Annotated in this window: 46 protein-coding genes (2 of these 46 running past the window's edge); 20 read left to right on the top strand and 26 right to left on the bottom strand. The window is 40.9% G+C overall.

What is annotated here, in order from left to right; all coding sequences use genetic code 11:
- The 3 genes from IPM71_02200 to IPM71_02190 all read right to left on the bottom strand — a co-directional run.
- Positions 1 to 188, bottom strand: partial view of a hypothetical protein gene (locus tag IPM71_02200; GenBank protein ID QQS51558.1) — the 5' portion only. It extends 10 nt beyond the left edge of the window; 188 of the gene's 198 nt are visible here — the first part of the coding sequence; its start codon is at positions 186 to 188; its stop codon lies beyond the left edge, outside the window.
- A 175-nt stretch (positions 189 to 363) separates the two neighbouring features.
- Positions 364 to 903 (bottom strand): lipocalin family protein, encoded by a 540-nt coding sequence (locus IPM71_02195; GenBank protein QQS51557.1) that lies wholly within the window; start codon positions 901 to 903, stop codon positions 364 to 366.
- 162 nt (positions 904 to 1,065) lie between these two features.
- Positions 1,066 to 1,656 (bottom strand): sigma-70 family RNA polymerase sigma factor, encoded by a 591-nt coding sequence (locus IPM71_02190; protein ID QQS51556.1) that lies wholly within the window; start codon positions 1,654 to 1,656, stop codon positions 1,066 to 1,068.
- Positions 1,657 to 1,814: 158 nt separating this feature from the next.
- On the opposite strand from IPM71_02190, the gene uvrA reads away from it, so the two are divergent.
- Both uvrA and IPM71_02180 read left to right on the top strand, forming a co-directional pair.
- Positions 1,815 to 4,604 carry an excinuclease ABC subunit UvrA gene (gene uvrA, locus IPM71_02185; GenBank protein QQS51555.1) on the top strand — a complete coding sequence of 930 codons (2,790 nt, stop codon included), beginning with the start codon at positions 1,815 to 1,817 and terminating at the stop codon, positions 4,602 to 4,604.
- Between the two features lie 27 nt (positions 4,605 to 4,631).
- Positions 4,632 to 5,402 carry an AMP nucleosidase gene (locus IPM71_02180; GenBank protein QQS51554.1) on the top strand — a complete coding sequence of 257 codons (771 nt, stop codon included), beginning with the start codon at positions 4,632 to 4,634 and terminating at the stop codon, positions 5,400 to 5,402.
- A gap of 54 nt (positions 5,403 to 5,456) precedes the next feature.
- On the opposite strand, the gene IPM71_02175 is transcribed toward IPM71_02180, so the two are convergent.
- The 6 genes from IPM71_02175 to nth form a co-directional block, all read right to left on the bottom strand.
- Positions 5,457 to 6,263, bottom strand: a complete 807-nt coding sequence (locus tag IPM71_02175; protein ID QQS51553.1) for a DUF4197 domain-containing protein — start codon at positions 6,261 to 6,263, stop codon at positions 5,457 to 5,459.
- Between the two features lie 354 nt (positions 6,264 to 6,617).
- A complete protein-coding gene (locus tag IPM71_02170; GenBank protein QQS51552.1) occupies positions 6,618 to 7,061 on the bottom strand; it encodes a hypothetical protein in 444 nt (147 codons plus the stop codon).
- A gap of 11 nt (positions 7,062 to 7,072) precedes the next feature.
- Entirely contained in the window at positions 7,073 to 8,011 is a 939-nt protein-coding gene (locus tag IPM71_02165) for a hypothetical protein (GenBank protein ID QQS51551.1), read from the bottom strand.
- A gap of 111 nt (positions 8,012 to 8,122) precedes the next feature.
- Positions 8,123 to 9,010, bottom strand: a complete 888-nt coding sequence (locus IPM71_02160) for a hypothetical protein (GenBank protein ID QQS51550.1) — start codon at positions 9,008 to 9,010, stop codon at positions 8,123 to 8,125.
- Between the two features lie 86 nt (positions 9,011 to 9,096).
- On the bottom strand, positions 9,097 to 10,311 hold the full coding sequence (locus tag IPM71_02155; GenBank protein QQS52763.1) for an IS701 family transposase: 1,215 nt from the start codon (positions 10,309 to 10,311) through the stop codon (positions 9,097 to 9,099).
- Positions 10,312 to 10,577: 266 nt separating this feature from the next.
- Positions 10,578 to 11,237 (bottom strand): endonuclease III, encoded by a 660-nt coding sequence (nth, locus tag IPM71_02150; protein QQS51549.1) that lies wholly within the window; start codon positions 11,235 to 11,237, stop codon positions 10,578 to 10,580.
- Positions 11,238 to 11,410: 173 nt separating this feature from the next.
- Between nth and IPM71_02145 the strand changes: the two genes are divergently transcribed.
- The 7 genes from IPM71_02145 (at position 11,411) to IPM71_02115 (ending at position 19,051) form a co-directional block, all read left to right on the top strand.
- On the top strand, positions 11,411 to 13,276 hold the full coding sequence (locus IPM71_02145) for an ABC-F family ATP-binding cassette domain-containing protein (GenBank protein ID QQS51548.1): 1,866 nt from the start codon (positions 11,411 to 11,413) through the stop codon (positions 13,274 to 13,276).
- A gap of 263 nt (positions 13,277 to 13,539) precedes the next feature.
- A complete protein-coding gene (locus IPM71_02140) occupies positions 13,540 to 14,400 on the top strand; it encodes a prephenate dehydratase (GenBank protein ID QQS51547.1) in 861 nt (286 codons plus the stop codon).
- A 27-nt stretch (positions 14,401 to 14,427) separates the two neighbouring features.
- Positions 14,428 to 15,507 carry a bifunctional 3-deoxy-7-phosphoheptulonate synthase/chorismate mutase type II gene (locus IPM71_02135; GenBank protein QQS52762.1) on the top strand — a complete coding sequence of 360 codons (1,080 nt, stop codon included), beginning with the start codon at positions 14,428 to 14,430 and terminating at the stop codon, positions 15,505 to 15,507.
- A 22-nt stretch (positions 15,508 to 15,529) separates the two neighbouring features.
- Entirely contained in the window at positions 15,530 to 16,573 is a 1,044-nt protein-coding gene (gene aroB / locus IPM71_02130; protein QQS51546.1) for a 3-dehydroquinate synthase, read from the top strand.
- Entirely contained in the window at positions 16,548 to 17,195 is a 648-nt protein-coding gene (locus IPM71_02125; GenBank protein QQS51545.1) for a type I 3-dehydroquinate dehydratase, read from the top strand. The genes aroB and IPM71_02125 overlap by 26 nt, the downstream gene beginning before the upstream one ends.
- 48 nt (positions 17,196 to 17,243) lie before the next feature.
- On the top strand, positions 17,244 to 18,236 hold the full coding sequence (locus IPM71_02120; protein QQS51544.1) for a chorismate synthase: 993 nt from the start codon (positions 17,244 to 17,246) through the stop codon (positions 18,234 to 18,236).
- Between the two features lie 29 nt (positions 18,237 to 18,265).
- Complete coding sequence (locus IPM71_02115) at positions 18,266 to 19,051, top strand: prephenate dehydrogenase (GenBank protein QQS51543.1); 786 nt, start codon at positions 18,266 to 18,268, stop codon at positions 19,049 to 19,051.
- Between the two features lie 60 nt (positions 19,052 to 19,111).
- Here the strand turns inward: IPM71_02115 and IPM71_02110 are convergent, their stop codons facing one another.
- The 5 genes from IPM71_02110 to pyk form a co-directional block, all read right to left on the bottom strand.
- Complete coding sequence (locus IPM71_02110) at positions 19,112 to 19,594, bottom strand: hypothetical protein (GenBank protein ID QQS51542.1); 483 nt, start codon at positions 19,592 to 19,594, stop codon at positions 19,112 to 19,114.
- A gap of 85 nt (positions 19,595 to 19,679) precedes the next feature.
- Complete coding sequence (locus tag IPM71_02105) at positions 19,680 to 20,876, bottom strand: tetratricopeptide repeat protein (GenBank protein QQS51541.1); 1,197 nt, start codon at positions 20,874 to 20,876, stop codon at positions 19,680 to 19,682.
- Positions 20,873 to 23,503, bottom strand: coding sequence for a gliding motility-associated C-terminal domain-containing protein (locus tag IPM71_02100; protein QQS51540.1), 2,631 nt, complete (start codon positions 23,501 to 23,503; stop codon positions 20,873 to 20,875). The genes IPM71_02105 and IPM71_02100 overlap by 4 nt, the downstream gene beginning before the upstream one ends.
- Positions 23,490 to 23,999: a hypothetical protein gene (locus IPM71_02095; GenBank protein QQS51539.1), complete on the bottom strand. Its 510-nt coding sequence runs from the start codon at positions 23,997 to 23,999 to the stop codon at positions 23,490 to 23,492. The genes IPM71_02100 and IPM71_02095 overlap by 14 nt, the downstream gene beginning before the upstream one ends.
- 77 nt (positions 24,000 to 24,076) lie before the next feature.
- Positions 24,077 to 25,495, bottom strand: coding sequence for a pyruvate kinase (pyk, locus tag IPM71_02090; GenBank protein ID QQS51538.1), 1,419 nt, complete (start codon positions 25,493 to 25,495; stop codon positions 24,077 to 24,079).
- Between the two features lie 127 nt (positions 25,496 to 25,622).
- Between pyk and xerD the strand changes: the two genes are divergently transcribed.
- A complete protein-coding gene (gene xerD, locus IPM71_02085; GenBank protein ID QQS51537.1) occupies positions 25,623 to 26,519 on the top strand; it encodes a site-specific tyrosine recombinase XerD in 897 nt (298 codons plus the stop codon).
- 43 nt (positions 26,520 to 26,562) lie between these two features.
- Here the strand turns inward: xerD and IPM71_02080 are convergent, their stop codons facing one another.
- Together IPM71_02080 and IPM71_02075 are read right to left on the bottom strand one after the other, a co-directional pair.
- Positions 26,563 to 28,827 (bottom strand): TonB-dependent receptor, encoded by a 2,265-nt coding sequence (locus IPM71_02080; GenBank protein QQS51536.1) that lies wholly within the window; start codon positions 28,825 to 28,827, stop codon positions 26,563 to 26,565.
- Between the two features lie 112 nt (positions 28,828 to 28,939).
- Entirely contained in the window at positions 28,940 to 29,317 is a 378-nt protein-coding gene (locus IPM71_02075) for a hypothetical protein (GenBank protein ID QQS51535.1), read from the bottom strand.
- A gap of 207 nt (positions 29,318 to 29,524) precedes the next feature.
- On the opposite strand from IPM71_02075, the gene IPM71_02070 reads away from it, so the two are divergent.
- A complete protein-coding gene (locus IPM71_02070; GenBank protein QQS51534.1) occupies positions 29,525 to 30,151 on the top strand; it encodes a carbonic anhydrase in 627 nt (208 codons plus the stop codon).
- Between the two features lie 28 nt (positions 30,152 to 30,179).
- Here the strand turns inward: IPM71_02070 and IPM71_02065 are convergent, their stop codons facing one another.
- Positions 30,180 to 31,838 carry a HAMP domain-containing protein gene (locus IPM71_02065; GenBank protein ID QQS51533.1) on the bottom strand — a complete coding sequence of 553 codons (1,659 nt, stop codon included), beginning with the start codon at positions 31,836 to 31,838 and terminating at the stop codon, positions 30,180 to 30,182.
- A gap of 420 nt (positions 31,839 to 32,258) precedes the next feature.
- Positions 32,259 to 33,188, bottom strand: a complete 930-nt coding sequence (gene mdh, locus IPM71_02060) for a malate dehydrogenase (protein ID QQS51532.1) — start codon at positions 33,186 to 33,188, stop codon at positions 32,259 to 32,261.
- A gap of 428 nt (positions 33,189 to 33,616) precedes the next feature.
- On the opposite strand from mdh, the gene IPM71_02055 reads away from it, so the two are divergent.
- Both IPM71_02055 and IPM71_02050 read left to right on the top strand, forming a co-directional pair.
- The gene (locus IPM71_02055) at positions 33,617 to 34,303 is read left to right on the top strand and encodes a YggS family pyridoxal phosphate-dependent enzyme (protein ID QQS51531.1); all 687 of its coding nucleotides are present in this window, start codon (positions 33,617 to 33,619) and stop codon (positions 34,301 to 34,303) included.
- A gap of 1 nt (position 34,304) precedes the next feature.
- The gene (locus tag IPM71_02050; protein ID QQS51530.1) at positions 34,305 to 35,282 is read left to right on the top strand and encodes a dihydroorotate dehydrogenase-like protein; all 978 of its coding nucleotides are present in this window, start codon (positions 34,305 to 34,307) and stop codon (positions 35,280 to 35,282) included.
- A 48-nt stretch (positions 35,283 to 35,330) separates the two neighbouring features.
- On the opposite strand, the gene IPM71_02045 is transcribed toward IPM71_02050, so the two are convergent.
- From IPM71_02045 to IPM71_02035, 3 genes are all read right to left on the bottom strand, one after another.
- Positions 35,331 to 35,849, bottom strand: coding sequence for a HEAT repeat domain-containing protein (locus tag IPM71_02045; GenBank protein QQS51529.1), 519 nt, complete (start codon positions 35,847 to 35,849; stop codon positions 35,331 to 35,333).
- A 69-nt stretch (positions 35,850 to 35,918) separates the two neighbouring features.
- Positions 35,919 to 37,244, bottom strand: coding sequence for a tRNA lysidine(34) synthetase TilS (tilS, locus tag IPM71_02040; GenBank protein QQS51528.1), 1,326 nt, complete (start codon positions 37,242 to 37,244; stop codon positions 35,919 to 35,921).
- 47 nt (positions 37,245 to 37,291) lie between these two features.
- The gene (locus IPM71_02035) at positions 37,292 to 38,578 is read right to left on the bottom strand and encodes an anthranilate synthase component I family protein (protein ID QQS51527.1); all 1,287 of its coding nucleotides are present in this window, start codon (positions 38,576 to 38,578) and stop codon (positions 37,292 to 37,294) included.
- A 274-nt stretch (positions 38,579 to 38,852) separates the two neighbouring features.
- On the opposite strand from IPM71_02035, the gene IPM71_02030 reads away from it, so the two are divergent.
- The 3 genes from IPM71_02030 (at position 38,853) to IPM71_02020 (ending at position 45,187) form a co-directional block, all read left to right on the top strand.
- The gene (locus IPM71_02030) at positions 38,853 to 40,574 is read left to right on the top strand and encodes a helix-turn-helix domain-containing protein (GenBank protein QQS51526.1); all 1,722 of its coding nucleotides are present in this window, start codon (positions 38,853 to 38,855) and stop codon (positions 40,572 to 40,574) included.
- A 336-nt stretch (positions 40,575 to 40,910) separates the two neighbouring features.
- Positions 40,911 to 44,690 (top strand): starch-binding protein, encoded by a 3,780-nt coding sequence (locus IPM71_02025; GenBank protein QQS51525.1) that lies wholly within the window; start codon positions 40,911 to 40,913, stop codon positions 44,688 to 44,690.
- A gap of 299 nt (positions 44,691 to 44,989) precedes the next feature.
- The gene (locus IPM71_02020) at positions 44,990 to 45,187 is read left to right on the top strand and encodes a hypothetical protein (GenBank protein ID QQS51524.1); all 198 of its coding nucleotides are present in this window, start codon (positions 44,990 to 44,992) and stop codon (positions 45,185 to 45,187) included.
- 53 nt (positions 45,188 to 45,240) lie between these two features.
- Here the strand turns inward: IPM71_02020 and IPM71_02015 are convergent, their stop codons facing one another.
- Positions 45,241 to 45,873 carry a peroxiredoxin gene (locus IPM71_02015; GenBank protein ID QQS51523.1) on the bottom strand — a complete coding sequence of 211 codons (633 nt, stop codon included), beginning with the start codon at positions 45,871 to 45,873 and terminating at the stop codon, positions 45,241 to 45,243.
- 97 nt (positions 45,874 to 45,970) lie between these two features.
- Positions 45,971 to 47,836 (bottom strand): hypothetical protein, encoded by a 1,866-nt coding sequence (locus IPM71_02010; protein QQS51522.1) that lies wholly within the window; start codon positions 47,834 to 47,836, stop codon positions 45,971 to 45,973.
- Between the two features lie 304 nt (positions 47,837 to 48,140).
- On the opposite strand from IPM71_02010, the gene IPM71_02005 reads away from it, so the two are divergent.
- Positions 48,141 to 51,260 carry an ATP-binding cassette domain-containing protein gene (locus tag IPM71_02005; protein ID QQS51521.1) on the top strand — a complete coding sequence of 1,040 codons (3,120 nt, stop codon included), beginning with the start codon at positions 48,141 to 48,143 and terminating at the stop codon, positions 51,258 to 51,260.
- A gap of 226 nt (positions 51,261 to 51,486) precedes the next feature.
- Here the strand turns inward: IPM71_02005 and IPM71_02000 are convergent, their stop codons facing one another.
- From IPM71_02000 to IPM71_01990, 3 genes are all read right to left on the bottom strand, one after another.
- Entirely contained in the window at positions 51,487 to 54,195 is a 2,709-nt protein-coding gene (locus IPM71_02000) for a pyruvate, phosphate dikinase (GenBank protein QQS51520.1), read from the bottom strand.
- 246 nt (positions 54,196 to 54,441) lie between these two features.
- A complete protein-coding gene (locus IPM71_01995) occupies positions 54,442 to 55,011 on the bottom strand; it encodes a hypothetical protein (GenBank protein ID QQS51519.1) in 570 nt (189 codons plus the stop codon).
- A 72-nt stretch (positions 55,012 to 55,083) separates the two neighbouring features.
- Entirely contained in the window at positions 55,084 to 55,887 is an 804-nt protein-coding gene (locus tag IPM71_01990) for a hypothetical protein (GenBank protein QQS51518.1), read from the bottom strand.
- Positions 55,888 to 56,109: 222 nt separating this feature from the next.
- Between IPM71_01990 and nikR the strand changes: the two genes are divergently transcribed.
- From nikR to IPM71_01975, 3 genes are all read left to right on the top strand, one after another.
- Entirely contained in the window at positions 56,110 to 56,511 is a 402-nt protein-coding gene (nikR, locus tag IPM71_01985; GenBank protein QQS51517.1) for a nickel-responsive transcriptional regulator NikR, read from the top strand.
- Positions 56,512 to 56,799: 288 nt separating this feature from the next.
- Positions 56,800 to 57,159, top strand: a complete 360-nt coding sequence (locus tag IPM71_01980; protein ID QQS51516.1) for a VOC family protein — start codon at positions 56,800 to 56,802, stop codon at positions 57,157 to 57,159.
- Positions 57,160 to 57,453: 294 nt separating this feature from the next.
- Positions 57,454 to 57,671, top strand: partial view of an AraC family transcriptional regulator gene (locus IPM71_01975; GenBank protein QQS51515.1) — the 5' portion only. Its footprint extends 592 nt past the window's final position; the window shows 218 of its 810 coding nt (coding positions 1-218); its start codon is at positions 57,454 to 57,456; its stop codon lies beyond the right edge, outside the window.

Genomic DNA, 57,671 nt, shown 5'->3' with positions numbered 1-57,671 from the left:
GAAGCAATTTTAAGAATCCTCTCCACAACTTCCTGTCTCACATCTACAAGTTCAGTTTGGTCAAGCCAATTCATTACTTTTTGGTCGAAATGATGCTCTTCTGCGGAAGAATTGATTGGATTGAATTTGTAGTCTGCAATGGAGGCCAGGTTATGAACGGAATAGTGTAAAGTAGAGATGTGTGTCATAGGCACGAATTGAAATATTTAAATACTAAGATTTACTAAATCAATAACGTGCGATTTGTTTAAATATTCTCTCTATTGATTCTTTTGATTTTCAGTTTTGACGAATCGACATTTTCTGTAGGTTAATTTTCTTTTGAATTACTTTAAGAAATTAGTTCTGAAGGTAAATTTCTTTTTACTTCGAATTGTGTTCAACCCACACCAACTCGTCAATTCTAAATCCAAGAGCAGCAGCTATTTCCAGGTATTCCTGCTTTACCGATTCCGGTATGGTGGTTTCACGCGCCAATATCCACAGGTATTCGGTCGATTCACCTGCCACCAAAGCGTATTTGTATTCGCTGTCGAGCGCAATCACATGGTAACCTCCGTAAAAGGGACCAAAAAACGAGACTTTCAGGCTGGCGGTATTGGGTTCGTCAAGCATCTTAGCCTTGCCAATGGCTTTTTTCCATTTCCCTGTTACATAATTGTAGCCTCTGTTTTCTACCCGAATGTTGCCATTTTCTTTTAAAGAGTAGAAGGCTGTGGTGTTATTAAGGTTGCGCTCGAACCGAAAGTCCATACGCGCAATTTCGTACCATTTCCCAAGGTATTTCTCAGTCTCAAATGGACTTACCGGGCTTGCTCCTTTTGGAATTCCAATCTCAGAATTACATCCTGCTAGGCTTAAAAGGCCTATTAAACTATTTCGAACTAACTTTAAGAAATTCATAGAGTTATTTTTTTTGTGAGCTTCGATTTAAGTTTTTAAAATATGGATCCATTATAGGGTCACAATACTTATTCAAAGTAACTCAAAATTAACAAAGAACCACAGGTTTGCAATAAACTTGCAAACCAGGTTCTTTGAATCGATTCGTTTGTGCGAAACAAACTAAGCCATGTTCAGGCTAAGGTTTTTTTCTTCAATAAGTTTTCGCAGATTAATCAATGCATAACGCATACGACCAAGCGCAGTATTGATGCTTACGTTGGTGTGCTCCGCAATTTCTTTAAAGCTTAACCCGCAATAGTGACGCAGAATAATTACTTCTTTTTGGTCGCTTGGAAGTTCCTTCACCAGCATACGAATGTCTTTGCTTATTTGTGTGTTGATGATTAAATCTTCGACATTTTTTTCGGCCAGTTTCTGCGAGTTTAATATATCTCCCTCGTAATTGTCGCGTGAGATAACCTGCAACTGTTTTTCTTTGCGGTAATGGTCGATAATCAGGTTGTGAGCAATACGCAAGACCCACGAAAGAAATTTTCCATTGTCTTTGTATTTGCCTGCTTTGAGCGACCGGATAACCTTGATAAAGGTATCCTGAAAGATATCTTCGGCCAGGTGCACGTCTTTTAATCTATAATAGATATAGGTGTATACCTTTTGCCGATGTTTATTGATAAGTATTTCGAGACTTGATTGATTGCCTGAAAGAAAATCCTGCACCAAGTCAAGATCATCCAGATTTTGATAATTCACAGCTACCTCCTCTTGTATTGGTTAATAGTGAAGTAGATGTATTTCGATAGGCAATCGTTTTTGGTTTTACAAATCGAGTGCAATTAAGCGTTTTTTTTCCTTTATTCAAATAACTTTGCGAATATTTTTTCATTGACGATATAAATACATACCATTTTATGCCTGGGCAAAGCAATCAGATTGAAGTGAAAGGGGCAAGGGTTCACAACCTAAAAGGCATTGATGTAGTGATTCCACGTAACAGTTTTGTAGTAGTTACAGGCTTATCGGGTTCCGGCAAGTCTTCCCTGGCTTTCGATACTATCTATGCCGAAGGGCAAAGGCGTTATGTAGAAAGTCTTTCGTCTTATGCCCGGCAGTTTTTAGGTCGGATGGATAAACCAGAGGTCGATTTTATTCATGGACTTCCGCCTGCTATTGCGATTGAGCAAAAAGTAAATACCCGCAATCCGAGGTCTACCGTAGGAACATCCACCGAGATTTACGATTACCTGAAGCTGCTTTATGCACGAATCGGAAAAACCTATTCACCCGCCTCGGGGCTGGAGGTTACCAAAGATACAGTCAGTTCGGTGGTTGATTTTCTTTCCAACCTACCACTTAACACCAGGGTCATTCTGCTTTCGCCCTATGCCGATTTTAAAAAGCTCGATGCCCATCAATTGTTACTCGACCTGAAGCACATTGGTATAGCACGTGTGGAGATTGATTCGAAGGTGCATAAAACTAGTGAAATTTCCGAGGAAGAAATTACTACGGCCAAGGAGTTCTTTGTGGTGGTTGATCGTCTTGTGATACAAACCGACGAAGACTCACTTAGCCGCTTTGCCGATTCGGTGCAGGAAGCTTTTCGTCTTGGCGATGGGAACTGCATCTTGCAGATAGAAACACAAGAGGGCTATAAGGCCCATTTTTTCACCAATCGTTTCGAACGCGACGGAATTGAATTTGAAGAACCCTCTGTTCACATGTTCAGCTTTAACAATCCACTTGGAGCTTGTCCACTTTGCGAAGGGTATGGAAGGGTGATTGGAATCGATGAAGACCTGGTAATGCCCGATAAATCGAAATCTGTTTACGAAGAAGCTATTGTGTGTTGGAAAGGTGAAAAAATGCAATGGTACAGAAACGAGCTCGTTTACAATGCCGATAAATTCGGGTTTCCGGTTCACAAACCTATTTATCAGCTAACCGACGAACAACGAAAGCTTTTATGGACTGGAAACAAGCATTTCGAAGGGCTTAATCAGTTTTTTCAAATGCTCGAAGAGAATAAGTATAAGATACAATACCGCGTCATGCTTTCGAGGTACCGTGGTCGTACTGTATGCCCCGAATGCGAAGGGCGAAGGCTTAAAAAGACTGCTTCGTATGTAAAAGTCTGTGGCTATTCGTTGCCCGATCTGGTAGAATTACCTGTTGATAAGTTGCAGGAGCTTTTTGATGCTTTTGTTTTTACCACTTACGAGCAGGAAGTAACAAAACGGCTGGTGCTCGAAATCAAAAACCGATTGAATTACCTCAAAAATGTAGGTCTGGGTTACCTCACCCTCAATCGACTTTCTAATACCCTTTCGGGAGGCGAATCGCAACGGATAAACCTGGCCACCATTTTAGGAAGCAATTTAGTAGGGTCTTTGTATGTACTTGACGAACCCAGTATTGGTCTTCATCCACGCGATACTCATCGGCTTGTAAAAGTTTTGAAACAATTAAAAGAGGCAGGAAATACCATTATGGTGGTAGAACACGAAGAGGAAATTATCCGGGCTTCCGATACCATCATTGATATTGGACCAGGAGCAGGCCGACTCGGGGGAAACCTCGTATTCGCCGGATCGATAAGCGATTTACTAAAGAACCACGAAAGCCTTACCGGAAGGTATTTAGTCGGGAAGGATAAAATTATACCACCTGCATTCAGACGTAAATGGAACAATTCTGTTACCATCATGGGGGCTTATGAAAACAACCTAAAAGGTATTGATGTTAAAATTCCGCTCAATGTAATTACCGTAATCACCGGCGTAAGTGGTTCGGGAAAATCGACCTTGATAAAGAGTATTTTATTCCCGGCCATTTCTAAAATTATTAACGGGGTTGGTGAAAAATCGGGTAAATACTCACGTCTGGAAGGGGATATTAATACGATTAGTCATGTTGAGTTTATCGATCAAAATCCTATCGGAAAATCATCACGAAGCAATCCTGTAACCTATTTAAAAGCTTATGACGAAATAAGAAAACTCTATTCGCTTCAACAATATTCAAAATTTAATGGATATACTCCTGCTCATTTTTCCTTCAATGTAGAAGGTGGTCGGTGCGAAGAATGCCAGGGAGAAGGTACCATTAAGGTAGAAATGCAGTTTATGGCAGATATTGTACTTACCTGCGAGCAATGCCATGGAAAAAGGTTTAAAGACGATGTGCTTGAAGTCAAGTACAAAGAAAAAAGCATTTTTGATGTATTGGAGATGACAGTGAATGAAGCCATCGAGTTTTTTGGCTCGAAGCAGGCAGGTACCGAAAAAAAGATTACAGAAAAGTTAAAGCCACTGGCCGATGTGGGACTGGGATACATTAAGCTCGGGCAATCTTCTAGCACCCTTAGTGGAGGAGAAAGTCAAAGGGTAAAACTTGCATCTTTTCTGGCCAACGAAAAGGAAACCCCAACGCTTTTTATTTTCGACGAACCAACCACCGGACTCCATTTTCACGATATCCATACCTTGATGCATGCATTCAATGCCCTTGTCGAACGCGGGCATTCCATTGTCATCATAGAGCATAACCTCGATGTGATAAAAAGTGCCGATTGGATCATTGATCTTGGTCCCGAAGGTGGAAACCAGGGTGGACATATTGTTTACGAGGGTACGCCAGAGGGCATAATGAAAAACAAAGAGTCTTACACCGGAAAATTTCTCGCTGCAAAAATGGTCTGACCCAATCTATAATACCTCAACCAAACCATGAAAACGAAAGAAGAAATAGTAAAAAACTGGTTGCCGAGATATACCGGAAAATCGCTCGACAGTTTTGGGCAGTATATTCTGCTAACAAACTTCAATAAATACCTCGAAATATTTTCGAAGCTTTACAATGTGCCCATCGAGGGTAAAGATCACAACATGCCCAACGTAACCTGGGGCGATATAACCATGATAAACTTTGGCATGGGTAGTGCCAATGCAGCTTCGATAATGGATTTTCTTACAGCCATCAATCCAAAATCAGTGTTGTTTTTGGGCAAATGTGGTGGTTTAAAGAAGAAGAACCAGCTTGGTGATTTTATATTGCCCATCGCAGCCATCAGAGGTGAAGGAACATCGGACGATTACTTACCGCCTGAAGTACCTGCACTTCCAGCTTTCAGTCTGCAAAAGGCGATTTCAACCACCATTCGAAAATTCGGTTGCGATTATTGGTCAGGTACCATTTATACCACCAACCGCAGGGTTTGGGAACACGATGCTGATTTCAAAGAATATTTGCGCAACATCAGGGTTATGGGCATCGACATGGAAACGGCTACCATTTTCATTACTGGTTTTGTGAACGAGATACCTACAGGCGCATTGCTCTTGGTTTCGGACCAACCAATGATACCAGAGGGGGTTAAAACAGACGAAATCGACAAACTAATTACAACCGATTTTGTGGAAACCCAAATTAAAATTGGTGTCGATGCCTTGCTCGAGATACGTGACAATGGCATTACCGTAAAGCATCTTCGTTTCTGAACAAAAAAGGCGCACTTTAATTCCAGTGCGCCTTTCAGTATAACTTACTTAGGATTACTCACTAAGTGAACCAAACACTTTTTGAATAATGTCTATCGCCCATTCGAAAGGATTGCGGCGTATTTTCTTTTCTTCTTCACCTACTTTGAGAAATAATCCATTAAGTGCCTTTTCGGTAGCATATTCACCGAGGTTGGTATTGACATATTCAAGATCGCTTACCAATGGAATGAGGTTGTATATTTCAGCAGCATCGTTATAATATTCGGTAATATTGCTCCAGATGTCATTGGTGGAAGTATTGCCAATAAAGGGTTTATCCAGTGATACGTTAATTGGTTCACTAAACGCGATGATTAGATCCGATTTGGTTTCTTGCTCGAGGTAATGTGTTGCGGCAAGCGAATCAAACTCACTATTGGCTGATTTCATGCCTGATGGCGCTGCACCATTAAGAATTGACCATGCATCGGTAATAGATAAGTTGGTTACCGCATCCGCTAGAATAGGCAATGCATCATCGGCGGCATCTTCAGCGGCCATGTTAATCGATCTCACAAGTTTATCCAACTCAGCGTTGATAAAATCTGATCCGCCAGGGATGTAGGAGGCTACTTTTGATAAATTGGTTGTAATAATTGAAGCCTCAGGAGGCAGAAGTATTTTTACGGCTTCGTCGAGGTAATAACCATTTGTTTGATGCAAAGTGGTTGTGGCACTATCGGCACCTAAGGTTAGGGCAGTTTTTAATCCTTCAACAATTTCTTCCTCGCTTAATCCGGCTGGAAGGTTTTCTTCGAGAAATTCACAGCTGCTAAATAGGAATGCTGAGGCGAAAACAAGTATAAAAAGTTTTTTCATGGTATTTCTTTTAGATTTATATGCTTTAACGAAAAAGTGTGCACAAGGTTTTTCAAATACCGTTCCAAATAAATGAATTATTTGATTAGCGTCTATTATGCCAGTTAAAAGCTTATTTAATATCTTGCCCACGCTCACCCCTCTTTCCCCTAAAGGGGATGACCCCCGCGCTGTTTCCACCAGGTAAGTAAAAAGTGCCTGTTAGCTAAAAGGAACAAATGCTTGAACAGTAATATTAATACAAGGTTTATTTATCTTTCTGGTACAATAATACATATTCATTAAGAATTATTTAAACAAAAAAAACCTGCAGCTTAATCACTGCAGGTTGATAATATTTTTTTTGAATAAAGACTATTTTCCTTCTTCGAACCCAAACATGATGGCCACACAACCGCTAGCAGGGTATTCGGCTTTTTCGGCTGAGAGAGGTACCTTGATGGCGATTTTTAATTGCTGCGATGCTTCGAGCTTAAAGTCCCAGATACGGGAATTGTTGTTTTTAGCGTTATCGTACAATACATTTTTGTAGGAGTCGATAATCTGAAAATTAATTTCAGGCAGGGCGTCGGTTCCGCAAATCGCAATGCGATAATCCTGGCCACTATAAAATGTTTTGTAAAGTTCAGCTTCTTCACCTTCGGTTAAAATGGCCGCATGGTAATTACCGTCGTGTATATAGGGCATTAACTCAAGCTTACAAATCTTTTTCGCAAAGCCTTTGCATTGCGAATAGCTATTGGTAGTTGAGAAAGCGGCAATGAGAACAAACAGGAAGGCTAAATATACTTTTCTCATGGTAATATTTTTTATTGTATGAAGCTGGTTCTTAAATTATTAATAGTTAGCTGAAGGGCTTTAAAATCTTCAGGTTCAACACTTACCGTGGTTTTCGATTTAATGGTAGTAACTCCCGCTGCATCAGGTGTATCCACAGTAGGTTCGGTTGTTTCTACATTTACTTTATCGAAGGCCAGTTTAAGGTCCTGAAGTTGTGCAATTAAATCAACAATGTCGTTATTTATGCTGCCATCTGCTTTTGTTTTATTGTCTTCGAGCAAGCGTTGTACGATATTAAACGATAATTTTTGCTCCAATATTCTGTCGACAAGTTTATTATCTTTTACAGGTTGGTTTGCAGTAAGTTGCGAGGCCAGGTATAAACCTTCAATCCATCCTCCAACGAGCACTATAGCGGCAACATCTTGTCTTTCATTTTCTTTCAGGTATGAACTTGAATTCAGAAAGGTTTCAGATATAATATCCATCACAACCTCTCTGTTGTTCAGATTTTCTTCAAGCTTCTTCATTGTTTCGGCATTGATAGCATCGGTAATGTCAAGCCCTTCTGCCATTACTTTGGCAGCAGTCATGTAATCGATGGAAGTCTGTGTTTGTTCGAAGAGGCTGGCAAAACTTAGGTCTGTGGTGTAAATGCCAAGATTGAGTGCCATGGAGCGGTTGGTATTGTATTTTTCTACATTGTCGAGTGAATTAAGAATCTCCTGGTCGTATTTTGCTCCGGCAGATTTAATAATCATGGCAGTTTCCAGAGGCGAAGGCAGGGAGTAAAAGATTTTTTTCGCTTTGTTGATATCATCGAATATAACATCTTCAGCAATAAAATCGTCGATAGTCGCTTCTTTGTCGGCTTTTTTCTGTCCAGACTGACAGCTAGTTATGCTTATTATCAGCACAAATGCGACAAACAACCGGGTGACTGGAGAGAACGTGTAATTTTGTTGCATTTTTCGTGTTTTAGGGTTTTAAAACAGTTAGTTTCTCAATGATTGCTAGTAAAAATAATACTTTATTTTTTATATGCAAAATGCCTTGTGCATAAGAATTAGTAGTGCGAATTAAAAATTGGCAATTTTATCAGTTAATAAAGGTTCGAACTTCGCCTCTAGTTGTGTACTCCAGCCTAAAAGGTAACGTGTGTAGGCATCAATCTCAAGCTTGTTAATATTTACAGCATATACATCTTGCATAATATCGTTTGGAAAATATTCAGCAGCCAGTTTAATCTTATTTTCGTTTCGACGGTATACGGTTTTGTATAGATCGGCTGCACCGAAAAGGTTCAATACATTCTGAGCAATTATTGAAGGATACTTATAGCTGGCAATGGCAAATTCAACGTCAAGGGTGTTTAGGTGATTCACTGTAAGGGAAATGTCGTTCCGGAAGTAATTATTTACCATAAACACAAGTGCTACACTTTCAACTTTGTTGTCGTCGCGAAGGTGGGCTGCTAATCTTTCCTTGTTTTTAGGATTCTGTATCTCGGGTATGCCGTCTTTTGTATTTATCTGAACATCTTTTCCTATCCTGGCGGCAATGGCATCGGCCCATTTATTTAGCTCTTCGAGTCCATTCCGAAAACCAGAACCTTCTAAAGTGGCTTTTACGGTACCATTCGGCAGATTTCTTTTTACAGTGGTATACTCGGTGCCAATGTAATAATCTGTAATGATTGTCAGCGGTTGATTGTGCTTGCGTGCCTGACTTTCAATCCATCTCATGGCCACATCAATCGAATCGAGAGTGGTGCGGATATCAAATTCAGTCCAGGGCGATGTTTCCTTTGTATCGACAAATACAAAATACACCAAAATGTTATCTTTTAATTCTTTGCAAAGGTTGTTTTTCATGCCGTCGCGGTAATCAATACGTTGATAGGAAAACGAAGAAGGCACAAAAAACACCAACAGAATTAATACCATGCGAAAGAAAATTCTTGCCATAGAAAAGATAAACTTGTTTCAAACACAAAGTTAATAATCCTCGAAGGTTTCTGAAATCTATATTACTTAGTTCTACTTTAACAGATTTACAATTTTGAATATGAGTAATTTATATCACGCTGTCGTTTTAAATGCCGGTCATAAATTCTATCAATCATTTGTTCTTCGGTCATCTGTTTATAAAGTTTAAAAGTGATAAATTCTTTAATATCACGAGCCGATAGTAAAGGTAAATCATCAAAGCAATGCAATTTTTCTTTTAAAATAAATGACGAGACCAAAAAGTTTAATGCAACCTGGTGTTGCCATGCAAGCCATTTTCGTGTCTGAAACTGGTCTAGCCCGAGTATCTGTTTTGATTCTTTTATGCAATGTTCTACAAAGTACCGTTGTGCTTGCATATAGGCTATAGCTTTCTTAGTGTATTGTTCAAGATTAGCATTGGTAAAAGAATATTTTATTTCGTCCTTGCCTTCTTTGGTTTTCGTTTTACGGATAACCAGTAACCTTTGCTCTACTTGCATTTTACTGTTATTGATTATCCAAAGCTTTATAAAATGATAGTCAGCTACAAGAACTCCTTTGGCTGTATTACGAACACTAATACGCTGCCAATTTTCGTCATTTAAAGTCTGTAAATATTTTGATACACTTAATTCGTCTGTAGTTGCTTTTAATTTCTTGGGTTCACGACCCTTATTGCTTTTTCGCTCGGGAATAGCCAAGTCAGGACGTTCCAAATATATTTTTTGGTCTTTATGGATATCCAGCATGTACAGATAACCAAGCAAATCTATGCTGCTGGCAAAATCCACATCGTTACCATAATAACCATCGCCTCCAATAAAATCGAAGCTGATGCCATTGGTTACTTGCTGGCGAATAATTTCTAATGCCAGTTCGAGCTTAGTTTTAAATGTTCGGTGCTTTACAGGAACGCCTGCTTTTTCGCATCTTGTCTTGTCGTCACACCAAGCCTTGGGAAGGTATAGTCGGGCATCAACCATTGATGCAAAATCCCCATTACTTAAACAAGCAAATACCGCAACCTGACTATTTGATAGTTTCCCTACATTCCCACAATATTGATGTCCAACGCCTACGCTATGGTCGCCTTTTTTTACCCAACCACTTTCATCAATAATCAATCCTGTAAGTTTTCTTTTGGGTAAAACCTGGCTTACTTCCTGGGCTACTTGATTTATCAAAACTCGATGATCCCAGTTAGACTCAGTTATAAAGTGCTGCATTTGATGGTAGTTAGCTCCCAAATCTTCGCTTATTCTTTCAATATTGCGCATCTGACTTTGTATTATTCCTAATGAATATTGCTGTGCTTTGTCAAAGAACTTCTTTGTTGAATTACAAAATACATGCTGATAATCATTAAGGTGAACACTAACTCGCTCTATTACAGAGGTCAGTGTTTTTCCATATCGATTATTATTTTTACGTTGTATTAAACATTTTTCGGAACGATAAGCCTGTTTTTCTGTGCATTGAAGATACTGAATTTCCTTGAAATATCAATGTTTACAAGGGTTTTGTTTAATCTGTTAAAGTAGAATTAGTTATCAACAACTTTAACTGATTTTGATTGACGATAATACTTGCAAGCAGTTTGTAGGCCGCACTCGTGGCATTTTGGTTTACGGGCCATGCACACGTACCGGCCATGCAGTATTAACCAATGATGGGCTATGGGAATAAGCTCTGCAGGGATATATTTAACCAGTTGTTGTTCGGTTTGAAGTGGGTTTTTGGCATTCGAACTAAGCCCAATGCGGGCCGCTACTCTAAAAACATGGGTATCAACTGCCAATGCCGGTTGATTGTATATTACCGATGCAATTACATTGGCTGTTTTTCGACCTACTCCCGGTAATTTCTGGAGTAAATTTATATCGTCAGGAACTACGCCTTTGAACTCTTCTGTAACCATGCGTGCCATACCTGATAAATGCCTTGCTTTGTTATTCGGATACGAGCAGCTTCTTATATATTCGAATATTTCTTCTTGCGTTGCCCTTGCAAGGTCGAAAGCAGTGGGGAAGGAAGAAAAAAGGGCAGGAGTAATTTGGTTCACCCTTTTGTCGGTGCATTGAGCCGAAAGTATAACAGCTACCATTAACTCGTACGGATTAGAGTAGTGAAGCTCCGTTTCAGCAATCGGACGAGCCGATTTAAAATAGCGGATGATATATTCGAAGCGTTCTTTTCTGGTCATTTACTGAAATGTTTTTTCGTGAGAATAATGCATGTCTACATCTAAAACAAAAATAACCAAGAATTTTGTGTATTACATGGTAGAAAGTTTCCATCCTTTTTCCGAAAAGCATGCACCTAAAATACACCTTTTGTTATAGGGCGATGTTATTACCTTTGCAAAAAAATGAATTTATGTCGGCAATATTGGAAGTGGAAGGTTTAAGTAAATCGATTGGCGTTTTGGAATTGTTTCGTTCAATTTCGTTCACAATCGAAGAAGGTTATAAAACAGGCCTGATTGCAGCCAATGGAACCGGTAAAACAACCATATTAAATATTCTGGCAGGCTTCGAATCGCACGACGAAGGCAAGTTCCGATTTCTTCCCAACAAAAAAATCGGGTATCTTTCTCAGGATCCTTATCTCGATAATAAAAAGAGTATTCTTGAGGCAATTTTTGAATCAGAAAACGAGTCTCTTCAGTTGATTAAAAAGTATGAACTGGCTCTGGACGAAAATAAAACAAATGAAATAGAACGCTTGTCGGTAATCATCGACAATAAAAAATTATGGGATTACGAGAGTCGCATTCGGCAGATGCTTTCGCAGCTTGGCATACATAACCTGAAGCAAAAGATATCTGAGCTCTCGGGTGGACAGCGCAAACGGGTGGCTCTTGCAGGGATGCTTATTGACGAACCTGATTTTATTATGCTCGATGAGCCTACTAACCACCTCGATGTGGAAGCTATCAATTGGCTTGAGTCGTATTTGCAACGCTCTCGCAGCACCTTATTTATGGTTACACATGACCGCTATTTTCTCGACCGTGTGTGCAACGAGATTATCGAGCTTGATGGCAAACAGATATATACTTACCCAGGTAATTATTCTTATTTTCTCGAGAAAAGGACTGAGCGCATTGAAATGCAGCTCTCTGAAATCAGCAAAGCTGAGAATCTTTTGCGTAAAGAAGAAGACTGGATGCGTCGTATGCCAAAGGCACGTAGCACGAAAGCCAAGTATCGGATTGATAATTACTACAACCTGAAAGATAAAGCATCTCAAAAGGTGACCGATAAAAAAGTGCGCATTCAGGTCGAGGGTAAGAGGCTGGGCAGCAAAATACTCGTTGCCAGCGGGCTGAATTTCTTTTGGGGTACCCGATGTTTTCTGAAAGACTTTTCCTACACCTATAGTCCATACGAAAAAATTGGGGTTCTGGGCACCAACGGCACTGGCAAATCTACTTTTCTCGACCTTATGACTCAAAAACTTCAACCAGAAAGCGGTGTGATAGAAGTTGGCGAGACTATTAAGTTTGGATATTACCGGCAGGAGGGGCTTGCTTTCGACGAAAATATGAAAGTGCTTGAATCAATTACACAGTTTGCCGAGACAGTAGTTATGGCAGATGGTTCGGTAATTACAGCATCGCAATTTCTTACAAATTTTCTGTTCCCACCTTCGAGGCAGCATGATTTTATTTCCAAGCTAAGCGGAGGAGAGAAAAGAAGGCTGTACTTGTGCTCAGTGCTTATGCAAAATCCAAATTTTCTTGTATTGGACGAACCTACCAACGACCTGGATATTGCCACACTCGAAGTATTGGAAGAGTACTTACTGAATTATGCTGGTTGTGTGCTCATTGTTTCGCACGACAGGTATTTTCTCGACGAACTTGTAGACCATGTGTTTGTGTTCAGAGGAGATGGCGAGGTCAAGGACTTTCCTGGAAATTATTCGCAATACCTTGATTCGGTGAAATTCATGCCAGGCATTAAATCGGAATCTTCAGTGAGCAGTAAAACAACAATTCCGAAAGAAAAGCCGGCATTGAAGAAACTGAGCTACAAAGAGAAAATGGAGTATGAACAACTCGAAAAGAGTATTGAAACCCTTACACTGAAGAAGCAGGAAATAGAAACAATGATGAGCTCAGGAAATCTATCCCCTGAAAGGCTATTGGAATATTCGCATGAAGTAGGCAACATTATCAGTGAGCTGGACGACAAAGAATTGCGTTGGCTTGAGCTCTCGGAAAAGCAAGGCGATTAAGCGATTGAACTTTGCGCTTTACTTTAATAGAGAAGTGATAAAAATCATAAAAAGTCGATGTAAATAAATCGTTGTTTTAAAAAAGATACTATATTTGCGGGAGCAAACAACAATATTTTGATGATTCAGAACCATGCATATTGCTTTTTCTTCTTTTATTTTTTCTTTAACAAAAGTTGAAGGGGCTGTTTGTATTGTTATAAAAATATGAATGAGAAAGTCCCGAAAAAATCGGGACTTTTTCTTTTAATACCATTTAATCGATGAATAAAATTAGTTTAAAAACCAAGCGTATTGCGATTCAGGGAGGCTATGGAGCCTTTCATGAAATTGCCGCCAACCGTTACTTCGGAGACGAAAACATCGAAATTGTACCGCGCAATACCTTTAAAGACCTTTTTAAAGCATTAAAAGACGGGTTGGTTGATTATGGAATAACTGCCATCGAAAACTCGCTTGCCGGCAGTATTCTACCCAATTACAGCCTGTTGCTTGAGTCGAATATGAAAGTAATCGGAGAGATTTACCTGCGCATCAAACAAAATCTGGTAGCCTTACCGGGTCAGAAAATCGAAGACATTAAGGAAGTATACTCACACCCTATGGCCATTTTGCAATGCCAGGGATATTTCGACAGTTATCCGGATATAAAGCTCATCGACAGCATCGACACGGCCCTTAGTGCCAAAAAAATTGCCGAGGAACATCTCATGGGCATTGGCGCCATTGCCAGCGATCTGGCTGCCAACAAATACAAGCTCGAGATTTTAGCTGCTCAGATCGAAACCAATAAAATGAACTATACACGCTTTCTTATATTGCAGGATCGTAATGGTTCATCTTTTCATGATACTGGCATAAATAAGGTTTCCTTAAGCTTTGCTTTGGCAGATAAAATTGGCAGTTTGTCTAAAATACTCTCCATTTTCAGTTTTCACGATATCAACCTTTCGAAAATACAATCCATGCCCATTATTGGCAAAGATTGGGAATACCAATTTTATGTCGATCTGGAAATAAATGATTATGAGCAATACAACCATGCACTTAAGGCAATCAAACCCTTTACTTCGGACATACACATTTTGGGTGAGTATTACTCAGGCAGAAAATTATTAGACTAAAACATAATTAAAACAAAACATATGAGCATTAAACTTGATTTAGAGCCCTTTGTTTTCGAGGGAATTGAAAACAAGCGACCCCTGGTAATGGCTGGGCCATGTAGCGCCGAAACAGAAGAGCAGGTACTGGAAACTGCGCGACAGATAAAGGCGCAGGGTATAAAGATTTTTCGTGCAGGTATCTGGAAACCACGCACAAGGCCTAATTCTTTCGAAGGAGTAGGTAAAGAAGGACTTAACTGGCTTAAACGCGTTCAACAGGAAGTGGGCATGCTTACTGCCACTGAAGTTGCCAATGCCAGCCATGTTTTCAAAGCCTTGAAATATGGAGTAGATATTTTATGGGTGGGAGCACGCACCACAGCCAACCCCTTTGCCGTTCAGGAAATTGCCGATGCCCTCGAAGGCACTGACATTCCGGTACTGGTTAAAAACCCGGTGAACCCTGATGTAGAATTGTGGATTGGTGCCCTGGAGAGAATTAATCAGGCAGGAATAAAAAAGCTGGCCGCAATACACCGGGGTTTTTCTGCTTATGATAAAAGCATCTACCGTAATGCCCCTCAATGGCAGATACCAATTGAGTTAAGACGTCGTATTCCCGAATTGCCTATTATTGTTGATCCAAGCCATATTTGCGGCAATCGCGAGTATATTTTTGAAATTTCGCAAAAAGGAATGGACTTGAATTTCGATGGACTTATAATCGAAACCCATATGAACCCAGACAAAGCCATTAGCGATGCAGCACAACAAGTAACTCCGGAAGCTCTCCGTGATATTCTGGACAGACTGGTTTTGCGGAATGCCAATATCGAAAGTCCCGTGTTGCTGCATACCCTTGACGAGCTCCGTCATGAGATTGACAAATACGACAATGAGTTACTCCAGATACTTGCACTTCGCATGGATGTGGCAGAAAAAATTGGTTTGTACAAGAAAAAGAATAACCTTACAATCTTGCAATCTGGTCGTTGGGACGAGCTTCTTCAGGAACGGTCGAAAAAGGCCATGGAAAAAGGTCTTAGCGAAGAATTTATTCTGAAAGTGTTAAGGGCCATTCACCAGGAATCGATCAACCGCCAAACTAAAGTAATGAACGAATAGTCTGGAAAACCCAGCAAAAGGCATGAAGATACTCGAAGTAAAAGCAGAATCGAACCTATCTCAGATACTTATCGGTGAGAAGTTAGCTAATTTGTCGGTTTACCTGAAAGGCCGAAAAACCATCATCCTCACCGACACCTTGGTAGAGGCTATTTATGGAAAACATTTTCCAGCGGATGTTCCAGTGATAGCCATGGGATTAGGTGAGCAGAATAAAACGCTGCAGACTTTGGAACTCATCTATGATAAACTTATTGAATTTGAGGCCGACCGTACCAGCTTTCTACTGGCCATGGGTGGTGGAATTGTATGCGATGTAGCTGGTTTTGTGGCTTCCAGCTTTATGCGGGGTATGCCATTTGGCTTTGTTTCAACCACCTTACTTTCTCAGGTCGATGCCAGTGTAGGGGGTAAAAATGGAGTGAATTTCAGAGGTTATAAAAATATGATAGGCGTATTTGCCCAACCCGAATTCGTGCTATGCGATACCAGCATGTTGCAAAGCCTTGATGCCCGACAATTTAGAGCTGGTTTTTCTGAAATTATTAAAGCCGGCGCGATAAAAAACGCTTCTCTTTTTGAATACTGTTCGAATTATGCTCCACAAGCGCTTTCATTCGATGGCCATGTGCTTGATACAATGATCTACGAAGCGGTGGCCGTGAAAGCTAAAGTAGTAGAGGCCGACGAAAGGGAAAAGGGCGAGCGCAGGCTGCTGAATTTTGGGCATACCTTCGCACATGCCATTGAAAAACTCACCGGTATCTTGCATGGCGAGGCAGTGAGCGTGGGTATGGTGTTAGCTTCAAGGGTATCGGTCAATTTGGGAATGCTTACTGAATTGGAAGCAAACCGGATAGAGCAAGTGCTATTAGCTTATCAGTTGCCTGTTAAGCCAAATATTGACATCGCCTTGTTGTTCAATGCAATGAAAAAGGATAAAAAGCGCGAAGGAGAAGAAATTCATTTGGTATTACTCGAGTCAATCGGCAAAGCGGTAACCAAAAAAGTCCCCTATACAGAATTAGAAAATATGATTGATGATTTGCGTAGCGATTTCCAATAGCGATTACAGGCAATGTCTGGCTACCCTGCAAGGTATTGAGATGGCCGAGATCCGGCTCGACCTTACCGGCTTTGATGAAGAGACCATTGATTTGGTTTTTTCCGGCAAGGTGCCACTGATAGCAACCTGCAGACCCGATTCGATGTCAGAATCACAGCAATACAAACTTTTGCATCGGGCTATTGTGGCAGGTGCCAAATATGTAGATATTGAACTGGAAGCCTCCGATGAACAAAGACAACGCATTGTGGACCTTGCCCGCAGGCATGAATGCAAAGTAATAATCTCGTACCATAATTATAGCGAAACCCCCGGCATGCGTGAGCTATTCGAAATTATCGACTCTTGTTTTGCGAAAGGTGCCGACATAGCCAAACTGGCCACAATGGTGCACAACCGGGTCGACAATGCCCGTTTGATGTCGCTCTATTCCGACTCCAGACCATTGGTAGCTATTGGCATGGGCGAGGAAGGGAAACTCTCGCGTGTAATGGCTCCCTTGTTAGGTGCATCGTTTACTTTTGCTGCTGCAGATGGCGAAGTTGGAACTGCTCCTGGACAAATATCCTATTCCGATATGAAAGCAATAATGGCCGAACTGTCAAAGTATTTAACTGCATAACAAAGCTTTCCTTACCTTTATTCGCATCTAGCACAAAACAAACTCAATATGAACAGTTTTGGACATCTATTCAGAATTAACATTTTTGGAGAATCGCATGGTCCGGGAGTGGGTATCGTAGTTGATGGCCTGCCAGCAGGTTTGCAGTTGGAGGTTGCCGATTTTAATGCCGATCTTTCGCGCAGGCGTGCCGGAGCCAAGGGCACTACACCGCGCAAAGAGGCCGACCTACCACGTTTGGTTAACGGTGTGTTTAACAACTTCACTACGGGTGCCCCCTTGTTAATTCAGTTCGAAAATACCAACACCCGCTCGGCCGATTATGATAAGCTGCGCGAAATGCCTCGTCCTGGGCATGCCGACTTTGTAGCATCGAAAAAATTTGGCGGTTTTGAAGATTTTCGTGGTGGGGGTCATTTCTCTGCCCGCATCACTCTTGGTCTGGTAGCTGCCGGGGTAGTGGCCAAAAAGCTCTTATCGCAAGTGAGCATTTCGGCGAAATTGATTGAGGCTGGCGGCAATGCAGATGTGGATGCTGCTGTGGATAGGGCCTTAGAAGAGCAGGACTCCATCGGGGGCATTATCGAATGCCGGATAAAAGGATTGCCGGTTGGTCTGGGCGAACCGTTTTTCGATTCTGTGGAATCGGTACTGGCTCATATGATGTTCTCTATTCCAGCAGTAAAGGGAATTGAGTTTGGCTCTGGCTTTGCCGCAGCCCGTATGCGCGGAAGCGAGCACAACGATAATATTTTGTCGATGGATGGGAAAACAGAAACCAATCATGCCGGAGGCATCAATGGGGGCATTACCAATGGCAACGAATTGGTTTTTAGGCTTGCCATCAAACCTACTTCCAGCATTTCGAAAGAACAAAAAACATTGAATGTAAAAACAGGAAAGGTAGAAAGTCTTGTTGTCGAAGGCCGTCACGATTTGTGTGTGGCACTAAGGGCCCCGGTGATAGTGGAGGCTGCCACTGCCATTGTGCTGGCAGATTTTATGATGCAGGCCCAGGAGATTAAGCGTATCATTCAGTAAAAGACAGTATATTCAAAACTATTCGGGATATGAAAATCAATAAAATACTGGTGCTAGGAGCGGGGCGCATGGGAGCCTGGTTTGTCGATTCACTCTGTCTCGATTTCGAGGTGGCTGTTTTCGATACCGAAAAATCCCGCATGCGATACCTTTTCAATTGTCATCGATTGCTCACTTATGATGAAATTAAAGCCTTTGAACCCGAATTGGTGATTAATGCCGTTAGCCTGCATAAAACTATTGAGGTATTTGAGAGTGTGATGCCGTATTTGCCAGAGACTTGTATTTTATCGGATATTACTTCAGTAAAAACACCTCTGCGCGAATTTTACCTTAACTCCGGTAGGCGGTTCGTTTCTACTCATCCTATGTTTGGCCCTACCTTTGCTAAAATGCACGACCTGAGTGAGCAGAATGCAATCATAATCACGCAAAGTGACGAGGAAGGAAAAAAATTCTTTCGTCATTTTTATCACCAGTTCGATATTCGCATATTCGAGTATACTTTTATTGAGCACGATAAAACAATAGCCTATTCCCTGTCTATACCATTTGTGTCATCTATGCTTTTTGCTTCCTGCATGAAACACCAGGAAGCTCCCGGAACTACTTTCCGCAAGCACCATCAGATTGCTAAAGGTTTATTGTCTGAAGATGATTACCTGCTTTCTGAAATTCTGTTCAGTCCCTATACCTATGAGCAAATTGATGAAATTGGTAAAAAACACGAAGAGCTTAAGAGGATTATAAAAGACAAAGACACGGCAGCCATGAAATTGTTTCTTTCGGGCTTGCGCGAAAATATGAAAGAATAGCAGAGAAATGGCTAATTCTTTCCATAAGTTTCTTTTTTAGGTTTTTAGATTCGAAATCAGTTATTGAATCTCAGCTACAATAGCTACATAGTTTTTACCGTATTTTTTTGCGCATTTAGGGCAGGTAGTATACCACATAAACCATTTTTTTAGCGTATAGCCTTTCGACTTTGCAATGCCTTCGAAATCTTTGCACCATTTTTCAGTGTTGCGAAAAGGACCTTCATACACTTTGCTAAAGAATTTGCCAGTTAAACTGGTATTGTCCGCGAAGGGAATTTCTTTATCCACAGAAAGGTATAAATTCATATTCCATTTCGATGTATGGTCGGCCAGGCAAAGGTAATCGGGTATTTGGCTGCCAGCTGCGCTTACTTTTTTATCCAGTCTACGCATTGCTCCTCCAAAGTTCATGGGCATGTAAAACAAAGTAAATACCTTGTCGGTAATGAATTTTTTGTTTTGCCATTCGAAGGTTTTATCGTCCCACAGTTCGGGTTTAAAAGGAGGACAGCAGATTTGGTTTTCGGTTGTGTGTTTCATAGGTCCCTCTATCACTTTTTTTCTTGCATAAATCTCTTCAAATGCGATTCTAAAAAAATGCAATTAAGAATAAGGAAAGGGCAATTTACTGGCAGAAATTCAAAAGATATTCAGTTGCCTGAAGTTCGCCATAGTTAAGTGCCCGTTTCCAGAAATAGCAGGCTTTTTCGGGTTGCCCCAATTTCGAATAGCAATTTCCCAGCATCAGGTTAGCTTGCGGATTGCGGGGATCGAGGTCGAGGCTCATAGAAAAATCGTATGCAGCCGGGTTATAGGCTCCGGTGGAGAAATAACACCGGCCACGATGGGAAAACCATCGGGCATTGGGAGGATATTTTTCAAAGAGCGAATTCATACTGCGCAGGGCTTGTTGGTATTGTCCTAAATCGAAATAGGCTTGTGCAGAAAGAAACAGCGCTGTCGAATCTGTTGGGAAATAATTAAGGAATGTAATTACTGCTCTGAGGGCATTTGCGGGTTGTTTGTTGCCCAATTCCGAAGTGCCATGTAAGAGATAGAGTTCGAAATCTTCCGGAACTTCAGTGATAAGCAATCTTAAATTTTCGCTTGCCTGGGTAAACTCTTTTTGATTTAACTGGCATTGAGCTAAGCCTTTTAAAAATCGGCTGCTGGATGGATTTGTTTTCAGAAGTGTACGATAATCAGCAGCTGCCAGCGAAAAATTTTGCAGACTATTATAAACCTGTGCCCTTAGGTCGAGCAATATTACATCATTGCCATACAGGCTAATAGCTTGGTTTACTGACGAAAGGGCATCTTCGGGCCGATTATTTATAAAATAATATCTTACTTCTTCTATAGCTTCTTCGAGGGGAGAATTCTGGCTGGAAGAAACATAGGCATACCAACTGTCTGAATTTTGAATGGGCTGAAAATCGGAAATACGCAATAATTCAGACTTTGAGGCAAAGGGATTAATTTTCAGATAAGCCTGGATGTAATTAATACAAGAATCTACTTCGCCCAATTGCGCCTTTATTTTTGCCAGCCAAAGTGCCGCCTCAGGATTTCCATTTTTCCAGGCTTGCGACAAATCGCTGGCAGCTAGTGTGAACAATTGAGTCTGATAATAGGCAATTCCCCGGTAGAGATAAGACCTGGCTGAGTATTTGTCTTCTTTTAAAGCTTTATCCAGGTTTTGCATGGCAGCATCCGGATTATTGTTTTTCAGGTCGGAAACACCTTGCAGAAAATAATTAGGTTGCTGGGCATAGCCAAACAAACCAAGGCTGAGAAACAATATGCTGAAAAGCTTTCTCATTCGCCGGAAATGTTGGTTTCATTGCCAGAATACACATGAATAAATCCTTTCAGAGTGCGGTGTACTTCACCTGTTAGGCGCGGTTCAATTACATCGCAGATATAGTAGTAAACTCCTGTGGACACTGTCTTTTTTGAGTCTTTATGGATTCCATTCCAATTGACATCGGGGTCGGTAGTTTTATAAACCACCTGACCATAACGATTAAAAATTGCCATATCTACCCGTTTAACAAATCCCCCCAGGTTGTAAGAGACAAACATATCGTTGACTCCATCGCCGTTTGGACTAAAGACATTGGGCAGCGAGAACATCAGGCAGGAATCGATAGAAACCGTGTTGATTTTACTGGTATTTCCGAAAGAATCTACCGCTGCCACGCCATATATTGCAGCCAGGGTTTCAATGCCTAGCCGGTGTATGTATACTGTGTCGGTTTCGTTTAGGGTTTCAATTAATTGAAGCGGAGTATTCTGACTCGGACTGTAGTATATCAGATAGTTTACCACGTCGTTTGAACCACAAATGGCTTTTGGGCTTAACCAGCTTAAAAGGTTGTAGGCACTGTCGCATACCGAAATTACAGAAGGCAGGGGTGCACAAGGGAATATAGTATCGACTGCCGAGGTAGTGTTCAGGTGCGAAATATTGGTAGTTTGATAGAGGCGGTTGTTTAAAGGGCGTTCGCCAGAGCTTTTTACCCGGTAGGTGTAAGGTACCAGGTTGCCCAGATTGATATCGGCATAAGTAGGGTTGTTTACCGATGCAATGGAATCAAAATCAACTTCCAATTCCGCTTTTCTGAAAATAGCATACGATTTATTCAGCCAGGGCGAACGTTTTAATACATCGATATAAATTGTATTGTCTTTACCAATTAAATTGAGGTACATCGACGAGGCCGATTCGTATCCCGGATACAATATCCACTCATTATTACTATCCAGGTATAGAAGCCTTACTGAGTAATAATAAGGAAATTGAAGCGTATTGATGTTTTTGTCGATGAAACTTGTGTCAGCGAGGGTTATGGAATGTATGGTGTCAATAAGGGAATAGCTTGTTTCGTTGGGGCTTTGCCGATATACTTCGTAAATATAGGGGCCGTCGTCAATTGTATCGAAATCGATTGGTTTTGCCCATTTTACCGATATTTCACCTGTACTGGCATTGTCTTCCAGCACACTTACTTGCAGCATTGCAGGCAATCCGGGTATGAGTATGGCGCAAATTTCGTTCGATGCAAAACTCTCTGCTCCATCGCCATAAAATGCTGTAATCCTATAACAGTAATCAAATCCGGGCACCAGACCTTGCCCCTGGTCATCGTCTATAAAAGTAGTATCATTCTGTCCATCAACCTGGCCTATGAGCGAATAGCCTGTATATCCGGGCAAGCCATTCTCGCAACTATCAGGGATAAAATCGTAGGATCCGATACGTCGGTAAATATTGTATCCCTGCGGAATACCGCAATTACTGCGTTTCCAGTTGAGTTTGATATTGTCGGTGCTAGCTTCGGCAACCAGATTTTTTGGAGCATTGTGCAGCACCCGCACCTGAAAGCTGGTAATATCGACCAAACTGACATCGGTTACCACATCTTCTGATTTTAACACCAAACTGTAGGGTTGCTGCTGTGCCTGGTTGCAATTAGTAATCCAGGTAAAGCGGGAGGTGCTGAATCCTGCTCCAGCTTCGATGAGCTCGAAGGTGGCCGTGCCATCAAAAAAGGGTGCACCGGTCATGGTCTGTTTTACGGCATCGTTGTCAGTGTCGGTAGAAGTAACCAGGAAAGTGATGGTGTCGCCTGCTTCTACGCAAAAATCCGGAATGGACTGATTCACCGGTGGATTGTTGTCGGTGTCGTACACATCAATTTGCATATCGCGTGTAATACGCCCTATTTTAATGCCGTTTCGCCATTCATCGATGTATATGGCAATGTTGTATACTCCAAGGTCAACAGGTGTAATCCAGGTAAGGTCGCCACTTACCGGATCGACATATAGAGTGTCACTGGCGGTTGGAAATGTATATCCTTCAATGGGTCTTCCTCCGGCTTCGGTGCATACGGTAAGGCTATAAGAAATGCTGTCGCCATCGGAATCGTAGGCGGCAGGATTATGAATAAAGGTGTGGTTACGGGCAGCTTTGTCGATGGGCGGATTTAAGAGCACCGGAGTTGAATTGGTGCCTATAAAAGGTTCAATAAGCATAAGGGTTTGAATGGAAAAGATCACATTCACCGAATTGGGGATGTTGCTCACGCCTTCGTTCCGGTTGGGGTCTTCCATAAGGATGCGGTAGGTGCCCGGACCCGGAAAGGTATGGGTAGCTACATAGGTATTGAAAAGATAGTCATTTGGGAGGTTGATGCGTGATGTAAGCCCTATTTCCTGAGAGGTGCCATCGCCCCAGGAAACTGGGAGTGATGCGCGGTTAGCGCCACTGAGTGCATAGGTGTAGGTGGTAATTTTAAATTCGAAAGTATAGCCGCTGATTCGTTTATAGGTTATTTCTCCTGCACGGTTGTGGGTAGCAAGCGATACAGAGGGTAGCCAGCTTCCAAGCAGAAGCAGATACACGATGGCTTTTCGGCCGAGCATTTTTTTACCTAAAATCATCAATATTTATAGTGCTTTCAGTAGTTTCAGGACCGAAAGTTAAGCCTTTTTCTTTATTGTTACACGAAAAAATCAAGAGGTTCAACTGGTCTTTGTTGTATGAAATGAAAAGTGTGTTTTTAATGCGCAAAAGCTTTGCACTTTCAGGTATTTCAGCTCTGAAATAGAGCCAATATTCTGTTTCTCCGTTTGTCTGACTGTTTAATTCGGGTTCGAGCCTTGCACCATCAATATAAATCTGCAGCGACTCTTTGAAATAGCGAATAAACTTATCCTGATTTTTTTCGAAATCGAAAGTGTCCGACGAGTGAAAAAGCTCTTCGTGATATAAGTCCATAAAGAGGGTGTTCATGTCTTCCTGAAATAGCCTTATTGAATACGTGAGTTCATTCTTTGCCAGATCAAGATCCATGTTGACAATAGTAAAGTGAACAGGATGTTTGCCAAAGGCAAATACAGAATGGAACACGAAAGCCATTGATATTAGCCTAATCATAGATATAGTTATTTGGTTCTAAGATATAAAAAAGGCCCCACTGGTTTGGTGAGGCCCTTAAAATATTACGAGGATTTCTATTTTCCGTATTTCTGGCGTATGTTATTTACGCTGCTGATTTCTATAAACGATGCACCATGCGAAATTCCGAAATTACCACCAATAGCAATTACACAATCGTCGTCATTTACCTCATTCATTTCGCTAAGCTGATCAAGGCTCACATTTATAAACGCATTGGCACGGTCGGCTTTCATGTAGTTGGCAAAAACACCAAAGGAGAGGGCTAATTCGCGCATTACTCTTTTGTCGTAGCATTGGCAATACACAGCTTTGCGACCTCGGAACCCAGCCAGATTGCGTAAGGTGCGACCGCTAAAAGTATCGGCAATAATTACACGGGCATCGAGTTTAATGGAGGCTTCTACAGCCGATTTGGCCAGATATGCCGATATTTTTGTGCTCAGCACTGTGATGGGCGTTTTATGATAGTCGCCCCTGCTGGCTTCAACTTCCATGGCAATGGTCGACATGGTTTGTACAGCCTCTAAAGGATATTCTCCATAGGCTGTTTCACCGCTGAGCATAATGGCATCGGTTTTACTGTAAATAGCGTTAGCAATGTCGGTAACCTCGGCACGTGTCGGGCGTGGGTTCTTAATCATGCTATGAAGCATTTGGGTAGCCACAATTACCGGCTTACGTGCCTCTATACACTTATTGATAATTTTTTTCTGAACGCCCGGTATTTTCTCATAAGGAATTTCAATGGCCAGGTCTCCACGGGCAACCATTACTCCATATACATTCTCGATTATCTCGTCGATGTTATCAACCCCTTCCTGGTTTTCAATTTTAGCTATAATCTTTACTTTCGAATTTTTAGCATCCAGTATATCTTGTATCTCTTTTACATCTTCTTTGTTGCGCACAAAAGAGTGAGCTACAAAGTCTAGGTCGTGTTCAATGGCAAATTGTATATAATCACGGTCACGTTCGGTAAGCGCCGGAAGCGAAAAAGTTCCGTTAGGCACATTCACACTTTTCTTGCTTTTAATCACCCCACTATTTGTTGCCTCGCAAAGCAGATAGTCGTCAATTTTTTGCAGCACCACCATTTCCAACTCCCCATCGTCAACCAGTATTTTCTGGCCTACTTCAACCTCTTCCACAAACCTGTTGTGCGAAAGGTAAACGCAGGTTTCGTCGGTTACTTTTTCAGAATTACCCCTTATTTTCAACTTGTCTCCACGGTCCACCGAATATTCGTAATTCGATTTTGAAGTGCGAATTTCAGGCCCTTTGGTATCGAGCAATAAGGCAATTCGTTCAGAAACTTTTCTAACATTATTAATTACTTTCAGAGTGTCTTCTTTCGATTGATGGGCTGTGTTGAGTCGCACCACATTCATACCTGCATCGAAGAGCGATTTGATAAAATCTACATCGCACCTCAAATCAGAAATGGTTGCTACAATTTTGGTCTTTTTTATCATAACTAGATAATTATGTTTCTGAATTTGTATAATTTAAGCTTAATTTGATGTTCTTATTTTCGAGGCTGCAAATGTATACTATCGGGTTGAGAAAAATGTTAAAATAGTGTAAAATTCTACGTAAAAATTGGACGAAAATCTATTGGTTGAATACCGCCAGTTTCTGTTGCTGGAGCAGAATTTATCTGAAAGTACTCTTGAGAATTACCTACGCGATTTGCAAAAAGTATTTAAATTTCTCGAATACACTTACGCGGGAATCAGTTACAAGTCGATAGAAATCCATCATCTGAGGGCCTTTCTGCATGAGCTTAACAAGGTTGGTGTAGCTGAGACCACTCAAGCCAGGCATGTATCTTCGATCAAATCTTTTTTTCGTTTTTTGTTATACACGAATAAATTAGAAGAAAATCCCACTGCTCTTCTTGAAGCTCCCAGGCTGGGTCGCAAATTACCGGTTGTGCTATCGGTCGAAGAAATCGACAGGATGATAGCGGTGATTGACTTATCAAAGTCAGAAGGGCACCGGAACAAAGCCATTCTGGAAACTCTCTATGGATGTGGCTTGCGTGTTTCGGAACTGGTAAATCTGAAGCTTACCGACATTGCTGTCGACGAGGGATTTATACGCGTTAGAGGAAAGGGTGATAAAGAAAGGCTTGTGCCTATTGGACAAACAGCACTTACAGCCATTGAACACTATAAAGAGCAACAACGCAATCATCTCGAAATTCAAAAACAGGCGGCCAATGTTCTTTTTCTCAACCGTCGGGGCAACAAATTGTCGCGGGTAATGATTTTTAATATCATTAAAATCCTTGCCGAAAGGGCCGGTATTATAAAAAATATTAGTCCACATACATTCCGGCATTCTTTTGCCACTCATTTGGTGGAGGGTGGTGCCGATTTACGGGCAGTGCAGGAGATGTTGGGTCATGAGTCTATCATAACCACCGAAATATACACTCATCTCGACCAAAGTTACCTGCGCCAGACCATCATCGAACATCACCCACGAGCATAGCTTATTAGATGTTAAAGAGGGGCTTGAGCCAAAGCATGTATGCTTAAAACTGTAACAACAAAATCGCATATACACTCCGACCCGGATTATTTAAAGGTAAATTGTTGGTATTACTTAGCGAGCGACTTAAATGTTCGTAGTAATTTGTGCCTGTAAGATTTTTTGCACCCACCAAAAAACTTATCCGAGGTCTTGGCGTGTATGTAATTGCTGCATCAATTATTGTAAAAGATTCGGTAGGGGTTTCGCCATATTCTGCTGAGATTCGGTTTTGTTCGATTGCATGCCGCAGCAACACTTCTGGTTTTATTTTCTGCGCGAAATAACTCCCCTTTACCACCAATTGCATGTCAAGTGGCGGGATTTCCGGTAAGGGTTTCTGGTGTTCGTTATCCTCGGCATAGGTATAAGCTGCCGTGAGGCCCGCGAGAAGGTTAAACGGTAATTCTTGCTGGTAGCCCACTTCAAATCCGGTGATCATTGCACGTTTAATATTTATATATTGCCTGACACCCGGTGCAGAAGCAATGCGAGGTGTGAGATCCTGGCGAATGGTAGATGAAATATAATTCTGAACGGAAGAAATAAACAAATTGACATTGAACAGGCTGGTAGGAGGTTGCCAGGTGTAATTTACATCGGCCTGGTAGTTAATTTCTGGTTTCAGCTCAGGATTACCCAACATCTCATAGGCATCGGTACCCACCGGAAAGTAATTGATGTACAATTCTGTGGTGCTTGCTGCTCTTTGCCCACGACCCAGCCACAAACCTATTTTACTGCTCTGGCTAAACTTGCTGGTAAATCCCGCATTGAAACTCAGACTATATACCGATTGTGTATGCGTCGGATTCACTGCCACAAAACCAGAATCGGGTTTACCGAGAAACGAATGGTTATAATCTATGCGCAATGCTGTTATGAAAAGAAGTTTATTGGCTGGAAGTTGTAGCTCGGCAAATGTGCCAAGTTGTTGCATGTGTGCATCTTGCCATACATTATCCTTCATGCTTTTGCCTGTATTCGGGCCGGTAAGAAATTTACGGGTACGCTCGCCGGTTTGAAAATTAAGGCGTGTATCCAATCCGGTGTAAAGTTTAGAGGCTCCAAAGTTTAGCAAGGCTTCTGTTCTTGCACCTGCAGTTTCTGTGTTTGCATCGGTCGAGGCATCCACTGTGCGTGGAGGTTGGGTGCGCAGGAAATTATCCATTCTGTGATCCACAAAACTTCCATAAACCAGAGTCTTTAGGCTTCTGAAGGTATTATTCTTCGTTTCGAAACTGTGTCTGGTATTGAGAAGTAAAGTATGGTCGAACCTTAAATCCATTGGTAAAGAAGGGAAATCGACATCGTTTGCCACATTGTAAGTGGCAGAAAGACTAATTACCTGTGAAGGAGCAATTTTAAAATTGCTTGTGATACCAGAACTCAAGCGCGAAAAGGAAGCCGGAACTTTCTGTTCGTTTCCATCGGTATAATCATCGCCCGTTGAATAGGAGCTAAAGATTCTGGTCTGGTTAATCTTCTGACTTAAACCCAGCATAGCCTCGCTGCGAATGATGTTGCCGTTCGATTCGTATCCACCAGTGACACGACCTTCTATTTTAGCTTTTTCCGTAAATGTAGGTTCGGGCGAAATAAAATTAAATGTACCGCCTATCGCATTGCCATAACGCAGAGAGTAGGGCCCTTTTAAGAATTCCACACGGTCGGTCATATTTATGCTCACCTGGCTTGTAGGGGGGTCCATGCGGTTGGGGCAAGCGGCTAAGGAGTTTTGTCCACCGTCCATAATAATATTTAACTGCTCGTATTTAAAACCACGGAATACCGGATCGAATCCGTAGCTTCCACTTTTTTTTATGGTCGATACCCCTGGGATATGATCCATAAAGGCTCCGGCATCGTGGGTAATCTTATCGGACTGATTAATTACGGTATTTGCAGCAGGCTCGCTTGTCGATTTTACAAGTATTATCTCGGTAGGTTGCATAAGAATTTCCTTTTCTTCGAGAAGAATTTTTCCAGACTCCAGGAACTCAGCTAGCTTGCTGGAGGGTATAGATATCTGGCCATAAGAAAGATGCGATAGTTTCAGCGAGCAATCTTCGAAATGGTTAATAAGTATGGTACCATGCTCATCGGAAAGTCCATGTTGCTTTTGGGTCGAAAAGTGAATCAGTGGAACGGGTTGAAGTGTTTTTGAATCAAGAATTTGTATTCTTTTCTGGGCAGTTTGTGCCATCAGAGGTACAGTGCCAAACAGAGTAAGGATCAAACAGATATATTTAACAAAAGTAATTTTCATAATGCATCGAATTATGATATGAGAATGACTGCGCTATGCTCTTTCGAACAGCTATGCCACCACATATCAGATTTTGTTATTTGTATGCAGCTAAAAAAATAAAAGAAGAGTTTTAAGAATTTTGGGGAGGATGGAAAACAGGCATAGCGCAAGCAGGAAGGAAATTGCACATCCAGAAATCCGGATATTTATGGTGTTTTTCAGGTAAAAGCTCAAGTTTAAGGTTGACCATTGTTTTAAATAAGAGAAAAATATTTAGGTTCTCAATGGCTAAGTTATTATCTGCATGGTTTTTTTGTTGTGTTGATTTTAGCTGTTCTTTAAGCTGGCACTTTCCATGGCATTTTAGTTCAGGCTTTTCTTTATTGATACAAAGCACCCTGGCATAAAAATCCTGGTTAATTTTAAAACGAATAAAAACACCCGCTATGTGGGCAGGTTGAATGAGAATTAAGGCGGTTAAGAATATGGCTGTGATTTGACTTCTCATTGATAAGTTTGCATTTTTCACATAGTGGCTATAAGTAGTTTGAATGTTTTGTAACATTTAGTTCGAAAACAATTTTCTTTTTGCATTCTCTGAACGAATGGCTAAAGTATAAATGTAATCGAAATCAGTTTATTGTTTCTTCAGTTTTGTGTCTTATTTTTGGCCTTATGGATTCTTCTTCAATCGCAATTATAAAATCTCTATTCTATGAACATCGAAAAAATATTTGAAAACAATAAAGAGTGGGTAGCAAAAAAGCTTGAAATTGATAAAAACTACTTTAAACGCTTATCGAAGGGCCAGAATCCGGAGTTTTTGTACATCGGGTGTTCAGACAGCCGCGTGACTGCAGAGGAGCTAATGGGTGTTCAGCCTGGTGAAGTTTTTGTTTACCGGAATATTGCCAACATGGTTCCGAATACCGATTTAAGTGCCATGTCGGTGATAAGTTATGCCGTGAGATACCTGAAAGTTAAAAACATTGTGGTGTGTGGTCATTATTATTGTACAGGGGTAAAAGCTGCCATGCATTCGGCCGATATGGGCATTATTAATCCCTGGCTGCGGAATGTGCGCGACGTGTATCGGATTCACCGGTCAGAATTAGATCAGATTGAAGACGAAGATACACGTTATAAAAGGCTTATAGAGCTCAATGTGCAGGAGCAATGCATCAATGTAATTAAGACTTCGGATGTGCAAAAGGCTTATAAAGATCGACAGCTAAAGGTGCACGGATGGGTGTTTGATGTGCACAGCGGCAAACTCATTGACCTTAAAATCAATTTCGATAAAATTCTGGCAGAAATTATGGAAATCTACCGGATTATTTAAAAACAATTGTTTTCGAAATAATTGTTACCTAAAACATTTCGAGTTCTTTCTCCACAGCTGCATTTTTGGCAGCAGGCACTAGTTCTATTTTATTATCAGAAATAATCTTAGAGGCTTCAATAGGCTGCCCGGCATTTTTTACCGAGGCTAAATTACCTTTCGCTTTCATATCAGATTTTTTTACCGGCTCTTCTTTTGTTTTAAAGAAAGATACGATTCGTTTAAGCTGCCTTGCCTGAATGAGCAATTCGTCGGCCCGTTGAGACATTTCTTCAGACGAACTGGCATTTTGTTGTGTTATTCCATGAAGTTGTTGAATGGCTGAATTAATTTGTTCAGCGCCTGATATCTGCTCCTGCGCAGAGGCCGAAATTTCTTTTACCAGGTCTACGGTTTTTAAAATCTCCGGTACAATATCTTCGAGTTGCTTGCGGGCTTTTACCGAAACCTCCACGCCAGTTTTCGAAGCCTGGTCAATTTCGTCTGCAGCAAGTTTGCTGCGCTCAGCCAGCTTGCGCACTTCAGCGGCCACTACTGAAAATCCTCTACCGTAATCTCCGGCTCGGGCTGCTTCTACCGCTGCATTAAGTGCCAGAATATTCGTTTGAAAGGCAATGTCGTTAATTATCTTAATCCGATTTGCAATGTGAGTGATCGATTGGGTTGCAATTTCCGATGTCTGATTGCCTTCCTCAATCCTTTTCGAAGCTTCGAAAGAAATCTTTTCTGTGTTCTGGGCATTTTCCGCATTCATTACCATGTTGGCATTCATTTCTTCTACCGACATCGAAACCATTTCGGTGGCATCGGCTTGTTTTTTTGCGCCTTCGGCAATTTCCTGGGCAGTCTGGCTCAGGTGCTTGCTTTCATTCACAAAATTATCGGATGTTTCATGCACCATGCTTAATATTTCCCGAAGCTTATGTTTCATTTCGCTCATAGCCTGCAAAGCTTCGCCTAACTCATCGCGGGTATAAATAGTAATATTCTTCTTTCCTATATCACCATTTGCGATGGCTTTAAGGTTTGAAGTTAAAAATGCCACCGATTTTACAATACGGTTACCAATTATCAGGTTAATGAGTATAACGATACTGATGGCAATTGCAAGGCTGGCAAGCAAGATACTCAGACTGGCAACGATTTTATTTTTTATCGATTCGTTTCTTTGAAGTGTTAGTTCGGTATACACGGTTTTTAACTCATGCAAAGCATTCAGCGCCGGGCCATCGTCAATCTGAACCAGTGAGTTCAGAGTATCAACACTGACATGGTTGGCATGACCTTCCACCAATTTCAAAAAGGTAGCATCGTAGTGGAGCAGGGTTTCATTTATTGTTTCCAGTGCCAACCTTTCTTCATTCTTTAAACTTTTAATCTGAAGATAATTGTCAATGGCCATTTTGGTGGTGTCAGAAAAGGTATTGTAATACTCAATATTCTTATCGCCCCCATAAATCATATAGTTCTTGAAGTTGTGAATAATTCCCCCATAACCAAATCCGGTTTGGATTTCCATGATGCGGGTTTGCCGGATGGCTATTTCGTCAAGGTAAGTATCCCATTCTTGTTGAACCTGTTTAATACTCCTATAACTGATTATGCCACTGGCTGTAAAAGTAAGGAAAACAACAAGGAACATTAATCCGAATTTCGACTTTAAGGGGAGGTTGGTCAGAAGATGCATTGCAATTAAGGGTTATGAAACTAATTTAAAAAAAATATGTGGATATACGTCATGATTTTATTTTTGTTCTGCATATTTTGAAAATGAAAATAGAATCTGAAATTTTTTAAGTTTTTTATAAATAGGCATTATCATACCAGTGAGGTAATTAAAGCCTGTATTAATAGTAATATCACGCATTTATTTTTTTCCAACCGGCACTTTTTACTTCCCTACTGGGAACAGCGCGGGGGTCATCCCCTTTATCGGAAAGAGGGGTGAGGGTGGGTAAGATATAATTTTATGGTCTTAACTGGTATAATCGGGGCTAATCATAGAGTCTTTTGACTTAATTAGCAATTAGGGTATGCCTGTTAATTGATTTGGATAAAAAAAAGCTACCTCCAGGGTAGCTTTTTCAAAATTAATAAATACCAGTACTTATTTCATTTTATCCACAACATCCATCATTTCTTTTACACTGGAGGCAGATTGTTGCAGGAGTTTCAATTCTTCATCGGTAAGGTCGAGTTCAATGATTTGTTCCACTCCACCAGCACCCAGCACTATAGGCACGCCAACAAATACATCTTTAAGTCCATATTCACCTTCGAGTTTTACACAACAAGGCATCAGGCGCTTTTGATCGTTTGCTACTGCTTCTGCCATATGGGCCGCTGCCGAACCTGGTGCGTACCAGGCCGAGGTGCCCATAAGCTTTACCAGTTCGCCTCCGCCGAATTTTGTACGTTCGATAATGGCATCAAGCTTTTCTTTGGTTATGAGTTCTGTTACGGGAATACCACTCACTGTAGTATAGCGGGGAAGGGGCACCATGGTATCGCCATGTCCACCCATTAAAACAGCTTGTATATCTTTTGGGCTCACATGGAGTTCTTGAGCCAGAAAAGCCCGATAACGACCAGTATCGAGCACCCCGGCCATACCTATTACCTTGTTCTTGGGTATTTTGGCAGTTAAATAGGCCTGATAGGTCATTACATCAAGTGGGTTCGATACCACAATAATGGTAGTGTTGGGCGAATATTTTATTATGCTTTCGGTCACTGATTTTACAATACCTGCATTAATTTCGATTAAATCATCGCGACTCATGCCAGGTTTACGTGGGAGGCCTGAAGTTATCACAACCACATCAGAATTTTTGGTGGCTTCGTAATCATTCGTTACTCCAATTGGTCTGGTGTTGAAACGGTTAATCGGGGCACTTTGCCACAAATCAAGAGCTTTGCCTTCCGCTAAACCTTCTTTTATGTCCAGCAAAACCAGCTCGCTGGCCGCATCTTTCTGGCATAGCACATCCGCACAAGTGGCACCTACGTTTCCTGCTCCAACAACTGTTATTTTCATTCCTGCTTATTTTATATAAGGATAATAAGAATCTACAAAATTTCAAAACCTTAAAACTAACAAAAGAATCAGCCATTGGTTTGATGAAGATGTTAATATTATGTAAAATTTTCTGATTTTACTCTGTAATTGTATCGGTGAATATAGGCTTGGATATTTTAAATGCATAACTAAGTAACAGATAATTAATCTAATACTGTATTGAAGTTTTTTTTTCTTATAATTAGGTTACCCTTAGCTTTTTATGTAGATTTAGTCTAAATAGAGTAAATTCATTGGTGCAGAAAGTTCGAAATTAATGTGCTTTTTCTACTTTTAGCATCAAATTTTGGCTGCCAGAAGGGAAGATTGCACTTATTACGGCAGATTAAGTGATTTGAAAAACGAACTTGATTTCAATCTAATCGGGTAAAAATAGTTTGCTTCGTATGGGTATTGTAGGTGAAAACCTGGTTAAAATTAAAAATGAACTTTCTCGGGAGGTTGTTTTAGTAGCTGTTTCTAAAACCAAACCCAACGCAGATATCATGGACGCTTACCAAACAGGTCATCGGGTGTTTGGTGAGAATAAAGTGCAGGAATTGGTAAAAAAGTACGAAGAGTTGCCCAAAGACATTGAGTGGCATTTTATCGGACATCTGCAAACCAATAAGGTAAAATATCTCGCTCCATTCATAAGCATGATTCATGCAGTAGATAGTTTGAAACTATTGTCCACCATCCATTCAGAAGCCCTGAAGAATAATCGGGTTATTCCTTGCTTATTGCAATGCAAAATTGCAGTAGAAGATACCAAATATGGAATGGCTCCAGAGGATATTCATAACTTGCTCCGCTCCGAATCATTTGCTGAAATCAAAGCGGCCCGGATAGTTGGTATGATGGGTATGGCCACCTTTACCGACAATCTCGACCAGGTAAAAAAAGAATTCTCTGGGTTATCGGCTTTGTTCAGGGCATTGAAATCGGCCTATTTTTTTGACGACAAGGATTTTACTGTTTTGTCGATGGGCATGTCGCATGATTATCAGGTAGCATTGCGCGAAGGTTCGAATATGATTCGGATTGGAAGTAGTATATTTGGAGAACGTAATTATAATAATTCAACAGAATAACATGAGTAATCTTTCTGTCAATTACCTGGGTTATACCCTTAAATCGCCTGTGATTGTGGGCAGTTCAGGACTTACTGATTCGCCTGAAAAGATTGTAAAACTTGCTGAAAATGGAGCTGGTGCCGTTGTCTTAAAATCGCTTTTTCAGGAGCAAATTCAATTCGAAGCGAACAGTATGCTGGAAGAGGGACAATACCCTGAAGCCGGCGATTACCTGATGCATTATATCCGGAATAACAATCTGGAGAGTTACCTCAAACTCATTCAGGATTCAAAGAAGCAAGTGGGTATTCCTGTAATTGCAAGCATAAATTGCGTATCAGCTGGTGAGTGGCTCTCGTTTGCAAAACAAGTTGAAGAGGCTGGTGCCGATGCACTCGAACTGAATGTATACCTGCTACCCTCAAAAGTAAATAGCGACTCGGCTTATTACGAAAAACAATACCTTGAAATCATCACCGCTGTAGTTTCTTCTACAAAAATTCCTGTGGCTGTAAAGCTGGCACCCCATTTTACAAATTTACCTGCCTTTATCGATCAGATTTACAAAAGAGGTGCGCGATCGGTAGTGCTTTTTAATCGTTTTTATGCACCAGACATTAACATCGACACCATCGATTTTACTCCTGCCGATATTATCAGCGCACCCCAGGAAATGCGCACTACCCTTCGTTGGGTAGGTATTCTTTCCTCTTTGGTTGAAAACATAGATATTTGTGCCTCAACAGGTATACATGGCAGCGCAGCAGTTATCAAACAATTGTTGGCCGGGGCCAGCGCTGTGCAAGTTTGTTCGGCTATTTACAAAAACGGACCCGAATACATTCAAACTCTCAACAAAGAGATTGAGCAATGGATGCACAAAAACACGTTTGATAGCATTAAACAATTTAAAGGTCGATTAAACTACAAACGCATCAAAGACCCAAGTGTATTCGAACGTTCACAGTTTATGAAATACTATTCCGACAAAAAGTAATTTCTTTAAGCCAGTTCCATTGCCAATATCCTGTGGGGGGTTAAAAGTTTAAAGAAAGCTTTCTATCAGCTTAATCAGCTCGAGATAGAAGGCTTTTTTTTCTGGGCTTACCTTTGGCAAGTTTTCTGCCAGAAGCTCTTTGCATTGCTTAATTTTTTCACTGCCAGCCTGATCAATCCACTCGTCTATTACAGAAAATGCTTCGATGGCTGTTTGAAAATCGCCATCAATAAAACTTTGAGTGAAAACATCGATGTGTTCGCTGTAATCGAGCCCCGATTGCCAACAGGTCATGATCAGTTCACTTTTAAAAGTATCCGTGCCAGACGACTTAATTTGCTCAATGATAAAAGGTACAGCTTCCTTGTCTTTGAGTTGGCCCAGTATAGAAATCACTTCCTCTCTTACCTCATCATGCTGATGTTTGTTCAACAGCGAAACAACCAGTGGAAGGATATTGGCATGTCCTTTTTGCCTTATTTCATGAAGGGTAGTAAGAATTGTTTTTTTGTTTCCGGAAGAAAACCTGGTTTGTACATCGAGGTAGTATTTTTCCCTAGCGGTCATAGTGTTTCTGGCTTTTTATGCTTAATGCCGGACTTCATAAGTCAGGTTATGGTTTAAATTTGAATAAAATTAGGCTAAAAGTTCAATCTGAAGAACCTCGCGTGTCGATTTAGTGATACTATATCGGTTGTCTGTACGATGATTCACCACCCAGATAATGTCATTTCCCGAACAAACAAGCCAGGTGGTTTCTTTTTCAGGTAACGAAATTTTCTTGTCTGTAAAGTAATCGCTCAGCTTTTTCTTTCCGCGCATACCTAGCGGGTAAAAATAGTCGCCATGTTGCCAACGGCGCACCACTAGCGGAAAAGTTAGTTTCGACAGGTCGAAGCTGCCAATTTCTTTGTTGCGCTTTAAACTGAATTGTTTGCTGATAGGTATACTGCTTATTGCCAATCGGATAGGTCCGCTGAAATTTGTCTGGCCCTCCTCAATAAAGTATTCTTCACCATCGTCCTGGTTGCGCGGACACAAAATGTAGTGTTTTCTGTCTTTTACAATTTTAAACGTGGTGGAATAAAAAGTTGCGCCAGGTTGATGATCGATGTTTTCAATCATTCGTGTGGCAGTATCGAAGGTAAAACCATAATTAGATATGTATTCGAATAAAAGAGTGGGGCTTACCTGAAGGCTTTTAATCTTTTCGATATCGACGTAAATAATTTCACCTGTTTTTTTTGTGAGCATAGCAAAAAGCTGATCGATATGATGTTGATAAATACCAGAAGCTTCTTTTAAAAGCGCTGCAGTTTGGTTGATGGTTGTTATAATAGATGGATTCAGGTTTTCGAATAGCGGAAGTATGGATTGTCGAATTGAATTACGAAGGTATTTACTTTCGTTGTTACTGGAGTCTTCACGAAATCCAATCTTTTCGCAGGAAGCATAATTTTCAATTTCTTTCCTTGTGGCAAATAACAATGGTCTTATCAGTTGATTGTTATTGACAGGAATGCCTGTTAATCCCTTTATGCCTGTGCCCCGCGTAAGGTTAATCAGAAAAGTTTCGGCCACATCGTTCGCATGGTGGGCGGTGGCAATTTTGTTCAACCCATGTTCCTTCATAAGTTTTCTGAACCAGTTGTATCGGAGGTCACGGGCAGCCATCTGAATCGACACTTTGTGTGTCTCCGCATAGGCTTTTGTATCGAATCGTTTTACATACAGGGGAACGCCTAGATTCATGGCTGTACGCGAAACCAATTCTTCGTCGCCATCCGATTCGGCATCGCGCAGACCGAAATTACAATGTGCCATAGCTACTTTAAACCCCGATTCCAGAAAGAGATGCAGCATGGTCATAGAATCGACTCCTCCACTAATGGCTAGCAAAATATGATCTTGCGGATCGCAAAGCTTGTTGACTTCGATAAATTGTTTGAATTGTTCCTTCATAGTTGAAATTTAGCGTAATTCAGCGAATTTCTGCAAGCGATTTTTTCTTAGCTTTTAAGTACTTTCTCGAGAGCTGCAGCTTTCAACAGGCATTCGTCGTACTCCCTTTCTGCTTCAGAGAGAGCAGTAATAGCACCCCCTACCATATAGCTCAGGTATCTTTGATTTTGGTTGTACTGAAGGCTGCGAATTACCACGCTTAGGTCGAAATCTTTTTCGGGTGTGATGTATCCCACAGCACCTGAGTACAATCCACGTCTTGATATTTCGAATTCTTCGGCCAGCTGCATGGCCCTTATTTTCGGAGCACCAGTCATAGAGCCCATCGGAAAGGTAGCGCGGACAATTGCATCGATGCTATCGGTTTTTGATTGAGCTGCCACGGTCGATATCATTTGATGCACATGGCTAAAACTATAAATGCCACAAAGCTCTCTTACCTTCACAGAAAAGGGAATGGCTATTTTCGACAAGTCATTCCTGACAAGATCGGTAATCATAATGTTTTCGCTACGTTCTTTCGGATTGTTTTTAAGGTTTTCTTTCAGATTAGCATCTGTTTTTTCATCGGAAGAGCGCGGGGCAGTACCTTTAATGGGTTGTGAAATAATTTCGTCTCCTGTTTTTTTTAAAAATCGTTCAGGGCTGGCCGAAAGTAAATATTTTTCATGCAGACGAAAAAAACAGGAAAAGGGTGAAGGCGAGATCACATTAAGCTGGCGGTAGGCATAAAAGGGATCGATCGACTGATGGGCATAAAATTCCTGACAGTAATTTACTTCGAAAATATCGCCACGGTGGATGTGATTTTTAAGTCTCATCACCGCTTCAATGTATTCATTCCTGGACATTTTCGGAGTCATTTCAATGCTCATAGTCTCGGAATCAACCTGCATTTCAGTATTTAGAATGGCACTAAACAATTCCTTGGCCGGGGCAATCGAACTTCGAATGCTTACTTGGTCGCCATGAATCAGAATCAGGTGTTGAGGTTTAAAAAAATAAAATTCAGGCCACCCGAGGTAATCGGCATGAGACGAAGCAAGCTTTTCTATCGAATTTTTTAATTCGTAAGAAAAAAATCCGAACAACCAGTCTGGCTTCGATTCGAGTTCCCGATCGATATCTGCAATTGAATGATCGGGCGAAGCAATTTGTGCAGCCATTCCTGCGCCAATTAAAAGATCGTACTGAGGATAATTGTTTGGCTGTGGAGTGTGAACATCGGAGTGACTATCGAGCAGGCAAAACACATCGAAACCACGCAGCCACTCCAGGCATTTCAGTTTGAAATGGCTTGACGAATCGAGAATAAAATCCTGTTGATTGTTCATGACGCAAAAGTAATGGCTTATTGCTTTATCACGCTAAGAAAATAAAAACTCTTTGAAGACGAAATTTAATCTTAACCCTTATGTTTTATTAAAAGTTTAATCGGACTTCCATATTTTTAGTTGTTTCTTCTTCAAGAATGTAAGGTATTTGCAATCATGAGTATAATGATTATCTTTCTTGCAGTTTTTTCGATAAGGAATGAGGTTAACTATTTCAAGCTTTGTATATTTTATCAGTAGCTGGTGTTTGTTATTTTTCGTGCATTCCGCGAAATTGACAGCGCAAACACCCATTACATTCGTCATTACCAGCATTCCCGGCTATACACCCGAATTTGACACTCTGTACCTGGTTACTTCGCTCGATAACTGGAATATTGCCGATCCTAAGAAAAAGTTCAAGTATTATTCCGATGGTTATTATCGCTTGACCATCGATATTGGTGAGGCTAAAAAATTTGAGTATAAGATTAACCGTGGCAACTGGGATAAGGTGGAAGGCAACAACTGGGGTGATTTTCTTGCCAATCGACGGTTCACCTACAACGATTCGATTTATGAAGTAAAGCTTCGTGTAGAGTCCTGGCAGGATTTACACGACACAGAATATCCTCCTGTTGAGATTATTATAATGTCCATTCCCGCCAATACTCCTCATGATGCAGATATTTACCTTGCAGGCACGTTCAATAATTGGATGGATAACGATCCGGCCTATAAATTAACACCAAGTGCTGATGGTACATACAGAGGAGAAATACAGGCTGGTATCGATACCATTCATTTTAAGTTTACAAGAGGTACATGGGCATCAACCGAAGCTCGCTGGGATGGCGGCATGCGCTCTAACAGGGTTTACATTGCCAACCGTGCCTATAAAAGCCAAATTGTGGCAGAAATCAGAAGCTGGCACGACTTGTCATCAGGGAATGTATGGATAAAAGTAATATTTCTTTTATTTTTTCTTCAGAGTATAATGGTATTAAGCCTTCTTTTCCGGTTTATGCGTATTGGGGTGTTGGTTGGCTTATCGGCTATGCTTTCATTGGTGTTCCTTGCCAAGGTATTTAATGCCAATTATAATTTGTTTTATCTTCTTCCCCAATTGGTGTTTTTGCCAGCTTTTATTTATCCTTTTATTGGCCCTTGGATGTATACTTGGTTTAGATCCAATATATTAAAGGAACAAATAAAGGTTTCATACATTCATTTTTTGCCGGTGCTACCCCTTGTATGGTACCTTCAGTTTGTTGTGCAACCTTCGCATGCTCTCTATTTAAAAGTGGTGAACAATGAATTAACTAACTACTTCTTTTTTAGTTATGGATATGGTTTGTTACTTCATCTTTTTTTCAACTACAAGTTGCAACAATTGATATCGCATCAGATAGCAGAAATCCCCGATCTTATCTATCGTTTTTATAGAGCCATTCAAAACAACTGGTATGTTTCTGCATTTATTTTTATCGCCGGAATCGTGAGTATTTGGCAGAAAGTAGACATAAAATTTATTATCGACTGGATCGAGAATGCATTATGGATTGGGATAGGAATAGTAATGATCTATTTTGAATGGTTCTTTCTGTCGAGTTTATATACCGATTTTGTGAAGAATAAAAGTCGGGTTAATAAGGAACAGGCGGGTGGCGATAGCTGGGCCAGATTAAAGACCAAACTCATCGAATTAATGCAGGATAAAGCTGTATACAGCAATCCAAACCTTACCTTAACCGATTTGGCAGGTTATCTGGGTACCAACAATCATTATGTATCGAAGCTCATCAACGAGGGTTTTCAAAAAAGCTATACCGATTACGTAAACGCCTATCGTGTCGAAGCTTTTATAAAAGCCATTGAGAGTAACGAAGGCAATAAAACATTTCTTTACCACGCCTATAGAGTCGGGTTTAATTCCAAATCTGCTTTCAACAGGGCATTTAAAAAGGTTACCAACAGCACCCCCAGCGAGTATTTCACCGAGAAAAAGTCAGGTTAGCTCTTTTTGCAAGGTGCCGTGCTTATTTTCCTATCTATTTAGCGTATCAGTTCATGCATTAGGGCATTTTGTCAACCGGCCATGCAGTGTCATTTCAAGAAAAAATTCAGACACCTTCTTATGTGTAATTATCATAAAATCAAATTTATAGGGGACTCTTATTATAAAACGCTACCTTCTGTTTGAGTAAGTCCTGATTATATTTTTAAAATGGAGCGATGGACTATCTAATCGCTTTTATCTTGGTGCAGATTTTTTTTGAAATTATTGGTTTAACCCAGCCAATCAATTTCAAGAGAATTCAGATAGCCCAACTAACATTAAACAAAACTAATTATGAAGAATTTTACACGATTATTAGGTTTTGCGGTATTACTTTTTATCGGCACTTCGCTGATATTCCCGCCAGCCTATGCAGCAGTTCTACCGCTGCCTGCCGGTGTGGCAGATGGCATCAATTACATCAACGACAATACTGTAGTGCTTGTACTACTTGCCCCCGGCAAGACAAAGTCCGAGGTTACAGGTACTTTTAACAGCTGGGGTTTGTTGGAAATGAACAAAACCCCTGATGGTAAAAGGTTTTGGATACAGCTGAATAACCTTACAGCTGGCCAGGAGTATATTTATCAATACCTGGTTGATGGTACTATCCGTATTTCGGACCCTTTGGCTGAGAAAATTCTCGACCCCTACAACGATCCTCTAATCCCAGCCGCCAATTATCCGAATTTAATTTCGTGGACTGACAAAACAAAAGGTTTGGCCAGTGTTTTTCAAACGGCACAACCAGAATATCAATGGCAGGTAACCAATTTTCAGGGGCCGCTTCAGCATCAGCTAATAGTGTATGAGTTGCTCATTCGCGATTTTACCCAACAACGAACTTTTCAGTCGGTAATCGATTCCATGCTTTATCTGAAAAAACTTGGGATCAATGCCATTGAACTTTTGCCTGTCAATGAATTCGACGGAAACCTTGGATGGGGTTATAATCCCTCGCATTATTTGGCAGTAGATAAAATGTACGGCCCAAAAATCAAGCTGAAAGAATTAATCGATGTAGCGCATCAAAATGGAATGGCTGTAATTATCGACATGGTTTATAACCATACCATGAATCAATCACCTTTGGCAAGTTTGTATTGGAATTCAACATTAAGCAGGCCGGCCTCCAATAATCCATGGTACAACGAAACTGCTCCTCATCAAAGTACAGCCTGGGGTAACGACTTCAATCACGAAAGTCAGTACACCCGCGATTTCTTCGATATGGTGAATAAATTCTGGATTGAAGAATATAAAATAGACGGCTTCCGATTTGACTTTACAAAAGGTTTTACTCAGAAATCGACTTCAAACGATGGTGGTTTGAGTGAATACGATGCTTCTCGTATCGCAAATATCACACGTATGGCTGACAAAATATGGGAAGCCAAGGACGACTGCTATATCATTCTCGAACACTGGGGACAAGAAACCGAAGAAAATGAACTGGTGGCTCATGGAAATGGTATGTTAATCTGGAAAAAATTGCATTCAGAATTCACCAAGGCCTTGAAAGGGGACGATTTATACAATCAATCTTTTGGTGGAGCCCAAAGCGATACCAGAATGATTTTCTCTGAAAGCCATGACGAGGAAAGAATACCTTATGATCTGACTCAAAAGTTTAATAGCGTTCAAACCATGACCAACCGCATGGAATTGGGTGCTGCATTTCTCTTTACTGTGCCTGGTCCTAAAATGCTCTGGATGTTCGAAGAACAAGGCTGCAATTATAGTCTTTTCACTTGCCAGGATGGTAGTGTGGCATACAACGATGGATGTAAACTAGCTGAAAAACCATTCAATTGGAGCAATTACATGCAAGATGCCAATCGCAAGGAATTATACAATACCTATGCAGGTTTACTAAAATTGCGCAAGGAAAACCCTGTATTTACCTTAGGCTATTTTGAAATTGATGAGAATGGCGATGCCATTGCAAACAATGGAGTTGGCCCTGTTCGTCAGATCAGGTTTAAGCATGCCTCTATGGATGTTGTAATCATTGGAAACTTTGGAACTACAGGTGCTTCAATTAATCCATGGTTTACAAAAAATGGTACCTGGTACAACTATTTTAACAAAGATTATCCGACTTATGTATACAGCGGTCAAACAAGTTATTATTTAGCGCCCGGTCAATGGGAATTGTTTACCAGTGTAAAGATTGATCCGAGCCAAATTGCTGCTCCTACAAATTTATCGGCAACAGTTTCTGCAAGCAATGTGTCCCTCACATGGGTAGATAATGCTACTAATGAAACTGGTTATCAGTTAGAACGCTCACTATCAGAAACCTCAGGTTACAGTCTGATTCAAACATTGCCTGCTAATTCGGTAAGTTTTTCCGATAACGGTCTTGTCGATGGAAAATACTACTACCGGGTAAGGGCTACAGGTGCTTCTAGTACATTCTCCGAATATTCAAATGTAGACGATGCACAGGTAGGTGAGCCTGCTGGATTTACAGTCCATTTCAAAAATACTGCGAACTGGAGCGATGTAAACATTTATTTATTTAACTGGGCTACCAAAGGAGCATTACCAGGCTGGAACTGGCCGGGTGTTGACATGGAACGCGAGCAGGGTTCATCGTGGTACAAATACACCATCAAAGAAAGCGTACAGACGGGTATAGTAATCAACAACGGGGGGAGCTTAAAAACCGCCGACCTTACCCGCACCACCGAAGGCTGGTACGACTTTAATACCAAGCAATGGTACGATGCCTGTCCGGGCGATTGTCCAACTGCACCGGTGCCTGTACTTTCGGTTTCGCCCCTTGGAGGAAGCTACGAGAACACAGTGACAGTAACGCTTTCGGCTACCAATTCTGGAGTAATCCGTTACACCACCGATGGCAGCGATCCTCGCAGTGGTTTGGCCTATGCAAGTAGTTTAACTTTTACAACTACCACCCGACTGCGAGCTATTGCCACCAATAGTTTTGGTGAGTCGAACGAAATTGACCAGACCTATACAATTAGCTATCCGAAGCCGGTGCTGACAGTGAACCCAACCGGAAAGGAATTTACCGGTACCCTGGATGTAAGCCTGAGTGCTACCAAGTCGGGAGTGATCAAATACACCCTCAATGGCAACGACCCACGCACGGGAAGCAATTACACTGGCAGCATAAGCCTTACAGCCAGTACCCGCCTACGTGCCATCGCATCGAACGCAAATGGCTATTCGAACGAGATAGACGAACAATATACCCTTGTCGAAAACCAGTGCGACACCATTTTCTATTACAACAAGAACAACTGGAGCACAGTAAAGATCTACCTGTTCAATGCCAATGGCACAGGTCTCCCTGGTTGGACCTGGCCGGGAGTGAACATGGTACGTTTGGGAACAACTAACTGGTACTACCATGTAAACTGCGAAACGGTAAATGTAGGCATGGTATTCAACAACGGATCGGGCAGCCAGACGGGTAACCTATACAGCAATGCGGGTTGGTATTACAGCAACAGCCAGTGGTATACAAGCTGTCCGGGCGAATGTCCGGGACAAGGACCTGTTGGACTTACACTTCATTGCCGCAAGCCATCGAGCTGGGCCAATGTGTACATATATTACTGGAGCACAAGTCCGGTAAGCCTGACAACAAGCTGGCCAGGACAGCCAATGACCGACAGCGATGGCGATGGCTGGTACGACTATACCCTTCCGGGCGTAAGCTGTGCCAACGTAATTTTCAGCAACAAAGGTGCATCACAAACACCAGACCTGAAAAATATCTGTGCCGAAAGTTGGTACGACAATGGTTGGGTTAGCAACCCAAATCTGAAGAATGCAACGGAGATGGAGTTTAGCCAAACCGACTTGATGGGTTCGCCCTATCCAAACCCTTTCACCCAGTCGTTGAAACTTAGCTTTAATGAAACTGATATGGATATCGATATCCGAATGGTTGATTTAAATGGTAGAACATTGTTTGAACAGAAAGCTAATTCGGGTGATGGTTCTGTGGTTCTTGAACCGGTTATTCCTAGCGGAATGTACATACTTTATGTAACAACTGAGATGAAAAATTATCGGTATAAAGTTGTAAAACAATAGTTGTAACCTCCCAAAATAATTGTTGTGTAAACCTCAGATGAACTTTTTCATCTGAGGTTTTTTTGTGTTTTTCCGAATACGTATATTAAATTCCACTCTCTTATGATAGTATAGGTGCTGAGTCTATGCAATTTACTCTAGAAAAATGGCTTCATTTTTTTTATCTGCCTCTATTCTGAATGAAAAATAATGCATTAAAAAATAAGATTAACCGACCTGAACAAAAGGAATTTATTCTCGTTAGAGCAATGAGAATAGACTATCTTTGCCTACGGAATTATATAATAGAATAAAATAATATGGCGACACTGAAAGACGATCCTTTTTTAAAGCGTCAGCGCGCTACCTGGTTATCGGAAAAACTCGACATAAATTTTGCACGGGCCAACGCAATTATGAACCAAGGTGTAATACCTTCCAGTAAGCAGACAAGATTAATTTCCAAAGCCATACGCACCGAAACGAGAGCTTCGGTTTATAAGAGCAAGAAGAAATAAAAAAAGCGCCTTTCGATACTAAAAAGGCGCTTTTTTTATGTGTACAGTTGAATTTACTTTTCTGACAAATAGCTTGAAATCCCTTCCTGGGTTGCTTTAAGCCCTTTATCGCCTTTGTGCCAATCTGCAGGGCATACTTCTCCGTTTGCTTCGAAAAACTGAAGAGCATCGACAATACGAAGTGCTTCTTCTACACTGCGGCCAATGGGCATATCGTTTACAACCTGGTGGCGAACAACTCCTTCTTTGTCGATGAGAAACAAGCCGCGGTAGGAGCGAGGTTCACCTTTGAACGAGACTTCACCGTCGTCCGTATAGTCCCATTCTCCGGCCAATACATCGTAGTTTTCAGAAATAGTTTTTGACTGATCGGCTACCAAAGTATGTTTTACACCTTTAATGCCACCCTCTTTGGTTGGTGTTTGAAGCCATTTCCAATGCGAAAATTCCGAATCGACCGAACAGCCAACCACCTCTACATTACGTTTGGCAAACTCTTCAGCTTTTTCCTGGAAGGCAATGATCTCCGTTGGGCAAACGAAAGTAAAATCGGCTGGGTAAAAATATAAAATCACATACTTTTTACCGATAAACTGTTTCAGAGAAAAATTCTCTTTGATTTCGCCACCATTTAATACTGCTGGTGCAGAGAATGCAGGCGCTTTTTTACCAACTAATACTGACATAATTTAAAATATTTAAGGGTTATTTATTGTATCCTGAATAGTGTTGCTGAATTAACACGAAGGAGCAAAAAATGTTTGATGCCGGCAGAAATGTTTCTTAAAATTTTACCTGCTGGGGTTTACGCTCTGCAAATTCCGGGATGCGATATTCGGGATAATTGGTAAAATTGAGGTATTCTTTGTCGTTATTGTTGAAGCCAGGAGTAAGTGGGAAAAGGGTAAACTGTAATTGCACAGTATTAAAAATCAGGCGCTCATTTCGAATCCTTACCCCAATACCGGTGCTTATATAAACAGGGTTGTGGTATAAATAATTGTTGTTCGAGTTTACAATTAATGCATCGGCAAACCAGTAATACACAAAGCGAAATCCAAGAAGGTATTGTGGTGAATAATATACAAGTTCGTTGCTCATATTCAAACGTTTATTACCTTTTAAAACAGGGCTACTGAGACCACGAATCCGATTCCGGCTTTCGATGGCCGAATATTCATCTTCGAAACGGTTAATGCCATTGACATATTGCAGGTTCACAAAGTTCCGGAACTGATGCCTGAAACTGCCCATTAAAGGGGTGATATATTGAAGGTTATAACTGATAGCTCCTTGTTCAATTTCACTCCTGTAAAATCCGCCTATATCTATACCAGACAAGAAATATCCATATTCCGGAAAGCATTTAGAAAGGCTAAAGGTGGAGCCAAAGTAAGGTCGGTTAAAGAATTCATTTTCTTCATATCCTCCCGTAAACTTTATCATCGCTCCATAGGGTAAATCTTCGGTGTTTCCAAAGTTGTAAACCAGCTTGGTAAGGTGGTATCCCTGCCACACCATTCCGGCAGATGCTAAATACAATCTGCGGTTGTGGAATTGGTAAAGGTAGTCTTCTCTTACTTCTGGACGTTTGATAAAGTTAGAAGTCTCCGTTCGAACCGTGATGAAAAAATCTTTCCGAAGGTTATAGTTTCTGCTTTGAATGGGCTGTGAATATCCACCCCAAAAATCATAGTAGATATTTTCGGAGGTAGTATTTCCAAAGGACGAATCTATAGTTTCGAGCGTAAAAATTCGTTTTGTTTTCCCCGAGGCTATACCTCCGGCAAAACGAATATTTGGTGATATAAAATTCCGCTCCAGATTAAAACCCGACGAAAGGTAGTTGTAACGGTTGGTATGCTGCAAATCCAGACTAAAAAAAGTGTTGCTAAGGTTATTGATACGATAGGCAAGACTATAACCGTAATTTGGTTCGCGGTTCAGGTTGTAATATGCCGTGTAATGAATATCGTGCCCAAAACCTAACAGGTTAGTATTCCAGATACTTGCCTGTCCATAGGCTACATCAAAAAGTTCCCAACTAAAACCGTACGCCATTACATCTTTGGTTACAATCATCACATCAACCTCGTTCCATGACCCCTCTACCGGTATAATGTAAAACCTTGAATCCTGAATACTGGGAATACTGCGCAATACCCGTTCGTTATGGGCAATCAGGTATGGATCGATTCTTTCACCCTCGGCAAAAAACAACGAATTGGTAATAAACCGCTTGTTGGTAGCGATATGGATCGAATTTCCCATTCTTTTCGACCAGTTATCGGCAACGAGAGTAGTGTCGAAAATGGATGGTCCAAATACATCCAGCTGCCGGATAATTATTTTGCGAATAATTTTATTCTGGTGCACAGCAAAGACCTGAGAACGATTTACTTCAAATCTTGTATTATTATCTTTCTTCGGTGGGTTCTGAACAATAAGGCGGTATAATTCGCTCGACCAGTTTCTTTTTCCGGTGAGGGCAGCCAAACTATCGTAAAACTGATCTGATTTTTTTTGATTATTCGAAATCGGGTAGCCATTTTTTAAAATAAAAACAGAATCTATCTGACCAGAAACTGGCATAACTCCAATAGAATCGCCATTTTCGTCCCATTGCGACTTGAGTAAAAGAGGCGTCAAAATTAGAACGACAACGAATAAATATTGATTTAAATGGTTCACACAAAAAAATATTTTTCAGGGAATCTATCAGACGAATTTTAGTAAAAACATACCAAATATTGCCTTTGCATTCAATAAAAGACACCATTGTTAGATATTTTCAGTTAGCTACTACAAAAAATATTTAACAATAGCTTATTCTCCAATTCTTAATTTTTTCAGCTCAAATTTATAATTTTTTAAGCTATAATGGCCATGTTAAAAAACTGCTTTGCTTTGTATTGAATAATAGTTTAAGTTGGGTGAGAATTAAAACAGCGGTATGAAGGCTCCTGTGCTCAAATCGGTAATGCGGCTTTTTGCAATTGTATCGCAAGTACATAGCATTCGCGAAACAGCTATTGCTCGTGAGGTTATAGGAAACTACCTGAAACTTTTAGTGAAATCGGATATGGTGAATCAATCACTCATTATGTACGATTTTTACCACAACAGCATGCGCGAAAGAGAAATTAAAACTGGAAAAAAACAGTTATCCTTGTTTTCGGTGAAGGCTGTAATTATCTGCGAAGAAATCAATGCACATTTAACACGCAAAGAAAGAATAATTGTTCTTCTGCATATTCTCGAAATTCTTTCGCAAACCGGATCCAAGGAACTGGAAGAAATTGATTTTATTAAAACCATTGCTCATTCGCTCCGGATCGATGATCTTATTTTCAACGATTGTTTTTCGTTTGTTTTTGACCGTTACTTTGAAATCCACTATAAAGACCGGGTATTGGTTGTAAGTAATACTCCGCCAGCAGAGGGGTTTAAGTATGTTTTTCGCGAGTTTCTCAATGGCAAGATTGTGTTCATGATGTTTTCGAATATCGAACTTTGCGTTTTCAAACATATAGCTTCCAACGATCAGCTCTATTATAACGAACAACAAATTGTACTCAACAACATTTATTTTTTTAAGCCTGACGATTCGATTAATAGCCCTCTTTTAGGTGAGATTGGATACAGCGATATTCTTAAACTCTTTTTAAAGGAAGAGCATCATCAAAGACTTGAGTTGGTGGCATACCAGGTATCTTATTCTTCATCCGGCGAAAATGCCAGAATGGAAGCTTTTAACCTGATGGAAGAATCAGGGCAATTGATTGGGATAATGGGTCGGAGAGGTGTAGGTAAATCCCTGCTGATTAAATTGCTTAATGGGAGTATTACGCCAACTTCCGGCCTTGTGCTTATAAATGGACACGATATATACAAAGAATGGCAAGCTGTGGAAGGGTTAATCGGATACATGCCCGAAGATGACTTGCTGATTAGGGAGCTTACTGTATTTCAGAATCTATACTATCGCGCCTGTTTTTGCTTTAAGGATGATCCGAAGGAAAAAATTTACCGTCGGGTACTCAAATTGCTGCAAAGTCTATCAATTTTATCAATAAAGGATCAAAAAGTAGGAAGTCAGCAAGACAAATTTATTTCTGATCTGCAACGCAAATTAGTCAATCTGGCCCTGGAGTTAATTCGCAGTCCGAAAATTATTTTTGTCGATAACCCTGTTGAAGGTTTATCCATCGACGATTCGGAAAAAATTATCAATCAGCTCAAACAACTTACTCACAAGGGAATTTTGGTATTTGTGAGCATGCAGGAACCTTCGACACAGTCGTTTAAGCAATTCGACAAGCTTATTCTGCTGGACAAAGGAGGAAGATTTGTCTATTACGGTAAACCACTCCAAGCTTTTAATTTTCTGAAAGATACTGTACAAATGGTTTATAATCCGGGAATAGAATGTCTAAAATGTGGCATTGTCAGACCCGAAGACCTGATGCAGATACTGGAAACTCCTGGCGTTAATGATTTTGGCGATTATACTTCTGAGCGACAAATTTCACCTCAGGAGTGGTACCAGAATTATCAACAGAATCAGCGCAAAGAAATTAACATAACTGCAATAAAAAAGACCAGTTTGCCAAAAACAGAAACCCAAATTGCATTGCCCTGGCAACAATGGAAGTTATTTAGCTTACGCAATTTTTTCGCGCGGATATCGAACAGTCAGTTTTTATGGATTAATATCCTGGAAGTACCGCTCATTGCTTTTGTTATATGCTGGTTCTCTCGCTATCAATCAGGCACATCAACAGATACGGCAGCCTACAGTTTTCTTGGGAATGTGAATCTGCCGGTACATCTATTTATGGGTGTAATTGTAGCTGCATTTACAGGTCTCATGCTTAGTGCGGATGAAATTCTCCAGCACCGAAAAATACTTAAACACGAAGCCTACCTAAACCTGAATAAAAGAAGCTATCTCCATTCGAAGTTGATCTTTTTAACCATTGTGTTGGGTTTGCAGATGTTGGTTTTTGTGCTTATCAGCAACAAACTTCTTGAGATTAAAGGGATGTTGTTTCATTTCTGGTTACAATACTGGCTTGTTGCTCTGGTTGCTGCATTTGTGGGTTTAAACATCTCAGCGAGTGTTACTAAGCTCATTTCAGTGTATGTAATCATCCCGCTTTTGTTAGTGCCTGCTGTTTTGCTTGGCGGTTCTATGATTCCAATGGATAAATTAAACAGAAAAATCACCCACTCAGAATACGTTCCAATTATTGGTGACCTGATTCCTTCGCGTTGGGCTTATGAGGCTCTTATGGTGCATCAGTTTAAAAGGAATAGATTTCAAAAACATATGTACCCTTACGACCAAAAAGTGTCGGAGGTAAGTTATATGCTCAACCATTATATACCTGCCCTTCAACAGCAATTGGCCGAACTAAAATACCTGGCAATGACTCCGGGTGATTTTGAGAAGATGGTAAAAAAGATTGATCTACTCAACTCAGAAATTCTTAAACTACAAGATTATAGTCCGGCTTGCATTCAGGAATTTAAACCTATTCAGGCCAGACAATTTAATATTTCGGTATACAGCAATATTGAGGTTGTGTTGGATTGTGCCCGAAACTATTTTATTCAGGCACTCCCCGAAGCCATTGATAGCAGAGACAATAAAATAGAGGAGTTTAAAAGTTTATTTGACGATCCGTCGGAATTGCTGGAACTGAAAGAACAGCATTATAACGAACGACTTTCAGAAATCGTGCTTGCTACCGATGAAAAACAAAAGGTTTTGGCGAAGGAAAATAGTATTATCCGTAAAGCAGAGCCGATTTATCATTTGCCAGATAATAAGTGGGGTAGGGCACATTTTTATTCTCCGGTAAAAAGACTTGGTAATTTCTATATCGATACTTACTGGTTTAACCTGTTGGTGCTGGTTTGTATGCTGTCGATTCTTTATTTTGCACTGATTTACGAGGTTTTATTGAAAGGCGTTTCCTTTTTTCAAAGGCAAAGAGTGCGGAATATTTCGATGAGTATTTTTTCACGACTCAAACTTTTAATGAAACCACTCTTCGTGCTTAAGTAAATATTTTCTGTAGGTTAGAAAAAAATACTCACACAATTTCTGCTCTTGTTTTATGGGTATTAAAGCAGGAATTATTAGAGGTAGAAGGTTCTATTTTTCTAAGCGTTTAATCTCATTTTTTTAAATTGATTCCTATTAAACATTAACACTTTTGTGTGATAAGGCAAAAAAAAGCCCCTTCCCTTGGGAAGAGGCCTTTTCGCTTTATATAATGTAATTTAGGTGCTTAGCGCAAAGCTGCTTGTGCAGCTGCCAGACGGGCAATAGGTATTCGGAAGGGTGAACATGAAACATAGTTCATACCGGCACGCACACAGAATTCAACCGAACTTGGCTCACCACCGTGCTCACCGCAAATTCCCACTTTAAGTTTGTTGCGGGTGCTGCGACCTTTTTGTATTCCCATTTCGATAAGTTGTCCAATACCTTCCTGGTCAAGCACCTGGAATGGATCGGTTTTCATAATACCTTTTTCGATGTAAATGGGAAGGAATTTTCCTGCATCGTCGCGAGAAAATCCAAAACCCATCTGGGTAAGGTCGTTGGTGCCAAAAGAGAAGAACTCAGCTACTTCGGCAATTTGATCAGCAATAAGAGCCGCACGCGGAATTTCAATCATGGTACCTACCATGTATTCGATTTTGTCTTTTCTTTCTTCAAATACTTTCTCGATAGTTTTACGCACGATGTCTTCCTGCAATTTCAGCTCTTTTACCATACCTACCAGAGGAATCATAATTTCGGGGAAGGTAGAAATGCCTTGTTTTTTCAAGTCGAGTGCCGCTTCGATAATGGCACGGGCTTGCATTTCGGTAATTTCCGGATAAGTATTTCCTAAACGACAGCCACGGTGTCCCAACATAGGGTTAAACTCGTGCAGGTCGTCTACTTTTTTCTTTATTAGCTCCACTGATATGCCCATTTCTTTGGCCATCTCTTTCTGGTTTTGCTCTTCGTGAGGAACAAACTCATGCAGAGGTGGATCGAGAAGACGTATGGTTACGGGTAGGCCTGCCATGGCTTTGAATACATCGGCAAAGTCCTGACGTTGTATGGGCAGAAGTTTGGCAAGGGCAGCGCGGCGTCCAGCCTCATCTTCGGCAAGTATCATTTCACGCATGCGCACAAGTCGCTCGCCTTCGAAGAACATATGCTCGGTGCGGCAAAGACCGATACCCTGAGCACCAAAGTCGCGGGCAACCTTGCAATCGCGTTCAGTTTCGGCATTGGCACGCACATCAATTTTACGGTATTTATCGGCCAGTCTCATAATGTCGCCAAAATCGCCACTCAACTCAGGGTCGATGGTTTTGATTTTACCTTCGTATACTTCGCCAGTTGAACCGTTAAGCGATATCCAGTCGCCTTCTTTGAATACCTTGCCTTTGGCAGTGAGTGTGCGGGCTTTTCCATCTATTTTACATTCTCCGGCACCCGATACGCAGCATTTTCCCATACCACGTGCTACCACAGCAGCATGCGATGTCATACCACCACGTGCCGTAAGTATTCCTTTGGCAATATCCATTCCCTCAAGGTCTTCGGGCGAAGTTTCGATACGTGCCAGAATAGTTACCGGAAATTTCGAGGCCTCATCGGCGTGGAATACCAACTGACCAGTAGCTGCACCTGGTGAGGCGGGTAAACCCTTAGCCAATACATTGGCAGCTTTGATGGCCGATTTATCGAATACCGGGTGAAGCAGCTCGTCGAGTTTGCTCGGCTGCTGACGCATGATGGCGGTTTTTTCGTCAATCATACCCTGCTTCAGCATATCCATGGCAATTTTTACCATAGCCGCCGCAGTGCGTTTACCGTTGCGAGTTTGCAGCATCCAGAGTTTACCATCTTGGATGGTAAATTCAAGGTCCTGCATGTCTTTAAAGTATTTTTCGAGCAATTCCTGCGTTTGGTCGAGTTCTTGGTATGCCGCAGGCATGGCCTCTTCAAGCGAAGGATATTTGGCCGCCCTGTCTGCTTCAGAAATACCAGCAAGCTGGGCCCATTGAAGCGAGCCAGCCTTAGTAATCTGTTGAGGTGTTCTCACACCGGCCACTACGTCTTCACCTTGAGCATTAATCAGGTATTCTCCATTAAAAACATCTTCGCCAGTCGCAGCATCGCGGGTAAAAGCTACACCTGTACCTGAATTGCTACCCATGTTTCCGAATACCATGGCCTGGACGTTAACTGCCGTGCCCCATTCTTCGGGTATCTGACTCATTGCGCGATAGTATTTTGCACGGGGATTCATCCAGCTGTCAAATACAGCGCACACCGAACCCCACAGCTGCTCCCATGGGTCGGCTGGAAAATCGTGTCCTGTAACTTTTTTAACGGCTGCCTTGAATTTCGCTACCAATTTTTTAAGGTCTTCTACCTCAAGGTCAGTGTCGTTCATGACACCTCTTTCTTCCTTTATTTCTTCCATAATTTCCTCGAAAGGGTCAATATCCTCTTTCGATTCGGGTTTCATGCCCAACACCACATCGCCATACATTTGTACAAACCGACGGTACGAGTCCCAGGCAAAACGTTCGTTCCCGGTTTTTTTGGCTATAGCAACTACCGCTTCGTCATTCATTCCCAGGTTAAGAACGGTATCCATCATTCCGGGCATAGAAACCCGCGCACCTGATCGAACCGACATGAGCAAAGGGTTTTCTTTTGAGCCAAAGCCCATACCCATAATTTGCTCTACACCTTTCATGGCTACTTCTACTTCACTCTTAAGCAGGGCCACTACTTTATCTTTTCCAAGCTGGTTGTATTCTGTACAGGTATCAGTGGTGATGGTAAATCCTGGAGGCACTGGAACCCCGATCAGATTCATTTCGGCCAGATTGGCACCTTTTCCACCAAGGAGATTCTTCATATCAGCTTTTCCTTCGGCTTTCTTATTACCGAAACTGTACACGCGTTTTACGTTCGACATATTTTACTGGTTTTATTTAGATTATACATATACGCTTACTTGCTATGCTATAGCGCATGAGAATCCCAAATGTAGCAAAAAATGATTATCAGACTTACTTAAACTGGAATTTATACTAATTCTAAATGGCGGAAAATTTCAACGCACCATTGAAGGCACTGTAATCGAAAAAAGTTTGCGGCAGTATGGCACATCTGCCTTTGAGCATTGAAAGATTTATAGAGTAGCATGGACGAAAGCAACCTCCTAAAAACCTAATTTATCTTCAACTTTTGTTTGTACATCCTTCAGAAATGGAAGAGAAAAGCTAAAGACAACGTGCAGACGGTCCCACTCGAGGGTTCCCGTTTGAGTGGTATCTAAAATATCATCCCCACCATCGTCCGGGAAATTGATAGGGCGGGCAAAATCCTGCTTGGCTCCCATGTAATTGGCTCCCAAGGTGATATCGGCTCCCTGGAGGCGAAGCACAATGCCTCCACCATAATGAAAATAGTTGGCCGAAAAAGTGTTGTTACTTACCTCTGATTTGTTTTGTGCGAAACGCGAGATGTCTTTGGTTACCGGGGAATAATCGGTGCTGGCACTCAGGTAACCTGAAACTTTCTCATTGATGTAATACTCAATTCCAAAGCCAACGTTCACCACTGCCCGCAATTGATCGGTAAGTTTAAAGCTGATTGTGTCACCGTTGCTTTGGCTATAATGGTCTGCTGCTTCGTACAAGGTATATTTGGGCATGTCGTTGAACCATTCCGAACTCAAATGCAGCTTGCTTTTGCCTACAAAATAGGTAATTCCTGCACCTATCGCCATGCTTGATTTATAGCGCGACTTTAGGTTGCTTTGTGAATTGGTAGTATAAACATCCTCACTTTGCGAGTAACCTTATATACCGCTAAACAGTTTCTCGTACTGATACGAACCGGATCCTTTTAGGAACAGCGAGGGCGATAGGAAAGTAAGACCTGCTAAAAAGCGATCAGCACTGTATGAAAGACCAAATTTTCCAAGCAGACTGTATTGTTCCATGGTCATGCTTCTGTTGTATCGGTAAATGGCAGCTTGTTTGCTGTCGGATAATGCCTGCAGGTCAATTTTCAATCCTTTATTTTGAGTGTATAACGAAAGGTAACCAGAAGCTCCTATGCTAAGCCTTTCGGTAAGCGGATAAGCCCATGATAATCCTGTCCATTGTTCATTACCTTTTGCTGTAATTGCCATCTGAGCACCCAGGTATTCATCGCCAGGAAAATTTTCGATTACATCGTCATAGACTTCGTTGCCATAAGAAAAATTCAGATCGGAATTATTTCTGACCAATATAGCCCACGCGAAGCTATGTTTTTTTAACCAGGGTATCTTATAGGTACCTGCTGCCAGACTGGGTACTCCTTTTATGTCGCGTCTTGCCGCATTTTTATCTTCGCCAAAGGCATCGCTTACTGTAATGTTTGTTACTTCATATACATCGGCACTAATTAAAAATACAGGATTTTCAATCTGCCCCAGCCGGGCAGGATTATAATAAACAGCTCCGAGGTCATCCACACCTCCAATTACCGAACCGTTCAGCAACATGGAACGCGTTCCGTATTGTTGCGTCCAGTAATGTCCGTCCTGACCATGAAGATGCAAGAGCATAAGCATGCCTGCACAGACAAATACAGTTTTTATTTTCGTTGCAGTCATAATATTTTTTGATTTATGAAGCTTAGTTTCTGTTAATTCTGAATTCAGTTGTCAAGATAATCGAAAAATTTTATTCTGACTAAGGAAGGTATCATTAAGTTTTATTGCATTATGTATCTATCCCCTAAAAGCTTTTAAACAGAATATTTTACAATTTGCTATTGTGTAATTTTTTATAAATTTACCCTGGTTCACACAAATACTTAAATTAGTAACACGCCTATGTCTGTTGTTCGATTTGGAGTATCTCTCGAAAAGGAATTACTCGAAGCACTTGATACTTTTGCTGATGAGAATCATTTTACCAACCGTTCGCAGGCTATCCGCAACCTGATTAACAGCAACCTTACCAATAAAAAATGGCAGTGCGACAACATTGTGGCAGGGTCAATTACCTTGGTTTACGATCATCATAAAAACGATTTGCAAAAGAATCTTACCGAGGTACAACATCATTATTTTCACGAAATTCTTTCTTCTCAGCATTTTCATTTAAATCACGACAATTGCCTCGAAATCATTGCAGTAAAAGGGAAAGCATCGGTGCTGACCGAATTGGCCGACAAGCTTATTGCCGTAAAAGGCATTCGTCATGGTAAGCTCACCATGACCAGGGCAGATTAAATTTATTCTCAGCCATATAGTTAATTGCTTCACTCGATGTAAAGATTTTATATCGCGAGGAGTAGAAACAAAGTACGTCTTCAGCGGTTATATTCTTGTTGATGCGTTACCTGAAAGGCAACCAATTCAATTTCGTAACCAACAGGTGGCAGCAAATTCGGCGTGCTTTTTTTTTATCTTTCCTTCTAAGTTGGCTTACCATTCGAATGTCGCGATTTTCCAATTTTCAGAGTTTTTGTGAAATTACTTTTGCTGAGTAAACTTTTTAATCACTTAAAAACTTAAACAATGACAAAACTAATTTCCTGGGTAGAAATCCCGACAGTTGATTTTAAGCGGGCTGTAAGATTTTACAACGCTGTTTTACGAATGGATTTGCAAGCACTTGATTTCGGCGAAGAAAAAATGGCTTGTTTTCCGAATGGTGAAGGTGCTATTTCTTATGCGCCAAACTTTAAACCCGGAAAAGATGGTGTATTGGTAAGCTTTAATGCAGAAAATGACCTGGAAGGTGCAATTGAAAGAATAAAGGCCAATGGTGGCAGCATCGTACAACCAAAAACTAAAATTGAAGTTGAAGGAAGATGTTACTTTGCAGTTTTTATTGATTGTGAAGGAAACAAAGTAGGTCTTTACGGCGATCAATAGCAACGACTAAATAGATTATGGTTTAGAAAACTAAGCCATAATCGATCTTTAATATTCTAAATTATTACTGTTTGGTAAAAGAATAAAATATTTGGCTAAAGCCCAATAGTGGAGCAGTTTTAATAGCCCCTGGCTTAAGCCAGGGGTAATAAAATAGCAAAAAAAGAATGGGCTTTAGCCTTGATTGTAATTCATTGAATGGAGAACAATTTTTAAGACAATTAAACATATTTAAAGATTTTTAATTTTACCGGACAGTAGTAATTCTAAATTTGAATTTCAGTTAGTAAAGCAATGTTTTACAGTATTGCCAAGCCATCGGTTTATTTGTCAAAGTTCATTAAGCATTATTGGACTTTAGAAAATTGCATTCCGAATGGATTGGAGCATAAACAAACTATTGTTCCGAGTGGATTATTGGAGTTGATTTTTTATTTCGACAATAAACCAACTTCAGACAGCAGAAACAAGTCCATTAGCGATTGCAGCTTAATAACAGGTCAGTTAAACGA

This window comes from Bacteroidota bacterium (assembly GCA_016699695.1).
In the GTDB taxonomy this organism is placed as follows: domain Bacteria; phylum Bacteroidota; class Bacteroidia; order Bacteroidales; family UBA10428; genus UBA10428.
Note: the sequence above shows the minus strand (reverse complement) of the source record. Positions and strands in the feature narration are given on the sequence as shown.

What these genes read in the sequence shown, in the direction of transcription:
- IPM71_02155 (QQS52763.1), bottom strand. Translation starts at nt 10,311, where the DNA reads ATGCGCAATATTGAAAGAATAAGCGAAGATTTGGGAGCTAACTACCAT.
- IPM71_02165 (QQS51551.1), bottom strand. Translation starts at nt 8,011, where the DNA reads ATGCAACAAAATTACACGTTCTCTCCAGTCACCCGGTTGTTTGTCGCA.
- nth (QQS51549.1), bottom strand. Translation starts at nt 11,237, where the DNA reads ATGACCAGAAAAGAACGCTTCGAATATATCATCCGCTATTTTAAATCG.
- aroB (QQS51546.1), top strand. Translation starts at nt 15,530, where the DNA reads ATGAAGATACTCGAAGTAAAAGCAGAATCGAACCTATCTCAGATACTT.
- IPM71_02025 (QQS51525.1), top strand. Translation starts at nt 40,911, where the DNA reads ATGAAGAATTTTACACGATTATTAGGTTTTGCGGTATTACTTTTTATC.
- IPM71_02045 (QQS51529.1), bottom strand. Translation starts at nt 35,849, where the DNA reads ATGACCGCTAGGGAAAAATACTACCTCGATGTACAAACCAGGTTTTCT.
- IPM71_02105 (QQS51541.1), bottom strand. Translation starts at nt 20,876, where the DNA reads ATGAGAAAGCTTTTCAGCATATTGTTTCTCAGCCTTGGTTTGTTTGGC.
- IPM71_02020 (QQS51524.1), top strand. Translation starts at nt 44,990, where the DNA reads ATGGCGACACTGAAAGACGATCCTTTTTTAAAGCGTCAGCGCGCTACC.
- IPM71_02065 (QQS51533.1), bottom strand. Translation starts at nt 31,838, where the DNA reads ATGCATCTTCTGACCAACCTCCCCTTAAAGTCGAAATTCGGATTAATG.
- IPM71_02170 (QQS51552.1), bottom strand. Translation starts at nt 7,061, where the DNA reads ATGAGAAAAGTATATTTAGCCTTCCTGTTTGTTCTCATTGCCGCTTTC.
- IPM71_02075 (QQS51535.1), bottom strand. Translation starts at nt 29,317, where the DNA reads ATGAGAAGTCAAATCACAGCCATATTCTTAACCGCCTTAATTCTCATT.
- IPM71_02125 (QQS51545.1), top strand. Translation starts at nt 16,548, where the DNA reads ATGATTTGCGTAGCGATTTCCAATAGCGATTACAGGCAATGTCTGGCT.
- IPM71_02005 (QQS51521.1), top strand. Translation starts at nt 48,141, where the DNA reads ATGAAGGCTCCTGTGCTCAAATCGGTAATGCGGCTTTTTGCAATTGTA.
- IPM71_02095 (QQS51539.1), bottom strand. Translation starts at nt 23,999, where the DNA reads ATGATTAGGCTAATATCAATGGCTTTCGTGTTCCATTCTGTATTTGCC.
- IPM71_02000 (QQS51520.1), bottom strand. Translation starts at nt 54,195, where the DNA reads ATGTCGAACGTAAAACGCGTGTACAGTTTCGGTAATAAGAAAGCCGAA.
- IPM71_01995 (QQS51519.1), bottom strand. Translation starts at nt 55,011, where the DNA reads ATGGCGATAGGTGCAGGAATTACCTATTTTGTAGGCAAAAGCAAGCTG.
- IPM71_02115 (QQS51543.1), top strand. Translation starts at nt 18,266, where the DNA reads ATGAAAATCAATAAAATACTGGTGCTAGGAGCGGGGCGCATGGGAGCC.
- IPM71_02080 (QQS51536.1), bottom strand. Translation starts at nt 28,827, where the DNA reads ATGAAAATTACTTTTGTTAAATATATCTGTTTGATCCTTACTCTGTTT.
- IPM71_02140 (QQS51547.1), top strand. Translation starts at nt 13,540, where the DNA reads ATGAATAAAATTAGTTTAAAAACCAAGCGTATTGCGATTCAGGGAGGC.
- IPM71_02015 (QQS51523.1), bottom strand. Translation starts at nt 45,873, where the DNA reads ATGTCAGTATTAGTTGGTAAAAAAGCGCCTGCATTCTCTGCACCAGCA.
- tilS (QQS51528.1), bottom strand. Translation starts at nt 37,244, where the DNA reads ATGAAGGAACAATTCAAACAATTTATCGAAGTCAACAAGCTTTGCGAT.
- nikR (QQS51517.1), top strand. Translation starts at nt 56,110, where the DNA reads ATGTCTGTTGTTCGATTTGGAGTATCTCTCGAAAAGGAATTACTCGAA.
- IPM71_02110 (QQS51542.1), bottom strand. Translation starts at nt 19,594, where the DNA reads ATGAAACACACAACCGAAAACCAAATCTGCTGTCCTCCTTTTAAACCC.
- mdh (QQS51532.1), bottom strand. Translation starts at nt 33,188, where the DNA reads ATGAAAATAACAGTTGTTGGAGCAGGAAACGTAGGTGCCACTTGTGCG.
- IPM71_02035 (QQS51527.1), bottom strand. Translation starts at nt 38,578, where the DNA reads ATGAACAATCAACAGGATTTTATTCTCGATTCGTCAAGCCATTTCAAA.
- IPM71_02070 (QQS51534.1), top strand. Translation starts at nt 29,525, where the DNA reads ATGAACATCGAAAAAATATTTGAAAACAATAAAGAGTGGGTAGCAAAA.
- IPM71_02145 (QQS51548.1), top strand. Translation starts at nt 11,411, where the DNA reads ATGTCGGCAATATTGGAAGTGGAAGGTTTAAGTAAATCGATTGGCGTT.
- IPM71_02055 (QQS51531.1), top strand. Translation starts at nt 33,617, where the DNA reads ATGGGTATTGTAGGTGAAAACCTGGTTAAAATTAAAAATGAACTTTCT.
- IPM71_02175 (QQS51553.1), bottom strand. Translation starts at nt 6,263, where the DNA reads ATGAAAAAACTTTTTATACTTGTTTTCGCCTCAGCATTCCTATTTAGC.
- IPM71_02050 (QQS51530.1), top strand. Translation starts at nt 34,305, where the DNA reads ATGAGTAATCTTTCTGTCAATTACCTGGGTTATACCCTTAAATCGCCT.
- IPM71_02160 (QQS51550.1), bottom strand. Translation starts at nt 9,010, where the DNA reads ATGGCAAGAATTTTCTTTCGCATGGTATTAATTCTGTTGGTGTTTTTT.
- IPM71_02100 (QQS51540.1), bottom strand. Translation starts at nt 23,503, where the DNA reads ATGATTTTAGGTAAAAAAATGCTCGGCCGAAAAGCCATCGTGTATCTG.
- pyk (QQS51538.1), bottom strand. Translation starts at nt 25,495, where the DNA reads ATGATAAAAAAGACCAAAATTGTAGCAACCATTTCTGATTTGAGGTGC.
- IPM71_02195 (QQS51557.1), bottom strand. Translation starts at nt 903, where the DNA reads ATGAATTTCTTAAAGTTAGTTCGAAATAGTTTAATAGGCCTTTTAAGC.
- IPM71_02180 (QQS51554.1), top strand. Translation starts at nt 4,632, where the DNA reads ATGAAAACGAAAGAAGAAATAGTAAAAAACTGGTTGCCGAGATATACC.
- IPM71_02120 (QQS51544.1), top strand. Translation starts at nt 17,244, where the DNA reads ATGAACAGTTTTGGACATCTATTCAGAATTAACATTTTTGGAGAATCG.
- uvrA (QQS51555.1), top strand. Translation starts at nt 1,815, where the DNA reads ATGCCTGGGCAAAGCAATCAGATTGAAGTGAAAGGGGCAAGGGTTCAC.
- IPM71_01980 (QQS51516.1), top strand. Translation starts at nt 56,800, where the DNA reads ATGACAAAACTAATTTCCTGGGTAGAAATCCCGACAGTTGATTTTAAG.
- IPM71_01990 (QQS51518.1), bottom strand. Translation starts at nt 55,887, where the DNA reads ATGACTGCAACGAAAATAAAAACTGTATTTGTCTGTGCAGGCATGCTT.